The 55,534-nt window shown below is 58.8% G+C and carries 60 protein-coding genes and 1 pseudogene; 43 read left to right on the top strand and 18 right to left on the bottom strand.

Annotation, left to right across the window (positions count from 1 at the left end):
- Positions 1-44 precede the first annotated feature (44 nt).
- The 22 genes from LPA37_RS03610 to LPA37_RS03505 all read left to right on the top strand — a co-directional run bounded on the left by LPA37_RS03610 (position 45) and on the right by LPA37_RS03505 (position 17,656).
- On the top strand, positions 45-659 hold the full coding sequence (locus tag LPA37_RS03610) for a hypothetical protein (RefSeq protein ID WP_229011524.1): 615 nt from the start codon (positions 45-47) through the stop codon (positions 657-659).
- 3 nt (positions 660-662) lie between these two features.
- The gene (locus LPA37_RS03605; protein ID WP_229011515.1) at positions 663-2,135 is read left to right on the top strand and encodes a DUF2213 domain-containing protein; all 1,473 of its coding nucleotides are present in this window, start codon (positions 663-665) and stop codon (positions 2,133-2,135) included.
- A gap of 23 nt (positions 2,136-2,158) precedes the next feature.
- Entirely contained in the window at positions 2,159-3,061 is a 903-nt protein-coding gene (locus LPA37_RS03600) for a gp53 minor capsid family protein (protein ID WP_229011506.1), read from the top strand.
- Positions 3,062-3,124: 63 nt separating this feature from the next.
- The gene (locus tag LPA37_RS03595) at positions 3,125-4,225 is read left to right on the top strand and encodes a hypothetical protein (protein WP_229011500.1); all 1,101 of its coding nucleotides are present in this window, start codon (positions 3,125-3,127) and stop codon (positions 4,223-4,225) included.
- A 110-nt stretch (positions 4,226-4,335) separates the two neighbouring features.
- Entirely contained in the window at positions 4,336-4,818 is a 483-nt protein-coding gene (locus LPA37_RS03590; RefSeq protein ID WP_229011497.1) for a hypothetical protein, read from the top strand.
- Positions 4,818-5,258: a DUF4054 domain-containing protein gene (locus LPA37_RS03585; RefSeq protein ID WP_229011495.1), complete on the top strand. Its 441-nt coding sequence runs from the start codon at positions 4,818-4,820 to the stop codon at positions 5,256-5,258. Before LPA37_RS03590 ends, LPA37_RS03585 begins: the two co-directional genes overlap by 1 nt.
- Positions 5,258-5,845, top strand: a complete 588-nt coding sequence (locus LPA37_RS03580; RefSeq protein ID WP_229011493.1) for a hypothetical protein — start codon at positions 5,258-5,260, stop codon at positions 5,843-5,845. Before LPA37_RS03585 ends, LPA37_RS03580 begins: the two co-directional genes overlap by 1 nt.
- Positions 5,842-6,240, top strand: coding sequence for a hypothetical protein (locus tag LPA37_RS03575; RefSeq protein ID WP_229011490.1), 399 nt, complete (start codon positions 5,842-5,844; stop codon positions 6,238-6,240). Before LPA37_RS03580 ends, LPA37_RS03575 begins: the two co-directional genes overlap by 4 nt.
- Positions 6,240-6,773 (top strand): phage neck terminator protein, encoded by a 534-nt coding sequence (locus LPA37_RS03570; RefSeq protein WP_229011488.1) that lies wholly within the window; start codon positions 6,240-6,242, stop codon positions 6,771-6,773. Before LPA37_RS03575 ends, LPA37_RS03570 begins: the two co-directional genes overlap by 1 nt.
- Positions 6,774-6,840: 67 nt before the next feature.
- Positions 6,841-8,361: a DUF3383 domain-containing protein gene (locus LPA37_RS03565; protein WP_229011486.1), complete on the top strand. Its 1,521-nt coding sequence runs from the start codon at positions 6,841-6,843 to the stop codon at positions 8,359-8,361.
- Between the two features lie 10 nt (positions 8,362-8,371).
- Entirely contained in the window at positions 8,372-8,803 is a 432-nt protein-coding gene (locus LPA37_RS03560; protein WP_229011484.1) for a phage tail fiber protein, read from the top strand.
- 1 nt (position 8,804) lies between these two features.
- Entirely contained in the window at positions 8,805-9,197 is a 393-nt protein-coding gene (locus LPA37_RS03555) for a hypothetical protein (protein WP_229011481.1), read from the top strand.
- A 207-nt stretch (positions 9,198-9,404) separates the two neighbouring features.
- Positions 9,405-11,207 carry a hypothetical protein gene (locus LPA37_RS03550; RefSeq protein ID WP_229011479.1) on the top strand — a complete coding sequence of 601 codons (1,803 nt, stop codon included), beginning with the start codon at positions 9,405-9,407 and terminating at the stop codon, positions 11,205-11,207.
- Between the two features lies 1 nt (position 11,208).
- On the top strand, positions 11,209-11,916 hold the full coding sequence (locus LPA37_RS03545; RefSeq protein ID WP_229011477.1) for a phage baseplate protein: 708 nt from the start codon (positions 11,209-11,211) through the stop codon (positions 11,914-11,916).
- Entirely contained in the window at positions 11,916-12,215 is a 300-nt protein-coding gene (locus LPA37_RS03540; RefSeq protein WP_229011475.1) for a phage baseplate plug family protein, read from the top strand. Before LPA37_RS03545 ends, LPA37_RS03540 begins: the two co-directional genes overlap by 1 nt.
- Complete coding sequence (locus LPA37_RS03535; RefSeq protein ID WP_229011474.1) at positions 12,212-13,072, top strand: baseplate hub protein; 861 nt, start codon at positions 12,212-12,214, stop codon at positions 13,070-13,072. The genes LPA37_RS03540 and LPA37_RS03535 overlap by 4 nt, the downstream gene beginning before the upstream one ends.
- On the top strand, positions 13,069-13,815 hold the full coding sequence (locus LPA37_RS03530; RefSeq protein WP_229011472.1) for an oxidoreductase: 747 nt from the start codon (positions 13,069-13,071) through the stop codon (positions 13,813-13,815). Before LPA37_RS03535 ends, LPA37_RS03530 begins: the two co-directional genes overlap by 4 nt.
- Positions 13,816-13,845: 30 nt before the next feature.
- Positions 13,846-14,223: a hypothetical protein gene (locus tag LPA37_RS03525; RefSeq protein ID WP_229011469.1), complete on the top strand. Its 378-nt coding sequence runs from the start codon at positions 13,846-13,848 to the stop codon at positions 14,221-14,223.
- 52 nt (positions 14,224-14,275) lie between these two features.
- Positions 14,276-15,436: a baseplate J/gp47 family protein gene (locus LPA37_RS03520; RefSeq protein WP_229011467.1), complete on the top strand. Its 1,161-nt coding sequence runs from the start codon at positions 14,276-14,278 to the stop codon at positions 15,434-15,436.
- A gap of 2 nt (positions 15,437-15,438) precedes the next feature.
- Positions 15,439-16,119, top strand: coding sequence for a DUF2612 domain-containing protein (locus LPA37_RS03515; RefSeq protein WP_229011465.1), 681 nt, complete (start codon positions 15,439-15,441; stop codon positions 16,117-16,119).
- Positions 16,109-17,431, top strand: coding sequence for a hypothetical protein (locus tag LPA37_RS27680; RefSeq protein WP_267478082.1), 1,323 nt, complete (start codon positions 16,109-16,111; stop codon positions 17,429-17,431). Before LPA37_RS03515 ends, LPA37_RS27680 begins: the two co-directional genes overlap by 11 nt.
- Before the next feature lie 9 nt (positions 17,432-17,440).
- Positions 17,441-17,656 carry a hypothetical protein gene (locus LPA37_RS03505; protein WP_229011463.1) on the top strand — a complete coding sequence of 72 codons (216 nt, stop codon included), beginning with the start codon at positions 17,441-17,443 and terminating at the stop codon, positions 17,654-17,656.
- Between the two features lie 27 nt (positions 17,657-17,683).
- On the opposite strand, the gene LPA37_RS03500 is transcribed toward LPA37_RS03505, so the two are convergent.
- The 5 genes from LPA37_RS03500 to LPA37_RS03480 form a co-directional block, all read right to left on the bottom strand.
- On the bottom strand, positions 17,684-18,883 hold the full coding sequence (locus tag LPA37_RS03500) for an acyltransferase family protein (RefSeq protein WP_229011461.1): 1,200 nt from the start codon (positions 18,881-18,883) through the stop codon (positions 17,684-17,686).
- A gap of 74 nt (positions 18,884-18,957) precedes the next feature.
- A complete protein-coding gene (locus tag LPA37_RS03495) occupies positions 18,958-19,959 on the bottom strand; it encodes a class I SAM-dependent methyltransferase (RefSeq protein WP_229011460.1) in 1,002 nt (333 codons plus the stop codon).
- A 111-nt stretch (positions 19,960-20,070) separates the two neighbouring features.
- Positions 20,071-20,838 (bottom strand): hypothetical protein, encoded by a 768-nt coding sequence (locus LPA37_RS03490; RefSeq protein ID WP_229011458.1) that lies wholly within the window; start codon positions 20,836-20,838, stop codon positions 20,071-20,073.
- Positions 20,835-21,398, bottom strand: coding sequence for an SGNH/GDSL hydrolase family protein (locus LPA37_RS03485; protein WP_229011456.1), 564 nt, complete (start codon positions 21,396-21,398; stop codon positions 20,835-20,837). The genes LPA37_RS03490 and LPA37_RS03485 overlap by 4 nt, the downstream gene beginning before the upstream one ends.
- Before the next feature lie 236 nt (positions 21,399-21,634).
- A complete protein-coding gene (locus LPA37_RS03480; protein ID WP_229011455.1) occupies positions 21,635-21,931 on the bottom strand; it encodes an XRE family transcriptional regulator in 297 nt (98 codons plus the stop codon).
- Between the two features lie 181 nt (positions 21,932-22,112).
- Here LPA37_RS03480 and LPA37_RS03475 point away from each other — a divergent pair, with 181 nt between their 5' ends.
- The 9 genes from LPA37_RS03475 to LPA37_RS03425 all read left to right on the top strand — a co-directional run bounded on the left by LPA37_RS03475 (position 22,113) and on the right by LPA37_RS03425 (position 28,929).
- Positions 22,113-22,451 carry a hypothetical protein gene (locus LPA37_RS03475; RefSeq protein WP_229011453.1) on the top strand — a complete coding sequence of 113 codons (339 nt, stop codon included), beginning with the start codon at positions 22,113-22,115 and terminating at the stop codon, positions 22,449-22,451.
- A 15-nt stretch (positions 22,452-22,466) separates the two neighbouring features.
- Positions 22,467-22,910 carry a lysozyme gene (locus LPA37_RS03470; protein ID WP_229011451.1) on the top strand — a complete coding sequence of 148 codons (444 nt, stop codon included), beginning with the start codon at positions 22,467-22,469 and terminating at the stop codon, positions 22,908-22,910.
- Positions 22,911-22,970: 60 nt separating this feature from the next.
- Positions 22,971-23,534: a hypothetical protein gene (locus LPA37_RS03465; protein ID WP_229011450.1), complete on the top strand. Its 564-nt coding sequence runs from the start codon at positions 22,971-22,973 to the stop codon at positions 23,532-23,534.
- A gap of 1,075 nt (positions 23,535-24,609) precedes the next feature.
- A complete protein-coding gene (locus LPA37_RS03450; protein WP_229011448.1) occupies positions 24,610-25,518 on the top strand; it encodes a hypothetical protein in 909 nt (302 codons plus the stop codon).
- A 42-nt stretch (positions 25,519-25,560) separates the two neighbouring features.
- Positions 25,561-26,034 carry a hypothetical protein gene (locus tag LPA37_RS03445; RefSeq protein WP_229011446.1) on the top strand — a complete coding sequence of 158 codons (474 nt, stop codon included), beginning with the start codon at positions 25,561-25,563 and terminating at the stop codon, positions 26,032-26,034.
- 1,034 nt (positions 26,035-27,068) lie between these two features.
- A complete protein-coding gene (locus tag LPA37_RS03440) occupies positions 27,069-27,278 on the top strand; it encodes a hypothetical protein (protein ID WP_229011444.1) in 210 nt (69 codons plus the stop codon).
- A gap of 40 nt (positions 27,279-27,318) precedes the next feature.
- Positions 27,319-27,813, top strand: coding sequence for a hypothetical protein (locus LPA37_RS03435; protein WP_229011441.1), 495 nt, complete (start codon positions 27,319-27,321; stop codon positions 27,811-27,813).
- Positions 27,810-28,184 carry a DUF1353 domain-containing protein gene (locus tag LPA37_RS03430; RefSeq protein ID WP_229011439.1) on the top strand — a complete coding sequence of 125 codons (375 nt, stop codon included), beginning with the start codon at positions 27,810-27,812 and terminating at the stop codon, positions 28,182-28,184. The genes LPA37_RS03435 and LPA37_RS03430 overlap by 4 nt, the downstream gene beginning before the upstream one ends.
- A 1-nt stretch (position 28,185) precedes the next feature.
- Positions 28,186-28,929 carry a hypothetical protein gene (locus tag LPA37_RS03425; RefSeq protein ID WP_229011438.1) on the top strand — a complete coding sequence of 248 codons (744 nt, stop codon included), beginning with the start codon at positions 28,186-28,188 and terminating at the stop codon, positions 28,927-28,929.
- A 163-nt stretch (positions 28,930-29,092) separates the two neighbouring features.
- On the opposite strand, the gene LPA37_RS03420 is transcribed toward LPA37_RS03425, so the two are convergent.
- Both LPA37_RS03420 and LPA37_RS03415 read right to left on the bottom strand, forming a co-directional pair.
- A complete protein-coding gene (locus LPA37_RS03420; protein WP_229011437.1) occupies positions 29,093-29,344 on the bottom strand; it encodes a hypothetical protein in 252 nt (83 codons plus the stop codon).
- A gap of 8 nt (positions 29,345-29,352) precedes the next feature.
- Positions 29,353-29,682, bottom strand: a complete 330-nt coding sequence (locus LPA37_RS03415; RefSeq protein WP_229011435.1) for a hypothetical protein — start codon at positions 29,680-29,682, stop codon at positions 29,353-29,355.
- Positions 29,683-29,818: 136 nt separating this feature from the next.
- Between LPA37_RS03415 and LPA37_RS03410 the strand changes: the two genes are divergently transcribed.
- Both LPA37_RS03410 and LPA37_RS03405 read left to right on the top strand, forming a co-directional pair.
- Positions 29,819-29,974 (top strand): hypothetical protein, encoded by a 156-nt coding sequence (locus LPA37_RS03410; protein ID WP_229011432.1) that lies wholly within the window; start codon positions 29,819-29,821, stop codon positions 29,972-29,974.
- 419 nt (positions 29,975-30,393) lie between these two features.
- A pseudogene (locus LPA37_RS03405) lies at positions 30,394-31,179 on the top strand (fatty acid desaturase); the annotation flags it as partial.
- Positions 31,180-31,240: 61 nt separating this feature from the next.
- Here the strand turns inward: LPA37_RS03405 and LPA37_RS03400 are convergent.
- Positions 31,241-32,005 carry a PTS sugar transporter subunit IIA gene (locus LPA37_RS03400; protein ID WP_228981643.1) on the bottom strand — a complete coding sequence of 255 codons (765 nt, stop codon included), beginning with the start codon at positions 32,003-32,005 and terminating at the stop codon, positions 31,241-31,243.
- Positions 32,006-32,076: 71 nt separating this feature from the next.
- Positions 32,077-33,507: a PTS galactitol transporter subunit IIC gene (locus tag LPA37_RS03395; protein WP_229011431.1), complete on the bottom strand. Its 1,431-nt coding sequence runs from the start codon at positions 33,505-33,507 to the stop codon at positions 32,077-32,079.
- 335 nt (positions 33,508-33,842) lie between these two features.
- Here LPA37_RS03395 and LPA37_RS03390 point away from each other — a divergent pair, with 335 nt between their 5' ends.
- Entirely contained in the window at positions 33,843-34,634 is a 792-nt protein-coding gene (locus tag LPA37_RS03390) for a phosphate/phosphite/phosphonate ABC transporter substrate-binding protein (RefSeq protein WP_229011429.1), read from the top strand.
- Between the two features lie 14 nt (positions 34,635-34,648).
- Here LPA37_RS03390 and LPA37_RS03385 read toward each other — a convergent pair whose 3' ends face one another.
- The 4 genes from LPA37_RS03385 to LPA37_RS03370 all read right to left on the bottom strand — a co-directional run bounded on the left by LPA37_RS03385 (position 34,649) and on the right by LPA37_RS03370 (position 40,360).
- Positions 34,649-36,661, bottom strand: a complete 2,013-nt coding sequence (locus LPA37_RS03385) for an acetyl/propionyl/methylcrotonyl-CoA carboxylase subunit alpha (RefSeq protein WP_229011427.1) — start codon at positions 36,659-36,661, stop codon at positions 34,649-34,651.
- 67 nt (positions 36,662-36,728) lie between these two features.
- Entirely contained in the window at positions 36,729-37,514 is a 786-nt protein-coding gene (locus LPA37_RS03380) for an enoyl-CoA hydratase/isomerase family protein (RefSeq protein ID WP_228981649.1), read from the bottom strand.
- Between the two features lie 23 nt (positions 37,515-37,537).
- On the bottom strand, positions 37,538-39,145 hold the full coding sequence (locus LPA37_RS03375) for a carboxyl transferase domain-containing protein (protein ID WP_229011426.1): 1,608 nt from the start codon (positions 39,143-39,145) through the stop codon (positions 37,538-37,540).
- Between the two features lie 33 nt (positions 39,146-39,178).
- Entirely contained in the window at positions 39,179-40,360 is a 1,182-nt protein-coding gene (locus LPA37_RS03370; RefSeq protein WP_090534375.1) for an isovaleryl-CoA dehydrogenase, read from the bottom strand.
- Between the two features lie 264 nt (positions 40,361-40,624).
- Between LPA37_RS03370 and LPA37_RS03365 the strand changes: the two genes are divergently transcribed.
- The 3 genes from LPA37_RS03365 (at position 40,625) to LPA37_RS03355 (ending at position 43,177) form a co-directional block, all read left to right on the top strand.
- Entirely contained in the window at positions 40,625-41,419 is a 795-nt protein-coding gene (locus tag LPA37_RS03365) for a TetR/AcrR family transcriptional regulator (protein ID WP_407672479.1), read from the top strand.
- 98 nt (positions 41,420-41,517) lie between these two features.
- Positions 41,518-42,060, top strand: coding sequence for an ankyrin repeat domain-containing protein (locus LPA37_RS03360; protein ID WP_228981651.1), 543 nt, complete (start codon positions 41,518-41,520; stop codon positions 42,058-42,060).
- 106 nt (positions 42,061-42,166) lie between these two features.
- A complete protein-coding gene (locus tag LPA37_RS03355; RefSeq protein ID WP_228981653.1) occupies positions 42,167-43,177 on the top strand; it encodes a DUF2891 domain-containing protein in 1,011 nt (336 codons plus the stop codon).
- Positions 43,178-43,231: 54 nt separating this feature from the next.
- On the opposite strand, the gene LPA37_RS03350 is transcribed toward LPA37_RS03355, so the two are convergent.
- The gene (locus LPA37_RS03350; protein ID WP_228981656.1) at positions 43,232-44,671 is read right to left on the bottom strand and encodes an MFS transporter; all 1,440 of its coding nucleotides are present in this window, start codon (positions 44,669-44,671) and stop codon (positions 43,232-43,234) included.
- Between the two features lie 168 nt (positions 44,672-44,839).
- Positions 44,840-45,193, bottom strand: coding sequence for a DUF1428 domain-containing protein (locus tag LPA37_RS03345; protein ID WP_229011425.1), 354 nt, complete (start codon positions 45,191-45,193; stop codon positions 44,840-44,842).
- Positions 45,194-45,372: 179 nt separating this feature from the next.
- Between LPA37_RS03345 and LPA37_RS03340 the strand changes: the two genes are divergently transcribed.
- From LPA37_RS03340 to LPA37_RS03320, 5 genes are all read left to right on the top strand, one after another.
- The gene (locus LPA37_RS03340) at positions 45,373-47,739 is read left to right on the top strand and encodes a DNA polymerase II (protein WP_229011424.1); all 2,367 of its coding nucleotides are present in this window, start codon (positions 45,373-45,375) and stop codon (positions 47,737-47,739) included.
- 177 nt (positions 47,740-47,916) lie between these two features.
- Positions 47,917-48,636 (top strand): FadR/GntR family transcriptional regulator, encoded by a 720-nt coding sequence (locus tag LPA37_RS03335; protein ID WP_228981665.1) that lies wholly within the window; start codon positions 47,917-47,919, stop codon positions 48,634-48,636.
- Positions 48,637-48,763: 127 nt separating this feature from the next.
- Positions 48,764-49,531 (top strand): SDR family oxidoreductase, encoded by a 768-nt coding sequence (locus tag LPA37_RS03330; RefSeq protein ID WP_229011422.1) that lies wholly within the window; start codon positions 48,764-48,766, stop codon positions 49,529-49,531.
- An 84-nt stretch (positions 49,532-49,615) separates the two neighbouring features.
- Positions 49,616-50,908 (top strand): MFS transporter, encoded by a 1,293-nt coding sequence (locus LPA37_RS03325; RefSeq protein ID WP_228981668.1) that lies wholly within the window; start codon positions 49,616-49,618, stop codon positions 50,906-50,908.
- 52 nt (positions 50,909-50,960) lie between these two features.
- Complete coding sequence (locus LPA37_RS03320; protein WP_228981671.1) at positions 50,961-52,208, top strand: enolase C-terminal domain-like protein; 1,248 nt, start codon at positions 50,961-50,963, stop codon at positions 52,206-52,208.
- Positions 52,209-52,359: 151 nt separating this feature from the next.
- Here the strand turns inward: LPA37_RS03320 and LPA37_RS03315 are convergent, their stop codons facing one another.
- The 3 genes from LPA37_RS03315 to LPA37_RS03305 all read right to left on the bottom strand — a co-directional run bounded on the left by LPA37_RS03315 (position 52,360) and on the right by LPA37_RS03305 (position 54,476).
- Entirely contained in the window at positions 52,360-52,965 is a 606-nt protein-coding gene (locus LPA37_RS03315; protein WP_229011745.1) for an ester cyclase, read from the bottom strand.
- Between the two features lie 76 nt (positions 52,966-53,041).
- Complete coding sequence (locus LPA37_RS03310) at positions 53,042-53,638, bottom strand: NADPH-dependent F420 reductase (RefSeq protein WP_228981675.1); 597 nt, start codon at positions 53,636-53,638, stop codon at positions 53,042-53,044.
- 103 nt (positions 53,639-53,741) lie between these two features.
- Complete coding sequence (locus tag LPA37_RS03305) at positions 53,742-54,476, bottom strand: SDR family NAD(P)-dependent oxidoreductase (protein WP_228981677.1); 735 nt, start codon at positions 54,474-54,476, stop codon at positions 53,742-53,744.
- Positions 54,477-54,606: 130 nt separating this feature from the next.
- On the opposite strand from LPA37_RS03305, the gene LPA37_RS03300 reads away from it, so the two are divergent.
- Positions 54,607-55,182: a TetR/AcrR family transcriptional regulator gene (locus LPA37_RS03300; protein ID WP_228981684.1), complete on the top strand. Its 576-nt coding sequence runs from the start codon at positions 54,607-54,609 to the stop codon at positions 55,180-55,182.
- The last annotated feature ends 352 nt before the right edge of the window (positions 55,183-55,534 follow it).

The following is a 55,534-nucleotide window of genomic DNA, read 5'->3' as shown; positions in this document are numbered from 1 at the left end:
CCTGCTCCACCCTCGAATAGTCAAACCTCTCGTCAAGGTTAGGCATGAAACTCTGCAGAACTTGCGGACAGGAGAAAGACCTTTCCGCCTTCAGTAAATGTGCGCGCACTTCGGATGGTTTGCAATTCAAATGCAAGGCTTGCCACTCTGAGTACAACCGGACAAACAAAGAGGCTCGCTCTAAACATGCGCGCGAGTACTACGCCACCAATAAAGAGCGCTACGCCGAAACGGACAAGGCATGGCGCGAAGCCAACCGCGAAAGGAAGGCAGTTGGGGCGATCCTCCGGTATCGGGCAAACAAAGAAAAGCTAGATGCGCAGAACGCCAAATGGAAGCGCGAGAACCCTACCGCAACTAGGGCCATTATGCGCAAATGGTCGCAAGCCAATAGGGCTACCATAAATGTCATAAAGGCCAAACGGTTGGCCGCCCACAAGAAGGCGACGCCCGGATGGGCAAACAAAGAAGCCATGCACGCGATTTACGCTGAATCGTTGCGTCTGACGCGCGAAACCGGCATCCAGCATCATGTCGATCACATAGTCCCGCTGGTCTCTAAGGTCGTTTGCGGCATGCATTGCGAATTCAATTTGCAAGTGCTGCCGGGGTTAGAGAATCAATCGAAATCGAATCGCTGGTGGCCCGATATGCCCTAGCGCGTGACACACATCATCAAGCCACCTAATACGGTGGCTTTTTTATGGGCAAAAGGAATGGGTTCCAACAAGCTAGCGTTCGACTATGCCAGCGTGCGATCGATCGATGTTGACGGGCGCCTGCATGTCTCGATAGCCAATATCTCGCGCGAGCAGGTCGCACCCTACATGGGAAACGAGATTCCCGGCTATGAAGAGTTGGGGCTTGATCCGAAAGAGATATACCAACTCTACCGCCCTGGTGAGGAGTTAGAGAGGGCCGCGAACACTTTCAACCTTATCCCGCTGATGTCTGAGCACATCGCGGTAAGCGCTGCGAATCCTGAGAAAGACAAGGTAGTCGGAAGCACTGGAACAGATGCCGTATATGAGGCGCCGTACTTGAAAAACAGTTTGGTCGTCACAGATGCCAAGGCCATTGAGGCAATCCAGAACGGGAGCCAACGCGAATTGAGCTGCGGGTATTACTACAAGCCAATTCTCGAAGATGGCGTTTTCCAAGGTCAGCGATATCAAATCCGAATGGTTGACATAGTGGCGAACCATTTGGCACTCGTAGAAACAGGGAGAGCCGGTCCCTTGGTCGTTATCGGCGACAAAGCAGTAAAACATCACTCACTCAACCTTCATGGAGCAAAAACAGTGAGCAAGACTCTCAGCAAAAAGGCCGCAATGGCTCACGGGGCCTTGCTGGCTGTCGTGACCCCCATGCTGGCCGCAGACGCATCGATCGATCTGAAATCGATCCTTGCCGGCGTGAAGAAGTCCAACTGGCTCGACAAAAAGCCCGGCATCGTGGCAGCGATCAAACCGTTGCTGGCGAAGGATGCCGATCTGGCCGATGTGGTCGAACTGCTCGACAAGCTCGACGGCGAACAGCCGGACAACGATGTCGCGGAAGACGAGCCGGACCCGAAGACCGAACAGATCCTCGGCATGCTTCGCGGCAAGATCAGCGATGAAGACCTCGCGCAGATTCAGGCCGCTTTGAGCGCGCCCGCTGCAGGCGCAGTCAAGCCGCAGGCGACGGACGGGCCGACACAAACGGCCGGCGCTGCGAACGCGGACCCGAAGAACGGTGCCAACAAGGACCCGATCCCTGCCGCGAATGATGACAAGGATGAAAAGATGGACAAGGCTGCAATGGACAAGGCGATCAAACTCGCCTGCGATGCGACTGCGCGTGATGTCGAAGCGAAGACCATCGCACGGCTGCGCGCCATTTCCGAAGCCGAAGAAACCGTCAAGCCCTACGTCGGCAAACTGACCGCGATGGACAGCGCGGAATCGGTCTACAAGTCGGCGCTCGAAGTGCTGAAGATCGACATCAAGGGCGTGCATCCGAGCGCGTATAAGGCCGTGCTGATGGCTCAGCCGAAGCCCGGCGATGCACCGAAGCCGCGAGTGGCATTGGATAGTTCGATGCCCTCGGATTTTCTCGAAGCCTTTCCCGGCGCCGATCGTATCGCCCGCTAATCAACAGGACACAGGAGTAGAACATGGGATTCCCCCGCGTTGTTAACGTGCAGGCGGCACCGGCAGTACTGGGTGACTTCTGCGATTCCAATCCCCGCGCCACTGTCGATGCCGGTCAGGGTGGGCTCGTCGCCGGCCCGAACGGTGTATCCGTTGGCCTTTTTGCCTGGGTCGATCCGACCGACGGCCGCAGCGTGAATAACTATGGCGCTGGTGTACCGTCCGGTTTCGTCCACCGCGACCAGCAGGCGATCATCACCCAGTATCTGGCTGATGACACGCTGACGATGTATGAAGGCGCGCCGATCACGCTGTTCAATGCTGGCGGCTTCTGGGTGCTCAACGCAGGTTCCTCGACCTCGGCGGTCAATCAAACGGCCTACGCTGACAACTCCACGGGTGCCGTGCAGTTCGGCTCTAACTGGACCGGTGCCAGCGTGACCGGCTCGATTGCCGCTAACGTCGTGACGGGTTCGATTGCCGCCGAAACGTTGACCGTAACGGGTGTGACTACCGGCGTCCTGACGGTCGGCCAGACGATCAGCGGCACGAACGTGGTTGCTGGTACGCAGATCACCGGCTTCGGCACGGGCACAGGCGGTAACGGGACGTACACCGTCAGCGTTGCCCAGACCGTCGCCAGCACGACCATTACCGGTTCGGGCGGCACATTGACCGTGACTGCGGTCGGTTCGGGTGCACTTGCTCTGGGCGACGGCCTGACCGGTTCGGGCATCACAGCCGGCACCGCGATCACGGAATTCCTTACGGGTACGGGTGGAACTGGCACGTATGCCGTGAATATCGGCCAGACATTCGCGAGCGGAACGATCACCGTCGCTTCGGGCACTGCCACGAAGTGGATCGCATCGTCCGTTGGCGCACCAGGTGAACTGGTGAAGATGACGACCTGGCTCCTCGGCTAACCCTTTACCACTCCATGCAGGCCGCCTTCGGGCGGCTTTTTTATTGCCCAAAGGAATTCAATCATGCCCAAACTGGCATTTGACATGTCGCAGGCCGAACAGCGCGCCGCGATGGATTATCACCGCACCCGCTGGGGTATCGACTTCCCCGACGCGCAGATGTTTTGCCGACCGGAGTGGAGGGAAAATCTTCAGCTCGCGATGGATGCGCAACCGCAACTGGTTACGGTCCCGAACTCGGGTATTCCGGCCTATCTCACGTTCTTCACCGATCCGGACATTCTTCGCGTCCTGACGGCACCGAATGAAGCAGCCGAGATCTTCGGCGAGAAGCAAAAAGGCGAATGGACCAGCACGACGCTTATCTTCCCGGTTGTGGAGCGTACGTACGAAGTCAGTTCGTATGGCGACTACAACAATAACGGTCGCGCCGGTATCAACACCAACTTCCCGGAACGTCAGCCGTATCTCTACCAGGTCATTTGCGAGTACGGCGATCTCGAAATCGATCGAGCAGGGCTGGCCAAGATCGGTTTCGTAGCCGAACAGAAGGAAGCTGCGATCGACGGTCTGAACAAGTTCCAGAACCTGACGTACTTCCGCGGCGTCGCTGGTTTGCAGAACTACGGCGCGCAGAACGATCCATCGCTTTACGCGGCCATTACGCCGGCTCCGAAAGTTGCTGGCGGCAATGCGTGGATGAGCGGTAACGTGGTCGTCGCGACGGCCAACGAAATCTTCACCGACATCCAGTCGCTGGTGATTCAGGCGATCAATCAATCGTCGGGCATCATCAATACGAAGTCGCGATTTGTGCTGGCACTCTCGCCGGCCCGGGAAGGCGCGCTGACCGCGACGAACAGCTTCAATGTGAACGTGGCGGCGCTGCTCAAGAGCAACTTCCCCAATCTGGAAGTAAAGACGGCGATCCAGTATGGCGCGATTAGCGCGCAGAACCCGCAAGGCAACGCGCTGGGCGAAATGATGCAGCTCTACTGTCCGGATGCTGGCGGTCAGGACTCGGGCTATTGCAGTTTTAATGCAAAGCTCCGCGCTGGCCCGGTGGTGCGCGAATTGAGCGCGTACAAACAGAAGCTCAGCCAAGGAACGAGCGGGTTTGTGCTTCGTCAGCCTTTCTCGATGGCACAGATGGTAGGCATCTGACGCACCAGGCAGTACTCCGCGCGCCAGGAGTCGCACTCCACGGCCAGCCTGACCGTACTGGTCCGGCGCGCGGACCTTTTCTTATTCGGTCATTTTCATAGGCGGTCAATATGGCAGACGAACGCAGCACACTCGCGCTCAAGCGCAACAACGATGTCCCGTCCAACGCAACGGTCACGATCGCCAGCAAGGCGCCGTTCGATATCATTCTGAAACTGTACGACTTCGTGGAGCGCAGCGAGCCGGTTCTTGGTGGCGGCATGCGCGCCGTCAAGCAGGCGCAGGAACGAATCAGCGCGAAGTTCTTCGTCGTTCAAGGCAATTCCTGGCCGCAGAACCAGGGACCGCATCAGCAGCTTGTGGGTGGTTATGCCATCACACATGGCATTCCAAAAGCGTTCTGGGATGAGTGGTTGACGCAGAACGGCGAGACGGACTTTGTTCGAAACGGCATGATCTTCGCGCACGCGGAAACGGCCAGCGTCACATCGAAAGCAACCGATCAGACTGAAATCAAGTCGAATCTCGAGCGCCTCGACCCGCATAAACTCCCGCGAGGGCTGCAAACCTCCGACATGCGCCGGGCTTCGTGATGGATGGCGTCGTCATTTTCCAATACAACGCATGGTCCGCGCGTTATCCGGAGTTGGCGGCGTCCGTCTCGCAACCGCAGGCACAGGGCTACTTTAACGAAGCGACCCTGTACTGCGACAATACACCGTGCAGCGTGATCCGCGATCTATGCATGCGAGCCGTTCTTCTGAATATGGTCACGGCTCACATTGCAGCATTGAATGCTCCGCTGAACGGCGAGGCATCGTCTCCCCTGGTCGGGCGCATCAGTAATGCGACTGAGGGCAGCGTCTCAGTGGGGACGCAACTGGACATGCCGGCAGGTTCAGCGCAGTGGTATAGCCAGACGAAGTACGGCCTCGCGTATTGGCAAGCGACTGCACAGTTCCGGAGTATGCGATATGTTCCTGGCCCGGTGCCGATCGCCAATCCGTGGGGCGGTCGTTTCGGGAGATTCTGATGGGCGCATTTTCTGGTGGCGATCTTCTCAAGAAACGGCTTCAGGAGATCGTTGCAAAGGCCGGCAAAGCCAATACAGTTCGCGTCGGATTTCTTGAAGACGCAACCTATCCCGATGGAACGCCCGTCGCGCTGATTGCAGCCACGAACGAATACGGCGGCACGGTAACAGTTCCTGATCATGACGTAACGGTCAATCGCAAGATTAAGGCAGACGGAGAGTTTGCGCAGAATGGACGCTTCGTGATGGCCGATAAAGCCAATTTCTCGACTACGCATCACGTCGATGAATACACGGTAACCATTCCTTCTCGCCCTTTCTTTCGCGACATGATCCAGAAGAACAAGGGAGAATGGGCACCCGATCTAGGCAAGATTATCAAGGGCGCCGATTACGACTCGGCGATTGCATTAGGACGCCTCGGAAAGCATGTTGGTGAGCAATTGCAAGAGTCGATCCGGGAGTTCTCTAGTCCCGGCAATGCCAAATCGACAATCGCAAAGAAGGGTTTCGACAAAGCCTTGGTCGAATCGTCGCATATGTTGAAAAGCGTCGATATGGAAGTCGAACCAGGGGGTGGATCGTGAATCTTCACAATGTTGTCGCGGGAGCCATCGGTACGATCAATCCCTTTCGACCCGCCACGGTTCGATACAGCAGTGGCTACACAACCGGACCTGATGGCTCGCAGACCCCCGCGTATTTTGATGTTGATGGTGTGATGATCCAGGTGCAGGCACTGACTGCTGGTGATCTTCGCCATCTCGAAGGCCTGAACATCCAAGGCGTACAACGTGCTTTTTATCTGAACGGTAATTTGCAAGGTGTAGTGCGTCCGCTGGGTCAGGGTGGCGATCTGTTTATGTTCGACGATGGCGTACCTTCCTCGCTCGCCAATACGATCTGGCTCGTGAAGGCCGTAATCGAAACCTGGGATACCGGCTGGTGCAAGATCGGCGTATCCCTACAGATGAATTCCTGATGCCCGCTACCGTCTCCATCACAGAAACGCAGGTGCTGACGGTATTACGCTCGTTCGTCCTGTCGCTGGTCAGTCTTGATGGCGATCACGTAATACGTGGACTTCAGAACCGCGCCTCAATGCCGTCTGGCGATTTCATTGAAATCACCGCCTCTTTGAGCAGCCCGCTTTCGACGAACGTGCAGACCTACACGCCGGGCGCAAGCACATCGCAAAACGAGCGCTCCACGCAAGCTACGATCCAGGTCGATTGCTATGGCGTATCCGCGATGGATAACGCCAACATGATTTCAATGATGCTGCGCAGCGATTACGCGTGCCAGATGTTCGTTGCATCAGGGCTGGACATGCAACCGCTCTACGCGAATGAAGCACATCAGATGCCATTCACGACAGGTGAGGACCAGTATCAGGAGAGATGGATTTTCGATTCCGTCATTCAGATCAACCCGGTTGTATCGGTCCCGCAAGATTTTGCCGACTCACTCGAAGTCGGCCTGATTGATGTCGATGTAGTGTATCCGCCGACCTGATTTAAGCACTACCCCTTTTCTGAGCCCGCCATGTGCGGGCTTTTTGTTTTTTACCGGAGCAAACTACATGAGCATCCCGGCTTCCGCAATTGTCTCGGTTAACCCTGGTGTTATCGGCGCCGGCGGCTCGGCCTTTACTCTCAACGGCCTGATTCTTACTGACAACTCGTCGGTTCCGATCGGTACGGTTCAGAGCTTTTCGAATGCAGACGACGTCGAGCAGTTCTTCGGTGGCTCAACCATCGAATCCACGATGGCGGACAACTACTTTCTCGGGTACGACAATTCAACGTCAAAGCCTGGGCAGGTTCTGTTCGCCCAATATCCCACGGCGAATGTCGGGGCGTATCTGCGCAGTGGATCTCTTGCCGCGATGACGCTCACGCAGTTGCAGGCACTGTCGGGGACCATCATCGTCACGGTCGACGGCGTACTCAAGACGTCATCGAGTATCAATCTGGCGTCGGCAACCAGTTTCTCGAACGCCGCCACGATCATCGCGGCCGCATTCACGTCGGGCCCGACCGTGACGTTTAGCAGCCAGCTTGCGGCGTTCGTCATCGGCTCGAACACGACCGGCGCATCATCGACGATGACCATCGCGACCGGCACGCTCGCCGCAGGACTGAATCTCACGGCCGCTACAGGCGCCGTCCTTTCCCAGGGCGCCGTAACGGGTGTCCCTGCGACGAATATGGCTGCAATCGTGCGCGTGACGCAGGATTGGGCCTCATTCACGTCGACCTTTGAACCGGATACAGCCGACAAACTGGCGTTCTCGGCCTGGACAAACTCGACAGACGATAGTTATGCATACGTCGGATGGGATACGGACCCTAATGCGATCGTGCAAAACAACATGACGTGTTTCGGCGCACAGGTCAAGACGTTCAACTATTCCGGCACGATGGCAATCAGCGGGGACGCCAGCGTAGCGGCTAGTCTCGGCACGACGCTCACCGTCATGCTTCCTTCGGTTGCAGCCTTCATCCTTGGCACTGCGGCATCGATCGATTTCACGCGCACCAATGGGCGCATCACGTTCGCCTTTCGCTCGCAGACGGGTATTGCCGCATCGGTGATCGATGAAACAGTGGGCGATACGCTGAATGCAAACGGTTACAGCTTCTATGGTGCGTTTGCCTCGCGCAATAACGGCTGGACCTTTCTGTACGACGGCCAGATCAGCGGCCCCTTTCTGTGGGCAGATGCGTACTTCGATCAGATGTGGCTGAACGATGGTCTAGAAGTCGCCGGCATGGACCTTCTGACTGCGGTTGGGTCGGTTCCCTATAACGCCGCTGGCGATGCGTTGATCGAGGCGACTTATATGGACCCCATCAACGCCGCATTGAACTTCGGCGCGATCCGTACTGGCGTCACGCTGTCCAGTCTTCAGGCTGCCGAAGTCAACAACGCAGCGGGCGTGACTATCGCGCCGACTCTTCAGACACGTGGCTGGTACTTCCAGCGTGGCCCCGTCACGGCGGCGATTCGATCGGCGCGTGGAGCGACTGCGGACACCTTGTGGTTTACCGATGGGGGTTCAGTACAGAAACTCTCGCTTGCCTCTCTCGACGTTCAGTAAGGAATAGAAAATGGCAACTTTGACTAACGCCAATAGCGTCCTGATGCTGAGCGTCGGTGGCCTGTTTCCGGTCGCGCAACAGCTTCAAGGCTTTTCGGTGGATGACATGTTCTCCGCTCCTGATGTCAAGCCGGCTGAAGCCGTAATGGGCGTGGACGGCAAACTCTCTGGCGGCTACACGCCCTATCCGGTCCCGCTCGAAATCACGCTTCAGGCTGATTCTCCGTCTGCGGTCATTTTCGATACATGGACGACCGCACAGGATACCGCCCGCGAAATCTTCATCGCGCAACTCACCATCCTGCTTCCGGGTACAGGTCAGAAGTTCGCCTGCACGCGTGGCATTCTGACGAGTCAATCACCGATGCCAGCGGGCAAGAAGATATTGCAGCCCCGGAAGTGGGAGGTCACATTCCAGAACGTATCGCCGGCACCGTTCTAACATGACCCGGAAAACCGCAACCATTACGATCGATGCCAAAGGTCGGGACAAGGGCAAGACCTTTGCCCTGACCGAATTGCCTACCGCCGAATCGGAGGAATGGGCGGGTCGCGCCCTCTTCGCCCTGATGAACGCGGGTGTCGAGATTCCCGACAACATCGCTGAAGCCGGTCTCGCCGGTCTCGCCGCGATGGGCATCAAGGCGATCACGAAACTTCCGTTCGATGCTGCAAAGCCGCTTCTGGACAAGATGATGGAGTGCATCCAGATCCAGCCGAGCCCAGGCGTGGTTCGATCGCTGATTCCGGATGACATCGAGGAAGTCGCAACGATGCTCACGCTGCGCAAGGCGGTCTGGAATCTGCATACGGATTTTTTTACCGGCGCCGAGTGATTGACGCTGGACCGCCCAGCATTCCGAATCCTCGGCTTCTCGAGTATGCAAACCTTCCTCGCGCGATCGCGACCGTAGTATCTCGACGCATGGCAACGCTGCATGAACTGCAAAGCGTATATGGGGCCGAAGACCTCTACAACATGTTGGAAGTGTTAGTGGTCGACAACTACAACGAGCGCGTGCTTTCAAAACAAGGTAACTGATATGGCCGCAACCGTTGTTGACGCTCTCGTTGTGAGCCTGGGCCTGAACGCCAAGGATTTCCTGAGCGGCGCAAAGAAGGTCAATGTTGCCCTGAAGGATACTTCGGAAGAGGCTACGAAGCGCGCAAAGGAAATCGAGGCGTCGGGGAAAATCGCCGCGCAGTATTTCTCCAAAATCCGCAATGAGGCACTCGCCCTGCTCGGCGTATTTACGGCCGGCGTTGGCATCAAGAACTTCGTCGAGAACACGATCGTCGGCGCGGCCAGCCTTGGTCGTCTGTCGCAGAACCTTGGTATCAGCACTGAGCGCCTGTCGGCCTGGCAGCGCGTAGCTGAAGATGCGGGCGGTACTGCCGAGGGGATGACAGCCCAATTGAAGGAGTCGCAAAAGACCATCGCGCAGTTCAAGATGGGGCAGTCAAGCGAGTCGCTTCAGTGGTTCTTCCGGATGGGCGGCAAGACGTCCGACCTGAAGGACGGCAACACCTACCTGTTGGCGCGGTCGAAGATCATTGCTGATATCTTCAAAACTGATCCGGGCCGCGCGCAGCTCGTTGCCTCCCAGATGGGCATCAGCGATGACCAGTTCAACCTGCTGAAGCAGGGTCCGGCTGCCGTTCAGGCGCAAGTCGCGGCGATGGAGAAACTGTCTGCGATCACCGCGGCTGATGCTCGTCAGGCCGACGAACTGCGCAAGAAGTGGCTCAACGTTGAGCGCACCTTCACGCTCGTAGGAATCAAGGTCGTTGAGGCGCTGATGCCGGCGTTCGATGAGCTGATCAGGTACATCAAGCAACTCGGTGATTGGGTCGTCACTCACAAGGACGACATCACCAACTGGGTGAATGGTGCGGTGAAGGCCGTACATGAGTTCGCCGAAGAGGCCAATAAAGCAGCCGAAGCCGTCGGCGGATGGAAGAACGTTTTGATCGGGCTGGCTGCAATTAAAGTCCTCGGCATGGTTTCGCCGCTGCTGAGTCTCGCGGGAGCCTTGACCGGTATTGGTGGTGGTCTTGCATCCATCGCGCTATCCGGCCCAGGTGCATTGCTTGCGCTGGGTGCTGTTGCTGAGCAGGCTCGGAAATCCTCCTTCGATAAAGCCATTCCAGCAGGGCCGAATCACGATCAGTACGTGGCCGAAGCAATGGCTGGGGGTGTTGTTACGCCGGAGACCGGGCAACCATCACCGGGCAGTTTCGGGAAGTTAGGTGAGTGGTGGAACGGCAAGAAAACGTCAGGTACACCACGCGGCATTCGCAACAACAATCCCGGCAACATCCGGTACGGTGATTTCGCTTACAAGCACGGTGCAACCGGGAGGGATAGTGGTGGTTTCGCAATATTCCCTTCGATGGAAATGGGGATGGCTGCCGAAAGGGCACTACTAAGAAACTATGTCGCGCGCGGCGACGATACGGTCAGAAAGATCATTTCGAAGTACGCGCCAGCCAGCGAGAACGACACGAATGGTTACATCAACCAGGTTTCGAAAAAGCTCGGCATTGGCTCGGATCAGAAGCTGACGAGTGCGCATATCGACGCTATTGCACAGGCGATTTACGCGCAAGAAAACGGTGCCAAATATTCGAATCCGTTAGCTGCCGCCAATATGGCTTCCGCTGCAGTCAAGGCTAATTCATCGTCCTCGGTGGCATCGCATAGCAGTTCGTCTAGCGAAGTCAACGTCAACGGGCCGATCAGTATTCATACGCAGGCATCGGACGCGCAGGGTATCGCCCGGGAATTCGGGCACGCCGTCAAGCAGTTCCATTTCGTCGCGCAAGCAAACACCGGACTGACCTAACGTGCCTTATATCCAGTTTCCGAATGTTCCGGCTGTACCGGGAGTGCCGGCGTTGTTGCGAAGCGTGACAGTACCGACCCCGCAGGCATTGGAAGTCGGAGCGTTGGGGGCACTGACAAATCTGCTTGGATTTTCGGCGCCAGTCTGGGGCGTATTCGATCAGGACGGGAATGAAGTTCTTCAGCCTGATTCATTTCTAGGCATGGATTTCCGCAATAACGCCCGGGTGTCGGATTATCCGCAGGAGCAGGGAGCGTTTGAATCGTATAACAAGGTTCAGACACCCTACGACGTTCGTATCCGCATGGCTATTGGTGCCGATCTTCAGACGCGCACGTTCTTTCTGGCACAGTGCGATGCGATGCTGAAGTCGACCGATACTTTCATGGTCGTCACGCCAGAAGTCACCTATCAGAACGCCACTGTCGAAAACGTTGCCTACCGCCGGGAAACCAGGAACGGTGCAACGATGATTACGGTCGAGTTGTGGTTTCTCGAAATCCGTATTTCGGCAGTCGCACAATTTTCCGCTGCGAGCGCGACGACGGGTTCAGGTGCTCCCTATGCATTCGGCTCTGCCAGTGCTTTACCTGCCGATCAGGTCCAGTCGCCCAGCGCAGCAGATGCGGTCAGCGATGGACAGGTGAGTGCGAAGACTCCTCAATACCAGCCTTCCGTACTATTCGGCCCTCTGGGAGGGTTCGCGTAATGTTGACCATTCCCTTGCAGGCAACACCGAGTCAGTCATTGAGCGCGGTACTGGGCGGCCAGAATTGCCAGATCAACGTCTACCAAAAATCGACGGGCATGTATCTGGACCTGTACGTCAGCAATTCTCCGATTATCACTGCAACGATTTGCCTGGATCGCGTACGCCTTGTGCGCGAAACATATCTGGGCTTCATTGGCGATCTGGCATTCGCTGATACGCAGGGCACGAGCGACCCGGTTTATACCGGTCTCGGGTCACGGTTCGTATTGCTATATCTGGAAGCATCCGATCTATGACATTCGTTCGCCGCAGAATCGATGTCACGATTTCGCTGGGTCAAGGCACGTTCGGCGACGAGAAGGGCCCCGATGTTACGCTCAGTGGATTGCGCGCGAAAGCCCGAATCGTCACATACAACGGGGATGCACAGGGGCAACTCCAGCTTCGCCTTTACGGCATGACGGAGACCATGATGAATCAACTAACGATTCTCGGTCCCGTCACGCAGGAGAGGCGAAATAATAGCGTCCTCGTCGCGGCCGGAGATGACGGCGGGATTATGTCGACAGCGTATCAGGGCACGATTGTGACGGCCGCGGCCGAATACAACGGAGCGCCCGAAGTCGCATTCAACGTCATTGCATTGGCTGCGGCGGTTCAGGCGGTCAAGCCGGTGAATGCCAGCAGTTACCGCGGCCCGGCAGATGTCGCAACGATCATGCAGACTCTCGCCGCGACGATGGGCTTCGCCTTCGAAAACAATGGCGTGAACGTTCAACTTTCCAATCCTTATTTCAGCGGGACGGCCTATCAGCAGGCTAAAGCCTGTGCGCGCGCCGCGAACATCTACTTCACCGTAGATCGAGGCATATTGGCTATCTGGCCGAAGACTGCTACGCGAGACAGTCAGCCAGTAACGATATCGCCCGGAACCGGTATGGTCGGATATCCCGTTGTTTCCGGGGACCACATTGTTGTGGCATCGATCTATCAGCCCGATTTGCAATTGGGCGGTCGTATCAATGTAGGCAGTTCATCTACCGTCGCGAATGGTGAGTGGAACATTTACAGCCTCGTTCATGATCTGGAAAGCGAAACGCCTGGCGGGGCATGGTTTAGCCAGATTGAGTGCTACAAGATGGCGCCGACATGACACAGTTTGGATACGTTGGAACAGCGGACCCCGCATCGGGTGCCGGCGACTACGGGGCGCTCTCCTATCTGGTCAATCAGATTCTCGCTCAAATCCAGACGGTCACGCTGGTAAAGATCATTGCTGTAACGAACAACGGTGGAGTCTCACCAGTCGGATTCGTTGATGTTCAGCCGCTTGTGAATCAGGTGGACGGTGCCGGGAATGCCACGCCCCATGGTGTCGTGTACGGCCTGCCCTACTTCAGGCTCCAGGGCGGCACGAACGCAATCATTCTCGATCCGCAGGTGGGCGACATCGGCATGTGTGGGTTCACTAGTCGAGATATCTCGTCGGTGAAGGCTTCGAAAGTGCAGGCCAATCCCGGCTCAGGACGCACATTTGACTGGGCGGATGGATTGTATTTTGGCGGGATGCTGAATGGCACTCCACTTCAGTATGTCGCGTTTTCGTCGGGCGGAATCGACATTGTGTCGCCGACGCGAATCCGCCTGTCGGCGCCGGACATCATCCTGCAAGCTACGGAAAATATTGGACTCACTGCGGGGACCGGAATCACGAACTCTGCGCCCGCGATCGAGATGGACGGCCAGATGACGCAAGGTGAAGGACCGCAGGGAGGCGATGCCACGCTGAACGGACCAGTGACAGTCGTCAACGACCTGACGGCGCAAGGCAAGAGCGTTCACAACCATACGCACACGGCGCAAGGCGCTACCGCAGTCACGACCCCGCCGAACTGATTATCCAGCAATTCCGCAAAGCCCACTCTGGTGGGCTTTTTCTATGGGCAATTCATTGTGAACACGATGTTGCTGGACAGGACGGCCTGGGATGCCGTCCTGAATGCGAGTGGTAATTGGGCGCTCGCCAGTGATCCGTACTCGATTGCGCAGGACGTAGCATCGGCCGTGAAGTTATTCAAAGGTGAATTGTGGTACGACACCACGGCTGGAGTTCCATATTGGATGGACATTCTCGGTCAGTGGCCGCCACTTCCCGTTGTCCGATCCGCAATTGAGGCGGCCGCGCTCACAGTCCCCGAAGTCGTCACGGCGCAATGCCTGATCGTCTCTTTCAATGACCGGACCATCACCGGTCAGGTTCAAGTCACCGATTCCAGCGGCACCACGCAAACCGTCTCCTTCTAGGCAATCCATGACGACAAATGTTCCGAGCGTCCAGTTCACGGACGCGGGGCTCGTGTTGCCTGCTGAATCTGCAATTCTGGCTGGCGTCCAGGCTGATATCGATGCCGCATTTGGCGGCGGCGTCAATCCCGCGCTCGAAACGCCTCAAGGCCAGATTGCATCCAGCACGACAGCGATCATCGGCGACAAAAACGATCTATTCGCGCTCTATGTGAATCAGGTCAATCCGGACTTCGCCGAAGGACGGATGCAGGATGCGATTGGTCAGATCTATTTTCTGGATCGCAAGCCCGCCACGCCGACGGCAGTTGTTGCAACCTGTATTGGTCTGGCCGGCGTGGTTATTCCTGTTGGTGCAACAGCCAAAGCATCTGATGGGAATCTGTACGTCTGTACGGAAGCCGGAGCGATCCCGGTTGGCGGCAGCATCGATCTGAATTTCGCCTGCACCGTTGACGGTCCGATTGCATGCCCTGCCGGTTCACTGAACCAGATCTATCAGTCTATTCCGGGCTGGGACACGATCAACAATGCGGGCGATGGAACGGTCGGCAGCGACGTCGAAAGCCGTGCGGATTTCGAGTTTCGTCGCAAGCAATCCGTTGCGCTGAATGCGGTCAATTCGCTTCAGTCGATCTACGCCAACGTCCTGAGCGTCACGGACGTGCTGGATGCCTATGCCACCGAGAATACGACCGGTTCTCCGCTGACAGTAGGCGGTGTGACGCTGGGTGCGCACTCGATCTACGTTGCCGTGGTCGGGGGTGCTGCGTCCGATGTTGCAACGGCCATATGGAACAAGAAATCACTGGGAGCGAGTTACAACGGCAATACGAGTTTCACGGTCACTGACACATCAGGATACGACTTCCCCTATCCGTCCTATGTCGTGACATGGGAGACGCCGGACGCACTACCGATCCTGTTCGCCGTTGAAATCGCGAACAACCCGAGTCTGCCATCGAACATCGTTGCTCTCGTGCAGGCCGCAATCATCGCTTCCTTCAATGGAACAGATGGAGGAACGCGGGCACGCATCGGATCGACCATCTTCGCGAGTCGCTACTACGGGAACATTGTCGCGCTCGGGCCGACCGTTTCGATCCTGTCGCTGCTGCTTGGCCCTACTACGGCGACGCTGGCAAGTTATACGGTGCCGATCAATAACGCGCCGACGATCGATGCATCGAATATCACTGTGACGTTGGTATAGCCATGGTGGATTTCGAACAGACGATTATTTCGCAATATGCGAACAGCAAAACGCTCGTTCAACTCATTGCGAACATGAACGAGTACGTGGACCCAGCGACGGACTTCGACCAGTTCTATTCGTTCGTGTGGGATGTCACGACGGCGCAAGGCTTTGGACTGGACAACTGGGGAAAGATCGTCAACGTCTCGCGCCAATTGACGATCACGGGCGCAGCAACCTATTTTGGTTTTGATGAAGCGCACACAGCGCCTACCGCGACCACTGGGCCTCAGCCGTGGGGGCAAGCCCCGTTCTATGCCGGTACACCTGACACCGAAACCTACACACTTTCCGACGATGCATATCGCACGCTGATTCTCGTCAAGGCGCTCGCGAATATTTCGAACTGCACGGCACCGAGTCTGAATCAACTGCTGCAAAACCTCTTCGCTGGACGGGGCCGCTGTTATGTGGGCGACCTCGGCAACATGCAGATGAGTTTCACCTTTGAGTTCTATCTACAGCCATTTGAACTCGCAATCATGACTCAATCCGGCGCGGTTCCGCGACCGGCCGCTGTGGGTGCCTATCTGATTCAAGCCCCCGTTCCGAACGTGTTCGGCTTTGCTGAAGCTGGGACAGCGAGCGCGGCTCCGTTTGGGCAAGGCACATTCTTTACCGGGATTTCAAATGCAGCTTAGCGATTCACCGACCCTCGTTCCGCTTCCGTTCGCCGATAGTGGATCTAAGAACGTCATCCCCGAAGCCGCATCGCCGACGCCCGGTCTGGCATCGCTGACGACCGGCTTCCCACCGGTCACGATGACGCCGCTGGCTGCTGGGGGCATTCCGCCCGCCGGTCAGGATATGAACGGTATCCTGAACCTGATTACCCAGTCGACCCGTTGGGCGCAAGGTGGCGGCCCATACGCCTACAACTCGGCTTTTGCGACAGACTCGAACGTCAACGGATATCCGCAGGGAGCCGTGATCTCTCGCGCGGACTACACAGGCCAGTGGATCAGCACGGCCGACAACAACACGGTCAATCCCGATACAGTCGGCACGAACTGGGTTCCAGGCTACAACTATGGCACAACTGCCGTTACGGGCCTGACGAACGCGAACGTCACGCTCACACCAGCCCAGGCGGCGAAGAACCGCATCACGTTGGCTGGCACGCTGACGGGCAACGTTCAGATTATCTTCCCGACTTGGACGCGCGAATGGACGATCGTCAACAACACGACGGGCGCGTTCACGGTCACATGCAAGACGTCGGCCGGCACGGGCATCGCCATTCCGCAGGATGCATCGCCCACGAAGATCACGGGCGACGGCACGAACATCACGCAATTGCCAGAGAACATCCCTCCCGCCACCGCAAGCCAGCATGCGGTGCAGTTGGGGCAGGCGACGGGACGATTCCTTGGAGTTCAGGTTTTGTCTGCAACGGCCATTTTCACGGGTGTTCCAGGAACCACCGAAGTATGGGGCCGTCTGTGGTCGGGTGGTGGTGGTGGCGGCGGTACGAACTCAACTGTGAATGGCGGGGCCGGTGGCGGTGGTGGTGGGTATAGCGAATTCGTACTGCCCTACACTGCGCCAGTGGCTTGCACGATTGGTACTTCAGGGACGGCAGGTACAACGACGACTTCCGGTACTGCGGGTGGCAGTTCTTCCTATGGTTCGTCGGTGACTGTGACCGGTGGTGCAGGCGGTACATTCGGGAACAGTTCGGGCAGTGGGACGGGCGGCTCCGGAGGTGGCGCAACAGGTGGCTATCTGAATGTCGCCGGGAATAGCGGCGCGGGCGCGGGCAGTAGTATCGCAGGAGGCCAGGGCGGCGCGTCATTTGGAGCCTCGGGCGGCTTGGGTCACTCGACCACGGGTAGTGCAGGCATTTCACCGGGGGGCGGCGGGGCTGGGGGCGGTTCGAGTTCTGGCGGCGGCCTTGGTGGCGCTGGCCTTCTCATTATTTTCCAGTACGGCACCGCTGCTGCCGTCGCATAAGGAACGCAGATGACTCTGTACGCGAGAATTCAGGACGGCATCGTTGCTGAGATTATCGAACCGATGATGAATAGTGAAGGAAACGAGATTCCCATTGCTGATCGCTTCGTTCCGTTTTTTGTGGCTTCGCTCATCGATGTGACAAACATCGTGCCACTACCTCAGCCAAACTGGACTGCTTCCGAGGAAAACGGTGCATGGACATTCGCTGCAGCGCCGCAATAAATGCTGGCGTGATAGCCACCACCTAAACTATCGGCATTCTTCGGGAGCGCTCGCTGGCCGCTGAAAGGAAAATGTGCAGATGCGCTTTAGGCTAAGGATGGGCGCTTCGAAGAGATGCCATGAAAGGGCGGAAAGTGCGTAGGTTATGAACACCGCCATACAGAATCCGATCTTCGATTCCCACGGGTTAGACGGCGAAAGACCAATCGCACCGAAAATGCGCGGATAAAACGGTATGAGTGCATAGTGGTAGATGTATGTTCCGTAACTGATGCGGCCAAGGTAGCGCAGAGGCACGAGCTTTAACAATCTCAGAATGGGCAGTTCGTCCGAAGCGATACACAGTATGACGAGCGGTCCAAAGGTCAAAGTCATCGTTAGATCTATGGCACCGATATAGACCGGATTGTTGTAGACCGGAGCGCCCATCACAGTGCGCATGTATTGAAGGTATGCGAGCGCAATTGCCGCTGGGATTATCGCGAGGAGGGCGATCTTCCTGAATCGTTCAAAGTGATGGTGATATGTCCACGCATACGCCAGGCATGCGCCGTAGGTGAGACCTTCGAGATTTTCGAATACAAAGCGCGTTGAAAGTGCCCAGTCGTGAGTGGCAAAGCCGATCGCGACCTTTACTGCTGTTCCCATCGCGCAGAACAAGACGAGAGCTCGCAGCGAGCTATGAATTGTCATAATGAGAACGAGCGTCGGAACGATGATGTAGAACTGCTCTTCCACGCACAGCGTCCAGAAATGTTCCAGATTGCCGTAGGTGATATGGAAAGCGGATCCGATGTTGCTCGTATAGGTCAGAAGCCATCCGAGGCGTTCCGGCGTTGGAGCGATCCCCGCGATAAGCAGGGCGAAAATCACAGCATAATAGATTGGGAAGATGCGCAACGCGCGTTTCGCATAGAACTGGAGGAACAATAGCGCCGATGGTCGATCATTTGCGTTGGCCTTCATTTTCAACAGATTTCCGACGATCAGGAACCCGCTGAGAACGAAGAATATATCGACGCCGAAACGGCCAAAATGAAACCAGCGCTGAATGATGCTTGAGGGAGGATACAGGTGATCTATCAGAACGGCGAATGCAGCGACCGCGCGCAGGCCATCCAGAGCAGGAAACCAGTGACGCGGATTTTCGTTTGACATCTTCGTATCTGCCGTTTTGAGGATGGCGGATTTTACAGCAATGGCGATGTTGCACCATCGACGCGTCATCGATGCGCTCAATCACGGTCGAGTTTTAGGAAAGCGAAGCCTGCCTGTACAGCATGGCGAGCAGAGCTAATCGCTTAGCGCTTGCGGAAAACGACGGTTCCTTCGAACATCAGGTCTTCCTTGAGGCCACTGGAAAAGAATTCATCGTCATAACGCGCCACAATCTCCCAAGCCCAATCCGGCATCATCTTCGTGTCTTCGGGATCGATGCTCTTCCATGATTCCAGGAAGTACCTGAGGTGTTTGGCGAAGGGGCGATCTGACGCACGGTTGTTGCGAAGGGGCTTGATAATGAGTTCGGCGCCAACATCATCAGCAATGTTCTGCAACACCGACCGGGGAAACAGCCATTTGTCATCGAGACTCTTCCAGTTTGGCAACTGATCGCGCTTGATCTGGAGCATCCATTCTGCAGAAATCTCGGCTAGCCAAGTCAGTGCCGGTGATGAAAACTCTCGAATCGCAGCGGCGGCACACATCTCTCGAATAGCGATCCTGAGCATCGCGTGACCTGCCTCAAAAGGTTCGAAGAAAATCGCGCTGCCACCTGGTTTCAGGACGCGCATAGCGGCGCCCACACATTTGCCCGGCTCAACCAGATGATGCAAGATTGCCGAGCCCACCACCACGTCGGCAACCCCTTCGCGAATGTACGGCTTGTGGACATCAAGCGCGATTGGCGTGCAACGGCCATCCAGGCCACGCGCCACGAGTAGGCGCTGCAGGATCGTCAGCAGGTTCGGGCTGATATCCATCGAAATGATCTTGGCGTTCGGAAATATATCGAGGAGCGGAAGTGTGGAATTGCCGAAGCCGCATCCGTATTCAACGATTGTCGACGCATCTTTGACGCCGGCGAGCAATAGAGCATTTTTGAGCGCTTCTCGCCAGTAATCGAAAAATTCGTGTTTCTTGTAATACTCTTCCGCATTCTCAAGGAAGGTAGCGCTGACTCCCTCACGCTTTGCTCCGACCTCGGGCGCCGGCGTAAGAACCTTCGCAAACCGCTGGTCTTCGTGATCACCTAAATCTACCAGGGGCGACGTGAATAGCTCCGCAGCAAATCCGTTGTTCATGTTTAACCTTGATTTCGTTCAAAATTTTCGGCAAGAAGCATCTTAACTGACTGCCGCGGGTGAGCTCGATTGCGATCCGCGCGGCATTTTATCCTATTCAGCACCAGGTCCTTAAAACCGGTATCGCGCGATCAACAGATCAACTGAATGCCAGATAGGGGGCGCAGTATTGCCATAGCTGGCGTGAGTTATAAAGTGCTGGTACGCAATACTGAAGCGTTTGTATTCCACAGATGCACCGATTACCGCTCCGATGCGCCAGCCATCTGTGCTTGCCATGTGCAGGTTGATTGCTGGATCGCCCGGGGCATAGACGATGTGTGTGACGTCTTCGGCCCACGTCGCATGATGGATGAATGGGCCGGCCGCGACGCCGAAGCGCCAGCCGCCGATGTCGTAGTGAGGGTCCAGGGTCAGGATGAAACCCTGTTCGTGCCCGCTACCGGCGTAGTTTGCCAGCGGCAAGCACGGCCCGTTACAGCCCTTGGTGACGACGTTGTAGTTGTAGTCGTTCGGCACCGCCATGGCTTGCGTATGAATCGTGCCGAGCCATGCCCAGTCAACGTGATATGACAGGCCCCAATGCGATGCCTGATACAGATCGCCGGTAATTCCGACTTCGAACGCGGGCGCGGTCAGTTGCAGCTTGTGCTCGAATCCGTCCTGATACCAGAAGCCGTCGGCGCCGCGACTGTAACCCGAGCCGCCGACGCCGGCTTCAAGCTGGAAAAAGCTCTCGGCGTGCGCGGCTACTGTCGCACAGCCGAGCGCCGCTGCTATCGCAGCGGTGCGCCACGCCCGGTTCGGCTTGTGATCCACGCGGACCGGGCACGCAGTGCGAGCGCCATGACGCACGCGGCAGGATTGAATGGTTTTCATGATTGGCCCCCGATGATTGTTTTGACAATCGGCGCAATGATCGCTTGCGCTTGCTCCGCTTCCATCTGATCCAGATAGGCGTCCGGAATCTCGCAGTTCTGCATGTGCGCCTGCCAGCCCGGCAGTGACTGCACATAGTTGTAGAGCGGGATCACCGGCACATTGAGTTGCTGGCCGACGCTATCAATCGCGGTGACGTATTCCGGCTGGATCGGATTGCTTGAATCACAAACCGGTGCGGGTTCCTGCAAAACTGCCCGAAGCCCGGCCTGTTGAGCATCTTCGACCCACTGAACAAGGTCCGATTGATACTGCTCGACCGATTCACTGTCATAGAAATCGTTGATTGAATGAGCCTGGATGACGATCTTCGCGCCTGATGCGGTCATTCGCGCGGGCTCGCCCTGGCCCATTCCATCCACGCCAGCCATCTCGTTTTGCAACGATGACGATGTGCCACCTGATGACGAATTCACGACCGTCACGCCCGAATCGTTGAACTCGGTCTGCAAAAGTGTCTGAAGATTTGTGGGCGCGTTCGGCGAAGTCAGCGTCAACACGCCGTACTGGTTGATGACGTCGCCGAATGTCTGATCGTCGCCATAGATAGCGACCTCGACAACCGGTGTTGATGATTGGCTTGGTGCCGACGTTGCCAGAGGCGCAGAAGCACTCTTGGCAGGAATGGACGCAGCAACAGGTGCGGATGCCTTGACCGGGACCGGTGCGACGGTCTGAGCGTGGCTGGCGGGGACTACGACGGGATTATTGCCACCGCATGCGGTGAGACACGCGGTTAACCCCGCGATGGCTCCGACTCGCCACCTTCCGCCGACAGATCGATCTTGGCTCCTGCCTGGCGCATGCGAGCGAGGATTCGTTCGATAGCCTCGGCGCTCAATTCGAGCCTTGCCATGGCGAAGAAGAGCATGTACGCGCTGACGTCCCGCTTGTTGTTCTCGTTCGCTGACAGATAGCGGCGAAACTGGCGCCCGTTGGCAACGCCGAACAATTCGGCCATCCCGCCGCTGCTCTTCCCGAGGCGGGTCCGCAGGCGTTCCAGATCGTCCGGAGTCGGGGGTTTGTAGTGCATGGGGATTCCTGGCGCGAAAAAGCGCACGAAAAAAGGCTTTCATCGGTCGTTCCTTTCGGAGTGTCGAACCACACGGCATGCGCGGCTCAGTGATTCAAGAATAGTACCCAATGGGTACGTTAGTCAAGCATCAAAATTATCAAAGCCCTCTCCGGAGGGCATTTCTTTTTCCGGGGATCCAGTGGACGCCAAAGACATGATCGACATGCCTGAACAGGACTTCCGGCGCGCTGTAGTCGAGCGCTTTAACGCCCAGGGGGCGGCAATAGAAGAGAACACGGAGCTAACCAAAGCGGTTGCCGCAGACACGGCGTTTATCCGGTCGATCCTCGGCGATGTGGCGGCCGGCGCGCGGCTCATGTGCCGGCTCGCGGCGGCATGGCGATTCCTGCTGCGACAGGTGTTTATCCCGGTTGTATTGCCGCTGGCCGGGTTGTGGACGCTGATTCGGATCGTGCATCACGACACGCTCCCCGACTGGATGACGGCGGCGATCAAGTTGATTCTGGCGGTTCTGTAGTGCAAAGGAATGGCCATGTACGTCTCTCCAACCGGCATCGCACTCACAAAGAGCATGGAGGGATGCGTATTGCATTCGTATCCCGATCCGGGAACGGGTGGCGCGCCATGGACATGCGGATGGGGCCATTGCGGACCTGAAGTGCATCCGAACATGACGATCACACAAGCTCAAGCCGATGCGTGGCTAAACGCTGATCTGGCGCGCGCCGGCCTCGTCGTGAACTCGCTCGTGCATGTGTATCTGAATCAGAACGAACTGGATGCTCTGGCCGATTTCGTTTTCAACGTGGGCGCTGGAAATTTCCGCTCGTCCACGTTGCTTCGCCTGATTAACGCTGGCGATATGACGGGAGCTGCCGCTCAGTTCGACAGATGGACCCAGGGTGGCGGCCACGTTTTGCCCGGTCTCGTGCGACGTCGGGCCGCTGAAAAGGCGCTGTTTCTGACGCCCCCGTAATCCCGAACACCCTCACCTTCAAACCGCCCGCGAGGCGGTTTTTTCATTTCTGGAGCATGAATGAACCCCAGTCAATCCGGCGTCGGCGTCGCGCTCGCGGCCTACTGCGCGCTTTATAACAATGGCTCGCTCGTTTTCCTGACGGGCACGATGCCGGTGAGCCCCGAAACGGCGTTGAGTGGCAATACCACCCTCTGCACGGGCACTTATTCGGCGACTGCCTATGGCTCCCCGTCGTACAGCAGCCCGAACATGGTCGCGACAGCGAGCTTCACGGCTGGCTCCTATACGCCTGTGGCTGGGGGCTCATGCACGTTCGCGCGTGGCTATAAATCGGATGGCACGACGGCTGAAGCCGATTTCACGGTCGGCTCCGCATGGATCGCTTCGCAAGCTGTTGTGCTGGGCCAGTACTGCACATCGAGCGGCAATTCGTACAAATGCACGACCGCAGGGACATCGAGCACGACCGCTCCTTCTGGCACCACGACATTCACCGATGGTACGGCAGTCTGGACCTACCAGGGCGCGGGTCAGACCTTCGACGTGCTGATCTCGAACCCGATCATCCAGATTGCGGTCCCCATCTCGATCTCGCAGACCATGAAGATGCCGGCGGTCTGATCCCATGACGCAAAAGGTCGTCGTTCTCACAACATCGGGAACCGGCACGTGGCCTGTACCTGGTGATTGCCCGACGACCGTCGATAAGGTCGAAGTCTGGCCGTCAGCGGGTGCGGGCGGTGCTGCGCTTTTCTCCGATCCCTGTGGTTCAGGAAGCGGAGGTACAGGCGGCTATTCCGCTGAAATCAATGTCAGTGTCGGTACGCCGGGAACACTCGTACCGTACAGCATTGGCGCTCCCGCTACGGGTGGTGCGCTCGGTACGCACAATGCTGGCGGGAACGGTTCGCCCACATGGTTTGGCGCGACTACTCAAGCCGCAAGCCCGGTCAGCGCGAATGGCGGGTTCGGCGGTCTGGGCAGCGGTGGATCGACCACTGCTGGAGGCGCGGGAGCCACGACGACCGGAGCAACCGGCTCTACCAAACTTCCCGGATCGGCCGGCGCCGGTAATGCCGGGTCTGGACATGGCACTGGCGGTGGTGCGGGTTCTCCGGGTCCGGATGGTGCCGGGGCCGCTGGCGTAGCTGGTTCGACCGGTGGCAACCCAGGTGCGGGTGGTGCGGGCGATGCTGGTTCTGGCGGTGCAGGTGGCACGGCCCCAGGTCCTGATGCTGTCGGCAATGCGGGTGCGGCGAACGTAAATGGGGGCGGTGGAGGCTCCGGAGCAGGTAGCGGTACAGGTGGGGCAGGAGGTTTTCCTAACGGCGGCGGTGGAGGCTCTAGCGCCAATGATGGCAACAGCGCAGGGGGAAATTCGGGCGGCGGTCAAATCCGCATCACCTACACGCCTGTAGTTGCATCCAATACTGCGGTCATCGCCTCAATCCTCGGCTCGCTTTCGTCGCCCATCGCGGCAACGCTGGGCAATTCAGCCAGCGCGGCCAGCACCCTTGGCGGTTTTGCCACTCAGGCAACCGTCACGCTTGCCATTGCTGCCGTTGCGCTGTCATCGCTTGGTGGACTGTCTTCATCGGGTATCGCGACACAGGCCAGGTCTGCCGTTGGCGCAAGTTCGCTGTCTTTGTCGTCGTCAGCGAGCGCAACACAGTCCCGAACAGCTTCTGGATCGGGAATGCTCGGGCCTCTTTCGTCCAGCGTTACCGCGACCGGAATGGGCTCGGGTGAGGCGATTGTTTCATCGACGCTTGGCGGATTGGCATCGAGCGCGCAGGTTACGCAGAAAGCGTCCGTTGCTGTGACTTCGGCACTCGGTGCGCTGTCATCGGCTATCTCGGCAACGCGAATCCAGTCATCTGTCGCGTCATCGGCATTGGGTGCGCTTGCGTCAAGCAGTTCTGCAACACAGACGAATCATTCAGCAGTATCGAGCTCGCTCGCACTTCTGTCGTCCGGTGCTGTCACACAGCGCTCCACGGCGGCCGGCATTTCGACGCTCGGCCCGTTTTCGTCAAGCATCTCCGTCCAGGATATTGCCGCTTCACCGGTGGTTATCTCGGCAACGCTGGGCGGATTATCGTCAAGCATCACCGCAACAATCGGAGCGGCAAGTTATCCCGTCGATCCAGCGTTCTACGCCAGATTTCCATATCGGTCATTTTATGTGCGAGCCCCGTCCCGGCCTTTCTATGCCCCCATGCCGTCCCGCTCCTTCTATGTCAGGTGCAATCCGATGCTCAACACGATTCCAGTAATGTCGCAGAAGGATCCGAGGGAATCGGTGGTCATCACATTTGATGGCACGCTGGCTCTCAATGGAGCGACGATTACAAGCGCTGGTATGCCAGACATAACCACGCAGATAGGCACCGACAACCCCGCCTCTTTGGTGCTTTCAAATGTCATCGTGAACAGTGAACCGATCACGGTGAATGGGGTAACGATAGCGGCCGGATGCGCGGTACAGGCCGAAGCAACAATCGGCTCGTTCAGTTCTCAATATCTCATTGCCGTATTGGTGCAGACAACCAATTCAGCGCTTTCGCCCGTTTTGAAAGCCGTTCTTCCGATGGCTCCGCAGTAACTTTCCACCACTTCACAGGAACCGCCTCCGGGCGGTTTTTTTATGCCCGTCGAAGACACGCACGAACTGAAAGACACTCTGAGGGTTGTCCACGAGCATCGGCAACACGAAGTGATCGAGATGGATATCTTCTATCCAAATCATCCGCCGCGCACTGAGTCTGCCCTGTTTCGCAAAACCAAGCATCATTTGGTCGCGATTCTGGATACGCCATGCTGGGTCTGTGGGAGCAAGGAAAACCGGGAGGTTCACCATTTTCATGCCGAATGGGCCGACAGCGACGGAATTTCATGGGACAAGATGCGCACCCTGCATCCGAACTTCGATTGGACAACGTTCAAGGATGCGTCAGATTTTATTGATTCCGAATACAACATGATGGTTTTGTGCGAAAAGCACCACCGCGCCAAGGATCACGGAATCCACATGTTGCCTTATCCGATTTTTATCATGGCCCGCAACAAGCGAGATGACTTCATTTTTACGCCGGACGAGATCGTTTCCAGTCCGAAATAGCTGATAAAATAAGCGGGCCGCAAAGGTGCGTCAACACCAATGCAGCCCTAGCCGCCCTCACTTACCGGAGAAGCAAAGATGGGTAGACCAAAGATTACCATACCGCTCGGAACCCGCTTCGGAAAGCTCGAAGTCATCGGCCCATACGGAATGATGCGCGGCCACACCTCAGTCGTGTGTTGCTGCGACTGCGGCAACGTCAAAGAAATTACCTGTTCGAATCTTAGGAACGCCCAGTCAAAGTCATGCGGCTGCAACCGTGTTCGCGAGAAATATCAAAATCTCGTTGGTAAGACGTTCGGCCGACTCACCGTCTTGGATGATAGCCGGTATGATGGACAGCACCGGATGGTCGATTGCACTTGCTCATGCGGTAGATCGACGAATCAACCATTGTATGCGGTTGTGGACGGCCGAGTTGTTTCGTGTGGTTGTCACCGCGATGCGGTATCTCGGGAGCGGTCGACTATACACGGTCAAGCACGCAAGGGAATGGTCTCGGCGGAGTACAAGACATGGCAGGAAATGCGAAAGCGCTGCGAGAATCCAAAGGTCGAGTTCTATCGACACTATGGTGGCAGAGGTATAAAAGTTTGTGATCGATGGCAGGATTTCGAAAATTTTTTTGCTGACATGGGGTCGCGCCCATCTGCCGATCACTCTTTGGACCGTTACCCGGACGTCAACGGAAATTATGAGCCAGAAAACTGCCGATGGGCCACAGATTTAGAGCAGAGCAACAATCGGAGAAACACTCCGTTCATTGAATACCAAGGGCGCACACAATCTATATCGGATTGGGCGCGCGAACTTGGTGTCAAGTACTACAGCCTTAGAAACAGAATCGTCAATTTAGGTTGGCCTGTCGAAAAGGCGTTTCTTACGCCATTTGAATTAGGCCGAAACCAGTTCAGTTGAATCGCCGACGCTTTTACCAAACCCCGCCTCGCGCGGGGTTTTTATTTCCGCACCCAAATAAAACGGCACAAGCCGGTTAGACCTCGGGGCTTTCAACCTCTCTGGAGCATTTACACATGGGCACGTACTCGAAAGAACTCAGCGTCGCGGGGCTGCTGTTGATGTGGCTGTTGATGGACGTCCTGCATATTCAAGACCCGACGCTGCAATACACGATCATGGGTTTGATCGCAGCGATCACGGGATACGGCGGTCTGAAGAACATGCCGATCAGCGTTAGCAAATCATCGACTGTCACTCCTGCCGCACCCGCCGCACCTCAGTAATCCCTCGCCGCATCTGCGGCAACTCTTCAGGAACCTCGAAATGAAAAAGCTATGCCTCATGGCAGGTATCGCCCTGCTCGCGATTTTTGCCGGCTGCGCGAATGCTCCGACGCTCTCTCCTGCACAACTCGCCAACGCACTTTGCCCTCCGACCAAAATCGCGATCAGCAATTACAACGCGTTCGCCGTGCTCTACCCCACGCTCCCGGCAATCCAGACTGGCAACACGATCCTGACGAAATATCAGCCGGTCGTGAATGCGGTTTGCGCCGAAGGTGCGACGGTGACGGCGACGAACGTTCAAGACCTGATCAGCCAGGGCATCCCCGCTGTCGCCGCGATTGCCGCTACAGTGCCGATGCCCCTGCAAACGCAGACCGCGATTCAGGCTGGCTTCGCTGCTGCTGAACTGGTCGTCGGCATGGTCGGGCTGTATGAGAACGCGCTTTCGACCGCTCAGGCTGTGGCTGCATCTGGCGCACCTGCGGATTCGGTAGTGCTCGCGGCGAAAATGTCTGTCATGCCAGCGCAATGAGTGCGTTTCTCACGGAGCTGCAGGTCGATCTCGTCAGCGACTCCACGAACAGCGGGCGCGGCACGTGGCGGCTGACCGCCCCGCTGATCTATCAGTCTGACGTGGCGAAACAGACGTTCACGGTGCCAGCGGGGTTCGAGACTGATTTTAGCTCAGTGCCAAGAACGCCCGTCGCCTTTCTGCTGACCGCCGATTCTGCGCACGCCGCAAGCACTGTCCACGACGCGCTGTACTCGTTTCATTGGGTGCCGCGGAATATCGCGGATGCCGTGCTTCGCGAGGCATCGCTCGTTTCCGGGGTGCCCGCATGGCGCGCGGCTCTCATGTTCTACGGGGTGCGCGTGTTTGGCGCATCGCATTGGAGTAACTGAGATGCACAATTTCAAACTCGGCAAACTCGCCCCGCAGCACGATCCACGCGTCCCGCATCTGTCGAAGCACATGCGGATGATGCAGCCCGCGCTGGCGGTGGACTGGACCAAGCCCGTCAAGGCATGGGGCATGTGCGCGAACGATAAGTACGGCTGCTGCACGGCTGCCGCTATCGAGCACCTGGAAATTCTCTGGCTGGCGAATACTGGATTCGACTATCAGCCGACTGATGAGGCCACGCTCGCGCTATACGCCGCAACCAGTGGTTTCCCCAAAGTCGATGAAGGCGCGGTTGAAACAACCGTCCTCAAATATCTGGTGAAGAATGGTCTTCCAACGTGCGTTGGCAATGACAAGTTTGCCTTCACAACGCTCAACCCCAGGAATCTGAATGAATTGAAATTGAGCATCCAGTATCTCGGCGGCGCATACATCGGCGTGGCGCTTCCGCTGACCGCTCAAACTCAAGATTCGATGTGGGATACCGTGCCCGGTGCATCAGCCGAAATCGCCGGCCCCAATACATGGGGTGGACATTCCGTGTGTCTGGTAGCCTATGACGAGGCTACCTTTACTTGCGTGACATGGGGCAAGACGCTGAAGATCACAAACGCCTTCATGCAGGAATACGTCGATGAGGCCTACGGAATAGTCGCTGGTGATTGGGTAGCCAACTCTGGTATCTCGCCGCCCGGGCTGAACTGGGACGGCCTCATGGCAGACATGAAGGCAATCACCGGCTAGCCCATTCCAAAGAACCGCGCCGCTCGCTCATCATCCTCTGGCGTCGTCTCGCCGAAGAATCGAGCCACTGCGGCATGGCTCTTGACCTCGACGAGAGTCATATCTCGGAACCGAGTAAGCCTGAAATCGGGTCGGCGCGCGCGTCGTTTGAAGTGGCGGATTTTCATCGGCCTACCTCCTTCCATCCCTGCGCACTCAGCAACTCCTTCGCTTCCTGTGTCAACTTGATATTCATTGTGCCGTTCTCGATCTTGGCCGATTCGATCCATTGAATCGGATCGCGTGGCGGCGAGCATTCGACCACCCTCTCTTGCATCGCCCGCATAGTTTCTTCATTGCAGACGGCTCCCTCGAAGTCCAGCAGCCCCTCAAGCAACGCGGCACGGACCTTCTTGCGGTATTCGGATTCTGTCATCCCGCCTCCTATGAGTTAGCTCGCACAGCATCGCGTACGTGGTTTCGGACCGACTCACTGTTTTTTGCGTGACTGGCGAAATACTTCTCCACGCTGATACCGTGCAGAGCGCATCGTGCTTCGAATCGCTCCCGAACCGATTCCCATGTCTCGACGTAGTAGCCCATGTCGCCATCCCACGCGAAACTATCAAACTTGAAATATAGGCTCGCGCGTCGGACAAACTCGAAGTGTTCGGGCGGCGATGCATCCTCTGCCGCCCAGCGCTCCAAGGTTTTTTGCCTGATCTTCTGCATGAACTCAGGCAGCATCCAGTCGTTGGTTGGTTCTTCGCACATCCCGCCTCCCGCGCTTTCGCGCATCAATCAGCCCGCTACTCGCGGCGCGTCAGTCTACCGTTACCCGAACACAAACCGTCATCCCGCTCGCCTCAACTTCGAAGTGGACGTAGTAACCATCGTCGTCCATCGGACCATGGCTGACATCGATGTTGTAGACGTCGAAATGGCCACGCCGAATCTCGTTCGCGATCTCGTTGGACGCGTGCCGAACTGCGCCCTCGTCAAATTCGGGAAACTCTTCGCGAACACGCGCCTGAATGGCAGCGAAGTGGTCTCGCTCCAGAATTAATATCATCCCCTTCCTCCCAGCCTACGCAAGTAGCGCGTCTATAGCCCAGCCCCTCTTTGGCGCTGGCGCATCGTCATCTATCCCAATCGCCCTAACCCAATGCACGCATCCCCTTTCCCGGAAAGTCTGAACCTGTATCGTATCGCCGCGCACGCAGTATGCGTGGAACGTATCCGGTATGTCGCCGGCAAAATGCTCGCAACCGGCGCAGTCTCGGCCTGTTTCGGGAGGGTGGAAGTTGGGCATGATGTACTCTGTTAATCATCACAGTTTACCTCTCTCCGGCCTGTTCATAACACTACCGTAAGTATCTGATTTCATTAGGTCGGCTCTGCCTATTTCAGGGCGTTTCAACACCATCAAAACACGACCCATACGCTTGATTATAAAGAGAATTCACCTTTATTCGTAACATACCCCTTCAACACGAACTGATGCACGGTCATCCGACACGCTCACGCCTGCTGAACGGGCTGCTCGGCTTCGCGCCGCTTGCGGTGTGGTTTCCGTATGGCATCTATCGCGACCTGCATCTTCAGCATCACGCCGATTCGCATTTGACGCATCCATCGCTCGATCCGGAAAGCTATTTTGTTACGCATCGAGCGTGGCAACGGACGGGGGCCCTGATGCGCGCGCTGCTCACGGTCCGCAACACATTTATCGGGCGCCTGTTATTCGGACCTGCGTTTTCAATCGCGACGACGGCGAGCGAAGCAATTCGCAGGATCGCTGGGGGTGACTTGAGCGATGTACCCACGTGGCTCATGCATTGCATCGCGCTCGTTGCGTTGACGTACTGGCTGAACGTAGCGTGCGGCCTGCCGGCATGGGTTTTTATTGCCGGTGTCGGCTATGCGGCGCTGTCTGTCGGGTCTGTGCGCTCGTTTCATGAACATCGCACCGCCGGTTCCGGTCAGCATCGCTCAGTCATCAATGAGGCTGCGTTCTTCTGGCGGCTTCTTTTTCTGAACAATAACTATCATGCGATACATCACGACCTGCCACATGTGCCCTGGTTCGCACTCCGGGAAGTCTATGAAACGTCCCGCCAGCAATACATAGAACGCTCAGGAGGCTTTCTGGTAAAGGGTTACAGCGAATGGTTAAAGCTTTATGCATTCGCACCGGTTGCGCATCCGGTGCATGGCAATCTGTCTGATTTCATCCAGAGGAATCCGTCTGCTTCCACCCGTCTTTCATAAGAACACGCCTGGGGCGACCCGTAACCCGGATGCAAGTCGTCGAAAGCGGAGCACCTTCACACTACTTTCGCAGCGCCGCCTCAATCTCGTCGAGAACCTTGTCTTTGCCGATGCCAGTGAGAAAGGCCAGTCCCTTGATTACTGGCTTCGTCACGGAAGCAGAGATTGGCGTCGTTGCCACAATGAAATCGACGTTGTCGGCAAGCGAGAGAACCTCTGTAGCTTTAGCCTGCTGGGCATTGAAGGTTAATCCTCTCTTCTTCATTTCTTCCGTCACGGCCACATTCACTGCTGTAGACGTCGCAACACCGGTGCCGCACGCAAACAGAATCGTTTTAATCCTGGCCATTTTCGTTCCGCTCCATTGTCCAAACACCGATTTGACTTCTTCCAGCGTCCTGGCACACTTCAAAGCCCTTATCGCCGACGCGTCCTGAATAGTTGCGATAATCGTCTGCAAGGTCTCGATCTGCTTGTCTTTGTCGTTAATAGCAAGCAGAAAAACAACATCAACGCTAACGCTCTCCTCGGGATCCTCCATATTGGCGAATGCAACAGGATTTTTTAGCGTCGCCATCGCGACCCCGGCCTTAAGGACATGACAGGGGTCGGTATGCGGAACAGCGACATTGCCCTCGCCTTCCATTTTTAGCCCGGTTGGCAACGACCGTTCGCGCTCTATCACGGCATTGGCAAAACCCGGCTTCACATAGCCAAGTCGTTCGAGTTCCCGAGCGAGTATCAGGATGATCTCTTCGTTTGTCTTCGCCTCGCTCTGAAGCACTATCGCTTCCGGTTCGAGAACCGCCATCAGACTATTTACCACCGTACGCTCCTTGAATCATCCTCGCAGGATGCCGATTCCAGCATCAATACCCGCGACAGTACGACCGGCAATCACGCAGCAGTCTGCTCCGACTGCTCATCAACCTGTTCCAGCTGTTCGTCCTCAGCGCCTGCAGCCCGTTCCCAGCCAGCCGTATTACGTCGGTATAGCCAGAACAGAGCGGCAACGACCAGAGCAAGCAGAACAATACCGCCAGCGCCGAGCCATTGGACGGCCTTGATAACAACATAAGGTACCCACAGGAACCCATCGACCACCGAAGTGATCTGCAAGGCGCCAGCCGGCAGTTTGAAACCCGACGCCACGGCTGCATGTGTAAAGAGCGGCGCCAGCGCATTCGCGACATAGAAACCGATGGCAAGTGTCACCGTGCCGACCACAACCATGCGAAAAACATTGCCCTTCAGGAGCGGTGCAGTCAATGCGACGATAAAGGGAATCACCGCGAGATCAGCAAACAGGATCACGTGGTTGCCGGGCAGGATGATCGACAGGACGATGGCGATCGGCACCAGAATCAGTGACGATGAAATGGCCGCAGGATGGCCAATCAGAATTGCCGAATCGAGCCCGACGAGCAATTCACGATCCCCCGTGCGCTTGCGAACGAACGCCTGTGCTGCATCGGAAACCGGCAGGAGACCTTCCATCAGGATTTTCACCATTCGCGGCAGGAGCAGCATGACCGCGGCGAGCGTGATGCCCGTGCTGAGTACCTTGGCGAGTACGACTTCCAGTTTGCCCGCGTTGTAGAAGGCGATAAGCCCGAGCACGAGCCCGAGGACAAGGCCGAGTACGACCGGCTCCCCGAACACGCCAAAGCGACGCTCGATGGTTTCGGTACTGATGTTAATTTTTTTGACGCCTGGAATGCGATCCATGATCCAGTTCAGCACAATCGCAATGGGCAGGATCTGCGCCGAAGCGAGGTGCGGGACGGAAATGCCCGGCACGCCATAAAACTGCTGCACCGCGCGGGCCGACCAGTCCGCGAAAAGCAGCGAAAGCGCCGCGACGATCGCTGCGACGGCAATGCCATAGGCAAGATTGTCGGTTGCCGCAACGACAAGTGAACCGACGAAGGCGAAATGCCAGAAATTCCACACGTCCACGTTCAGCGTGCGTGTCCAGCGCATCAGCAGGAAGACTATATTCACCAGAATACCGACCGGAATGACCCACAGTCCAACTGAAGAACCAAAAGCGATCGCAGCCGCCGAAGGCCAGCCCACATCAATGATGTCTCGCTTGATGCCGGTATTAGTCACGATAGCTTGTGCTACCTGGCCAATGGACGTGAACATCAGACCAAGCACCAGATTGATACCGATGAAAGCCACACCAATGGTAACGGCCGCGCGGAAAGCTTTGCCCAGCCTGGCGCCCAGGACGACCGCAATGAGGAAGATCACGATGGGCATTAGCACTGTTGGACCCAGGGCGTCTATTGCCGCTTTTATTCCAGTCAGGATGGCGTACATGCTCTCATCTCCTCCATTTTTGCCTATGGTCATCCCTGAACGGTCAAACCAGTCGGACACCGGTAAAATGTTTTTCGCGACGCATTATGTACATTTGATTCTTACAATATCTCTTTGTCCACTTCGGGCACAAGCAGTCGGGGCTGAAAAAGTTCGCTTCCAGGGTTAGTCCCGATACCGGAAACGGCGGACGAGCGAGGACGTGACCTTCAGTTGCCCGAGGTTCGGGTTAGCGGTTTGATGCCACGTTGAGTCATGAGAGCGAAAGACGTCAACCGCCTCGGGCGCGCAAGGCGCCACGGCGGCGACCCGGCCGATATGCCAGAATCGGCGGCATGAACTGGATCGCCTCGCTTCCGATGTACAACGTGACGCCCGCCCTCGCTGCGGACTGGCGTGCGTTTCTCGCCGACGTTCTGCGCGACACGGCGCCGCTGACACATATCGTCGAAGCGGACGAGCCGCTGCACACATTCTGGCGCCGCGCGGATCTCCTGATTTCGCAGACCTGCGGTTACCCGTTGATGCACGGGCTGCACGAACACGTGCAACTGGTCGCGACACCGGAATTCGATGCGCCGGGTTGTGCCGGTCCGAACTATTCGAGTGTGATCATGACGCGTGCCGATGGACCCGTTCATTCGCTTGAAACGTCGCGCGGCCTGCGGGTCGCATTCAACCAGCTCCACTCAAATAGCGGAATGAATGCACTGCGACATGTGATCGCGCCGCTTTCACGCGATGGTTCGTTCTTTAGCGAAGCGGTTGTTACCGGTTCGCATATCGGCTCACTCACGGCAATCGCCGGAAACCGGGCGGATATCGCGGCGATCGATTGTGTGACGATGGCGTTCGTGCGGGACGGGTTACCTCAACTCGCACAGTCGGTGCGCGAGGTTGCGTGGACGCAGGCGTCGCCGGGGCTACCGCTGGTCGCCAGCAGCGACGTTGACGCATCTACCGTCGAGGCGCTTCGAAGTGCACTGGATAACGCGCTGCGCGCCGACCCCGTTCGCGCAAAACGGCTGCGCCTGAAGGGGTTTTCCACGCTGTCACTGACGGACTATGCGCGTATTGAACAACTGGAGAACGAGGCGCTTGCCTTTGGCTATACGCGCCTCGCCTGATCCGGCACGCGAAGTCAACCCACTTCCATCACCAGCAGCTGCGCACCGTCGGCCACCTGATCGCCCACCGCATACAGCACTTCCGCGACCGTGCCCGCTGCGGGTGCGCCAATGGTGTGCTCCATCTTCATGGCTTCCATCACGATGAGCGGCGTGCCCTTTTCCACCACCGTCCCCGGTTCGACCAGCACCGCGATTACCTTGCCTGGCATCGGCGCGGTCAGCCTGCCTTCGCTGTGCTCGGCATCGGCTGCATGGGCAAGCAGGTTCTGCCACTCGAATGCAAACGCGAAACCGCGGCAAAACACGTGGAAAACGTCGCCATCGATAAACACACGACCTGTCACGCGTGAGTCGCCCGTCGTCGCGCCGAACTCATGCGCGTCTTCGCCGCTCCACCACGTGAACGTGTCGCGCTGGCCTGCGTGATCGAGCGTCTGCATTTCGCCGTCGCGCGCGAACGTGACAGAAAACGCCGTTTCGCTGTCGACGTCGCGCCATGAAAGCGTTTGCGTATAGCCACCATTCAGGCGCCAGTGCGACAGTGCATCCCACGGCGATGCGCCGTGAGCGGTACCGCCTTCGCGCGTCAGCAATGCGCCGCACGCCAGCGCGAGCGCTTCCTTCAAAGGCTTTTGCAGCGGCGCAAAGAGCGCTTCGTGATGGCGCTCGATCAGCCCCGTGTCGAGATCCGCCGACGAAAACGGCTCACTGGTCACGATCCGCTGCAGGAACTCGACGTTCGTGTGCGGCCCGACCACCTCGCATTCGCGCAATGCACGGTTCATCCGGGCCAGCGCTTCGTCGCGTGTCGCGCCATGCACGATCAGCTTCGCGATCATCGGATCGTAGAACGGCGTAATCGTGTCGCCTTCACGCACGCCGCTATCGATGCGCACCGTCGCACGGCCACCCGCCGCGTCGCCGATCGTGAACTCGACACCTTCCGGCATCCGCAGATGCTTGAGCGTACCCGTCGAAGGCAGAAAACCGCGCGCGGGATTTTCCGCGTAGATGCGGGCCTCGATCGCATGGCCGTCGACGCGCAATTCGTCCTGCGTCAGCGGCAACGGTTCACCTGAGGCAACGCGCAATTGCCACGCGACAAGGTCGAGGCCCGTCACCATCTCCGTGACCGGATGCTCGACCTGCAGGCGCGTGTTCATTTCCATGAAATAGAATGCGTCGCCGGTCATGATGAATTCGACGGTGCCCGCGCCGACGTAATTCACCGCGCGCGCCGCGGCAACCGCCGCTTCGCCCATCGCGATACGCAACGATGTGTCGAGACCCGGCGCCGGCGCTTCCTCAAGCACTTTCTGGTGGCGCCGCTGCACCGAGCAGTCGCGATCGAACAACCACACTGCACCGCCCTGCGTATCGGCGAAGACCTGCACTTCGACGTGCCGTGGCCGTGTCAGGTATTTTTCGATCAGTACGCGATCGTTGCCGAAGCTGCTCGCCGCTTCACGTTTGCATGACGCCAGCGCCGCCGCGAAATCCTCGCTACGCTCGACCACCCGCATGCCTTTTCCGCCACCGCCCGCGCTCGCTTTCAGCAGGACCGGATAGCCGATCGAATCGGCCTCCCGATGCAGCAGCGTCGCGTCCTGATCGTCGCCGTGATAGCCGGGAACGAGCGGCACGGCGGCCGAATGCATCAGCGCCTTGGCCGCCGCCTTCGAACCCATCGCGGCGATCGCGCTGACCGGCGGCCCGATAAATACGATGCCGGCCTTCTCGCACGCATGCGCGAAATCCTCGTTTTCCGACAGGAAGCCGTAGCCCGGATGCACCGCCTGCGCGCCCGTCGCACGCGCGGCCTCGATGATGCGTTCGATGCGCAGATAGCTTTCCGCCACCGTCGATCCACCGATATGGACCGCCTCGTCGCAAGCGAAGACGTGCTTTGCGTTCGCATCCGCGTCGGAATACACGGCGACGCTCGCGATGCCGAGGCGCTTGCAGGTAGCCGCCACGCGGCACGCGATCTCGCCCCGGTTTGCAATCAGGATCTTGTTGAACATGAGGTGTCTCGCTCCCGGGCTGTTCTTTATGCTGGGCGTCGCGCATGCGACGCGTGCGTTCGTTGCATCAGGTACGCCATGCCGGCGCGCGCTTTTCAAGGAACGACGCGACGCCTTCGCGGCCTTCCTCGCTTGCCCGTACGCGTGCGATTCGCGCTGCGGTGTCTTCGATCAATGCGGCGTCGAGCGTACGGCCCGCCACGTCCTGCACGAGCCGTTTGCACTCGCGTACCGCGTGCGGGCTGTTTGCAATCAGCGTCTCGACGAGTTGCTGTATGGTTGCGTCGAGCTGGTCCGTGGTGACCATTTCGCTCACCAGTCCGAGCCGCAACGCGGTCGCGCAATCGAACTGTTCGGCCGTCGTGAAGTAGCGGCGCGAAGCCTGCTCGCCAAGCGCACGGATGACATACGGCGCGATCGTCGCGGGAATCAGGCCAAGACGCGCCTCGGACAGGCAGAAGCGCGCCGTATCGACCGCCACCACGATGTCGCACGCGGCGATCAGCCCCATGCCGCCCGCGTACGCGTCGCCACTCACGCGCGCGATCACGGGTTGCGGGCAGCGATAAATCGCGCTCAGCATGTTCGCGAGACGCATCGCGTCGGCACGGTTCTCGTCATCCGAGAAGCCCGCCATCTTCTTCATCCAGTTCAGGTCCGCGCCCGCGCAAAACGCCTTGCCGTTCGCGGCCAGCACGACCGCGCGCACGTCCTGCCGTTCGCCCATCGATTCGAATGCATCGGTCAACTCCGCAATCATCGCTTCGTTGAACGCGTTGCGCACGTCGGGGCGATTCAGCGTCACGGTCGCCACTTGAGCGGCAAACGCGACGTCCATATGATCGTATTGCATGCCGCACGACTCCTTCACGTGTGTCACATTCTGAACACGCCGAAACGCGTGTCCCCGATCGGCGCGTTCATCGCAGCCGACAACCCCAGACCCAGCACATCGCGCGTCTGCGCCGGATCGATCACGCCGTCGTCCCACAGGCGCGCGCTCGCGTAGTACGGATGCCCCTGATGCTCGTACTGCTCGCGGATCGGCTGCTTGAACGCTTCTTCCTGTTCCGCGGTCCACGTGCCACCCTTTCCTTCGATGCCATCGCGCTTGACCGTTGCGAGAACCGACGCTGCCTGCTCGCCACCCATCACCGAAATGCGCGCGTTAGGCCACATCCACAGAAAGCGCGGCGAATACGCGCGGCCACACATGCCGTAATTCCCCGCGCCGAACGAGCCGCCGATGATCACCGTAAACTTCGGCACTTTCGCGGTTGCGACCGCCGTCACCATCTTCGCGCCGTTGCGCGCGATGCCTTCGTTTTCATACTTGCGGCCCACCATGAAGCCCGTGATGTTCTGCAGGAACACGAGTGGAATCTTGCGCTGGCAGCACAGCTCGATGAAGTGCGCGCCCTTGAGCGCTGATTCGGAAAACAGGATGCCGTTGTTCGCAATGATGCCGACGGGGTGTCGCCAGATATGCGCGAAGCCGCAAACAAGCGTGGTGCCATAGCGGGCCTTGAATTCGTCGAACGCTGAATCGTCGACGACACGCGCGATCACCTCACGGATATCGAACGGCTTGCGCGTATCGACGGGAATCACGCCATACATGCTTTTGACGTCGTAGCGCGGCGGCCTGGGCTCACGCAGCGCGACAGGCGGCTGCTTCACACGGTTCAGGTTGCCGACGATGCTGCGTGCAATCGCCAGCGCATGCGCGTCGTTTTGCGCAAGATGATCGACGACACCGGACAGACGTGTATGCACGTCGCCGCCGCCAAGATCTTCGGCGCTGACCACTTCGCCGGTTGCGGCCTTCACCAGCGGCGGACCGCCGAGAAAAATCGTGCCCTGGTTCCTGACGATGATCGACTCGTCGCTCATTGCGGGCACATAGGCGCCGCCTGCCGTACACGAGCCCATCACGACCGCGATCTGCGGAATGCCTTCAGCCGAAAGATTCGCCTGGTTATAGAAAATGCGCCCGAAGTGATCGCGATCCGGAAACACGTCGTCCTGATTCGGCAGGTTCGCGCCGCCCGAATCGACGAGATACACGCATGGCAAGCGGTTTTCCGCGGCGATTTCCTGCGCGCGCACGTGTTTCTTGACCGTGACCGGATAATACGTACCCCCCTTCACCGTCGCGTCGTTGCAGACGATCACGCACTCCTGCCCGGCAATGCGCCCGATGCCCGTGATGACACCGGCCCCCGGCGCATCGTTGTTGTACATGCCGAACGCCGCGAGCTGCGACAGTTCGAGAAACGGCGTGCCTGGATCGAGCAGTTGCGCGATACGCTCGCGCGGCAGCAACTTGCCGCGCGAGACGTGCTTGTCACGTGCGGCAGCGCCCCCGCCCAGCGAGAGCGCTGCGATCCTTGCCTTCAGATCGGCAACCAGCGCCTCCAGCGCTGCCGCGTTTGCGCGGAAATCGTCCGAGCGCGGATTCAGTTTTGTTTCTATGATCGGCATCGCGTGGCTCTCCGGTTCGGCGCGTGGGCGGACTTACATCGTCTCCGCGAACAGCTCGCGGCCAATCAGCATGCGGCGGATTTCGCTCGTACCGGCGCCGATTTCATAGAGCTTCGCATCGCGCCACAGACGCCCCACCGGATACTCGTTGATATAACCGTTGCCGCCCAGAATCTGGATCGCTTCGCCGGCCATCCACGTCGCCTTTTCAGCGGTGTAGAGAATGACACCCGCGCAATCCTTGCGCACCTGGCGCACATGTTCCGAGCCGATCGTGTCGAGCTGACGGCCAACCGCGTACAGATACGCGCGGCACGCCTGCAGCGTGGTGTACAGATCCGCGACCTTGCCCTGGATCAGCTGGAATTCTCCGATCGACTGACCGAACTGCTTGCGATCGTGGATATACGGCACGACCGAATCCATCACCGCGACCATGATGCCCGTCGGGCCGCCCGCCAGCACCGCACGTTCGTAGTCGAGCCCGCTCATCAGCACTTTCACGCCGCCGTTCAGCTGGCCCAGGATGTTTTCTTCCGGCACTTCGACGTTTTCGAATACGAGTTCGCCGGTGTGCGAACCGCGCATGCCGAGCTTGTCGAGCTTCTGCGCAACCGAAAAGCCCTTCATGCCCTTCTCGACGATAAACGCGGTAATGCCGCGCGAGCCCGCTTCGACATCGGTCTTCGCGTAGACCACGAGCGTGTCGCAGTCGGGGCCGTTGGTGATCCACATCTTCGTGCCGTTCAGCACATAGCGGTCGCCTTTCTTTTCGGCGCGCAGTTTCATGCTGACCACGTCCGAACCCGCATTCGGCTCGCTCATCGCAAGCGCGCCGACGTGTTCGCCCGATAGCAGCTTCGGCAGGTATGTGCGCTTTTGCGCTTCGGTGCCGTTGCGGTGAATCTGGTTCACGCAGAGATTGGAGTGCGCGCCATACGAAAGACCCACCGAAGCCGATGCACGCGAGATTTCCTCCATCGCGACCATATGAGCCGTATAGCCCATGTTCGCGCCGCCGTATTCCTCGGAGACCGTCATGCCCAGCACGCCGAGGTCGCCGAATTTGCGCCACAGGTCCATCGGGAATTGATCGGTGCGGTCGATTTCCGCGGCACGTGGCGCGATTTCCTTAGCGGCGAATCCTGCAATGCTGTCGCGCAGCATTTCAATTTCTTCACCAAGCGGAAACTGCAAACCGGGCAGATGCGTCATGGATGTCTCCTGGAATTCCGTGGCGGCCGCCCTGGCTGGGCGTGCCGGCTTTCTGAGCGGGGCTCAGCGATCCTCTCTGGCCGCTCCCATGATGATCCATGCGTCGCGGCCGCTCAAGGCGAATTTCACGCCACATTTACGTATACGTCAATATGTTTTTTGAGCCACACTCAATTATTCATAATCCGCCTTGCAGACTGATTCTGTCGTGCTAACATGGATTTCATCGTGCGCATCGAGCGCTTAAAACTGAACTGGACTCAAATCATGGCCGTGCCGAAGGCCAAATTGCCTCCATCGCGCCGCCTGCCGGCCGGGCGCAAATCGCAACAGCGTGTAAAGGAAATCCTTCAGACGGGGCGCGACGTTTTCTCCGAAAAGGGCTACGAGCGCGCTACCACGTCCGAAATCGCACAGCGGCTCGGCATTTCCGAGGCCACCGTATTCAGTTATTTCCGCGGCAAACGCGAACTGTGCGCGCGCGTGATCGGAGACTGGTATGACGAGATCATCGACGCCATCGAATCGGGCCTGCCCCGCGACGGCACGGTGCGTCAGCAGTTCGCGTTCATCGTGCGGATGCACCTTCGCCTGATGCTGGTGAACGGCACCGGCCTGTGTTCGCTCGTGCTGTCGGAAGGCCGCGCGCGTCAACATGAACTCAGCGAGGCGCTGGTTGAACTGCAACGCCGTTACACGGCACCGCTCATGCGGGTGCTGGCGCAGGGACAGGAAACCGGCCAGATCCGGCAGGATGTGCCGCTGCGGCTGTTGCGCTCGATGGTGTTCGGGCCAATGGAACATGTGCTCTGGGACGCGACGCTGGTCAATCGCCGGATCGATATCGACGCGACCGCCGACCGTCTGATCGACGTGCTGTGGTCGGCGCTGCAGCCGCCCGACGCGTCGCTCGGCGCGCTACTGCAGTTTCGGCATGTGGTAGGCGAGGCAACGCGTCAACTCGAGGTGGTCGAAGCAGCGCACAAGGCGGGACACGCGGATAAAACCGCGACCATGACGCGGCGTACGCGCAAGGAAGCCGGCACGGGCGCGGCCTGAAGGCGAGCACAAGCCGCGCACACGTTTCGCACAAAATGCGTATCCTGACTGAAGTCCCGACGCCGCCTCGCGGCGTGTCCTGACGGAAGGAGTCCACTTTGACAGGTCATCCCAACTCATCCGCGAAGCCACAGCCCTCGACCGAAATCGATCCTGATCTCATCGAGGTGGCACGCGAAGTCTTCGACCTCGCCCGACGCGGCGACGCCGCCACGCTCGCTGTCGTGATCGAGAAAGGTGTGCCGCCCAATCTTCGCAACGAGAAAGGCGACAGCCTGCTGATGCTCGCGGCGTATCACGGGCACGTCGATGCCGTGCGAACGCTTGCGGAACATGGTGCGGATCCCAACCTGCGCAACGACAATGGCCAGACGCCGATTGCCGGCGCTGCATTTAAAGGATTCAGGAACGTCGTTGAAACATTGCTCGCACAGGGTGCGGATGTCGAAGGCGCGTCACCCGATGGCCGCACCGCGCTCATGATCGCCGCGATGTTCAATCGCACGGAGATCGTCGACCTCCTGATCGCGAACGGCGCCAATCCTGAAGCACGCGACTCGGGTGGGTTTACGCCGCTGGATGCAGCAAACAGAATGGGCGCGCCGGATACGCCCGCGATTCTCGTGAAAGCGAAATCGTGAGGATTCGAACAACGTCTGGGTGCGTTGTGCGTGCGTCTTCAACACACGTGGGGCACAATCGTTAGGTGCCTGCAAAATGCAGGCTAACGTTTTTGCTGGTGTACCGATGACCACTCAACTCACTTCCGCTATCGCATCGAAATTCGCTACGCTGGCGCTCGATCATCTGACGCGCGAATATCCGAACAAGCTGACCCATTCGCTGGCCGGCCCGCAAGACGTGCAAGGGCCGCGCGCGCTGCATCCGGTTTTCTATGGCAGCTACGACTGGCATTCGTGCGTGCACGGTTACTGGCTCGTGCTGAGATTGATCGACCGCTTTCCGGACCTGCCCGAAGCGAAGCGCATCATCGCAGTCGTCGATGAGCATTTCACCGCGGCGAACGTCGCAGGTGAGATGGCCTATCTCGATCTGCCGCACAATCGCGGTTTCGAACGTCCATATGGCTGGGGCTGGCTGCTTGCACTCGCGGCACAGGTGCAGTCAATGAGCTTGCCGCGGGCTTCAACCTGGGCCACGACAATCGCGCCGCTAACCCAGACGTTTGTCGAACGCTTCGAGGAATTTCTGCCGAAGTCGACGTATCCGTTGCGCGTCGGCACGCATTTCAACACAGCGTTTGCGCTTTCGCTCGCGCTCGATTTCGCGCGTCAGACGGGGCATCGGTCACTCGCCGGCCTGATCTCCGACACGTCGAAGCGGTGGTATCTGGAAGACGCTGCGTGCCAGGCGTGGGAGCCGTCAGGTGACGAATTTCTGTCGCCATCGCTGATGGAAGCCGCATTGATGCAACGCGTGTTGCCACCGGAGGAATTTATCGCGTGGTTCACGCGCTTCCTGCCGGATATTGCCGCGTGCAAACCCGCGACGCTTTTCATACCGGCCACGGTGACAGACCGTACGGACGGAAAGATCGCGCACCTCGACGGGTTGAATCTCAGCCGTGCGTGGTGTCAACGCTCGATCGCGCGGGCACTGCCTTCGGGCGATGCGCGCGCCACTGTACTCTTCGAAGCGGCCGATACGCATCTGGCGGCTGCGCTGGATCACGTCGCAGGCGACTACATGGGCGAACACTGGCTCGCGACGTTTGCGTTGCTGGCGCTGGAGGCTTGAGGAAGGCCACATGCCAGGGTATCACGTGGACGATCCCTCCCGGGATCGTCCGGTTCAGTGCGAAATTGCTTCAAGCGCACGACCCTTCGTGCGCGGGCCCATCAATCCAATCGCCGCCATGACGATCAGCATCGCGCCGGCGATCAGCACGAACACACCTGTCGAACCAAACTGCCGCAACGCAGCAGCAATCAGGAACGCGGTAAAGATCGCGGAGAAACGGCTCCACGAATAGACAAAGCCGACCGCGCGCGCACGGATGCTCGTCGGGAACAGCTCGGCCTGATACGCGTGAAAGCTGTACGACATGATGTTGCTTGCCAGCGTCAGGCACACGCCAAGCCCGACCAGCAACAACGCGTCCGACACCTGGCTGAACCACAAACCGCACACCACGATCGCACCCGCCGTCGCCACGATCACGCTCTTGCGCTCGAAACGATCCGCGATCGCAAGCCCGATCACAGGTCCCAGCGGTGCAGCCAGCGCGATGATGCTCGAATACAGCAGGCTCGTTGTGATCGTGATGCCCTGCTTGATCAGCAACGTCGGCACCCAGTTGGCGAAGCCATAGAACCCCACCGTCTGGAAGACGTTGAAGATCACCATCATCAACGTGCGCGAACGGTACGGGGGCATCCACATATCGCGGAACCGGCCGCGTTCCGGCATCGCGACGACCTGCTCCGGCGGCGGCAACGGCCGGCCGTATTCGGCCTCTACTCTGGCTTCGAGCGCCGTCATCACACGGTCCGCCTCGTCGAGACGGCCCTGCTGCGCGAGCCATCGCGGGCTCTCGGGTAACGCGCGGCGAATCCACCACACAAAGAGCGCGCCGTGCGCGCCGATCAGCACCACCCAGCGCCAGCCATCGAGCCCGAAGAAAGCGTGCGGCACCAGCAGATACGCGAGAAACGCCACCACTGGTACGGCCGTGAAGCCGACTGCCTGCTCGCAGGCGAATGCCCGGCCGCGGATCTGCCTCGGCACCAGTTCCGCGATGTACGTGCCGATCGTCACGAGTTCGACGCCAATACCCACACCCGCTATGAAACGCCAGACGTTCAGCCCGAGCGCGGTCTCCTGGAACGCCATGATGACGTTGGCGACCGTGTACCACAGCAGCGAATACGTGAAGATTGCGCGGCGCCCAAAACGGTCGGCAAGAAAACCGCAGGCGATCGTGCCGACAAAGAGGCCCGCAAATAGCGCGGCGATAAAACTTGCGATGCCGGTTGTGCCAAAGAGGCCATGCGTCGTGGCGGTCAGCAGACCGCTCCTGACGAGCCCGGGCGCCACGTAGCCGGTATAAAGAAGATCGTACAGCTCAAAGAAAAAACCAAGGCTTAGCAGAACGACGAGCTTCCAGATCGAACGTGTCGCGGGCAGCCGGTCCAGACGCGCGGAAATGGTGCCCGCGTCGATGGCGAGGACGGCGGGTTCACGGGAGGCCGCCGCGTACGCCGCGGCCCGATCCTGTTCAGGGGTTACCATTCTTGTCTCCAGAGTGAGGCCGGTCTTGCGCCGGCTTTTTACTCCGCACGCGTGCGATGAGCACGCGCACCGCCGGGCGCAGGGTCCGGCAGCATTCTAGCGGTGAGCGCCCCTGAACGGCTCGAACGTCGTGATTTTCCCCACACCCGTGGCCACCGCGACGGCAGATCAGGCTTCCACGATCACTTCGAAGCCGCCGAAGATCGCCCGTTTGCCGTCGAAGGGCATCGGATTCGTCTCGGGCCGCAAGCGCGGGTCCGCCATGACGGCCCGCATGCCCTTGTCGCGCACCTGACGGGACGGCCAGAGAATCCACGAAAAGACAACGGTCTCGTCATCCTTGCGTTTAACGGCCATCGGAAACGAAGTCAGCGTTCCTTCCGGTACGTCGTCGCCCCAGCATTCGACCACCTGCAAGGCCCCCTGCTCCCTGAAGACCGCCGCAGCAACCTCGGCGTGTTGCCTGAACGCTTCGCGACTGGCTGTAGGTACCGCTGCAACAAAACCGTCGATGTAAGTCATGAACGGGCTCCTTCTTCGATTGAACAGGAATGAGGGCGGGAAGCCGCTTCGCCGCGGCGCAGCCTGTTGTCAGCCTTCCCGCCTTCAGACACGACGAACGGCACAGCAGGAAATCGACAACGCTGAAACCGCGCAGACAGTAAAATTGCCCCGAGAGATGAGCATCCAAAGGCGATCGTTTGACTGAGCAACATCAAGGCTTTCTTCTGACCCGACACTGGCGCGATACGGCCACCGGCACGGAGGTCGAGTTCTGGCTCGCAACCGGTCAGGGGCCGCGTCATATCCGGCTGCGGCCGCAGACGTCGGTCGCGTTTATTCCCGCTGAGCAGCGCGAGCGCGCCGAGACCGTATTGCGTCGTGAATCCCAGGTCGAGTTGCGTCCGCTGGGGCTCGTCGATTTTCATCATCGTCCCGTATTGGGGATGTATTGCCGGCACTATCGCCAGCTTGGCGCGCTGGAAAAGCGGTTAAGGCACGGCGGCGTCGATGTCTATGAAGCGGACATCTTTCCGCCCGAGCGCTACATGATGGAGCGATTCATCACGGCGCCCGTCACGTTCAGCGGCGAGGCGACCGAAAACGGCATGCTCGTGAACGCCGAGATGAAGCCTTGCACGGCGTATCGCCCGCAACTCAGACTCGTGTCGCTCGATATCGAAACCAGCGCTCATGGCGACCTCTATTCGATCGCACTGGAAGGGTGCGGTCAACGCCAGGTGTATATGCTGGGCCCCGCGAATGGCGACGAAAGCATCATCGACTTTCAGTTCGAATACTGCGAAAGCCGGCCGCAGATGCTGGAAAAGCTCAATGAATGGTTCGCCGCTCACGATCCCGATGCGATTATCGGCTGGAACCTCGTCCAGTTCGATCTGCGCGTGTTGCAGGAACACGCTGAACGTTATCGCGTTCCGCTCAGACTCGGGCGTGGCGCAAGCGTCATGGAATGGCGCGAGCACGGTCATCAAAAGAACCATTTCTTTGCGGGTGCCGCCGGGCGTCTGATCATCGACGGCATCGAGGCACTCAAGTCGGCAACATGGAGCTTTCCGTCGTTCAGCCTTGAATACGTCGCGCAGTCCGTGCTGGGCGAAGGCAAATCCATCGACAATCCGTATCAGCGCATGGAGGAAATCCAGCGGCGCTTTGACGAAGACAAACCGGCGCTTGCGAAATACAACCTCAAGGATTGCGAGCTGGTCACGCGCATCTTCGCCAGAACGGAACTGCTGACGTTCCTGCTCGAACGCGCCACTGTCACCGGGCTTGCCGCGGATCGCAGCGGTGGATCCGTCGCGGCGTTCACGCATCTCTACATGCCGCGGATGCATCGCATGGGTTTCGTCGCGCCCAATCCAGGCGATATAAACGGGCAAGCCAGCCCTGGCGGGCTCGTCATGGATTCGCGCCCGGGCCTCTACGATTCCGTGCTCGTGCTGGATTACAAGAGCCTTTATCCATCGATCATCCGCACGTTTCTGATCGATCCGGTCGGGCTGGTGGAAGGCATGCAGCATCCCGATGACGCGGATTCCGTGCCGGGCTTCCTTGGCGCCCGCTTTTCGCGCGGCAAACACTGTCTGCCGTCTGTCGTCAGTCAGGTCTGGGAAGGACGCGAAGCCGCCAGGCGCGAGCAGAACAAGCCGCTCTCGCAGGCGCTGAAAATCATCATGAACGCGTTCTATGGCGTGCTGGGGTCGACGGGTTGCCGCTTCTTCGACCCGCGCCTTGCGTCGTCGATTACGATGCGCGGGCACGAAATCATGCGCAAAACGCGTGAGCTGATCGAGGCAGAGGGTTACGAAGTCATCTACGGCGATACCGATTCGATGTTCGTGTGGCTCAGGCACGCCCACTCCGAGGACGAAGCCGCGCAGATCGGTCGCACACTGGTCACGCACATTACGCAGTGGTGGCAACAACACGTCGCGGCGCGCTTTGGACTCGAAAGCGCGCTTGAACTCCAGTTCGAACGGCACTATCGCCGCTTTTTCATGCCTACGGTTCGCGGCGCGGAGGAAGGCAGCAAGAAACGCTATGCGGGTTTGACGGTGCTGCCGGACGGCTCCGAAGACGTCATCTATAAAGGGCTCGAAACGGTGCGCACCGACTGGACGCCGCTTGCGCAGCGGTTTCAGCAGCAGCTCTATCTGCGCATCTTCAGGCGGCAGCCCTACCAGGATTACATCCGCGACTACGTTCATCGAACGCTACGCGGCGAGTTCGACGATCAACTGGTGTATCGCAAGCGGCTGCGCCGTCCGCTCGAAGACTATCAACGCAACGTTCCGCCGCACGTGCGCGCCGCGCGCATCGCCGACGAGCTCAATCGCGAGAGAGGCCGACCGCTGCAATATCAGAGTGGCGGCTGGATCAGCTACGTGATGACAGGCGCAGGCCCCGAGCCGCTGGAAACGTTACGCTCGGACATGGACTACGACCACTATCTGACGCGCCAGTTGCAGCCTGTGGCCGACGCGATTCTTCCTCTGCTCGGCGACGACTTCGAAACGCTGATGTCGGGGCAGAAAGCTCTCTTCTGACGATCGATGGCGGCCTGTGCCATTTCGCGGGTGTTCGCGGATGTATTCGACTACAGCGAGCGAACACGGCGTTGACCCTCGCCCGCGTGAAAGCCTGACCTCGGGTCAACCCCTATTGCGCGGGTACATCTGCATATTTATCGTTCTACATCATACGTATGACCTAGAGAGCGAATTATGGCCACGTTGCACAGACAGGTTCTGAACCAGATGGGCGAGCAGATCTGCTCAGGCAAATTCATGCCGGGCGATATTCTGCCGGCAGAGCCTGTTCTCGCGGAGCAGATGCAGGTCAGTCGCATCGTCATTCGCGAAACGATGAAATCGCTGTCCGCCAAGGGCATGCTCGAAGTGCGCCGCCGGTATGGCACGGTCGTGCTGCCGCGTGCGCAATGGCAATTGTTCGATCCGGACGTGATCACGTGGCGCGCGCGGGCGGAAGCGGTCGACGACGGCCTGATCCAGGACTTGATGGAACTGCGGATGATCATCGAGCCGAACGCGGCAAGGCTCGCCGCGAAGCGCGCGACTGAGGAGGATCGGCACGCGGTGCGGCGTGCCTTCAGGGCGATGGAGCGAGCGGTCGCCGGTCACGGTGAATACGTTCCCGCCGACCTCGCGTTTCACGGGGCCATCCTGACGGCCTGTCACAACCAGTTCGTCCAGCAGATGCAGAACGCGCTGTCGGCGATCCTGCGCACGAGCTTCGAGCTCAGCTCTGAAATCGCCGGTGGCCCGGCCCGTTCGCTACCGATGCACGAAGCGCTGTGCGTCGCGATCGAGAAAGGCGACCCGGAGACGGCGGAGGCTGCTGTCCTCACGCTCATCCGGCGCGCGGAGAACGATTTCGAGGATCGTGCCGCGCTGAATCGCACCGTGAACGACCAGCCCGTTTAGGAGCGCGTCCAGCGACCTGTCCGACGGCTTCGCCAGCGGACCCCACACCAACGCGTTATCGCGACTGGATCAACCGTCGCGAGGGGTGCACTCGCGCCTCGTTTCTGAACATGGAGAGGACAAGCGCATGACACAGCTATTCGATCTGAGCGGCCGCACGGCGCTCGTAACCGGTTCGGCTCGCGGCATCGGCTTCGCGCTTGCTGAAGGGCTGGCCACCGCGGGCGCCAGCGTGATCCTGAACGGCACGCGTGCGGATACGGTCGCCGAAGCGGCCAGCCGGCTCGCAGCCAAAGGATTCGACGTACGAGGCCGCGCCTTCGACGTCACCGACGAGCACGCCGTCGCCGACGCGTTCGCGCAATGGGACAAGGACGGCGTGCAGGTCGACATCGTCGTCAACAACGCCGGCATCCAGTTTCGCAAGCCCCTCGTCGAACTCGAACTGAGCGACTGGCAGCGTGTGATCGACACCAATCTGACGAGCGCGTTCATCGTCGCGAAGCAGGCTGCGCGCCGCATGATCGCGCGCGGCACGGGCGGCAAGATCATCAACATCGGCTCGCTCACGAGCGAAGCCGGTCGCGCGACTGTCGGCGCGTACACGGCAGCGAAGGGCGGCATCAAGATGCTGACCCGCGCGATGAGCGCCGAGTGGGCGGCGTCGAACATTCAGGCTAACGCGATCGGGCCGGGTTACATCCTGACCGACATGAACAAGCCGCTGATCGAGAACGCCGCCTTCGACGCGTGGGTCAAGAGCAGCAATCCATCGCAACGCTGGGGCAAGCCGGAGGAACTCGTCGGCACGACGGTGTATCTGGCGTCGCCAGCATCGAGTTATGTGAACGGCCAGATCATCTACGTCGATGGCGGCTGGCTGGCCGTGCTTTGAATGCAGGTTCGCGCGGGGACATCAAAACAAAAAACGGCTCGCGCGAGGCAAACCGTCTGTGTGACGTATCGATCTGGAGACATCATGGAAAGCGTCAAACCCGTAGCAACCCAAAGATGGTGGTATCTGATGCCCATCATCTTCATCACTTACAGCCTGGCCTATCTCGACCGCGCGAACTACGGCTTCGCCGCGGCGGCCGGGATCAACCGGGACCTCGGTATCTCGCAGGGCACATCGTCGCTGATCGGCTCGCTGTTCTTTCTCGGCTACTGCCTGTTCCAGGTACCCGGCGCGATCTACGCGCAACGCAACAGTGTGAAGAAGCTGATCTTCTTCAGCCTGGTCCTGTGGGGACTGTGCGCCGCGGCGACCGGGATGGTCAGCAACATTCCGATGCTGATGGTGTTGCGCTTCGTGCTCGGCGTGGTGGAGGCGGCTGTCATGCCTTCAATGCTGATGTACATCAGCCGATGGTTCACGCGCAGCGAACGCTCGCGTGCCAACACGTTCCTCATTCTCGGCAATCCGGTCACGGTGCTGTGGATGTCGGTGGTGTCGGGCTATCTGGTCCACAGCTTCGGCTGGCGCGAGATGTTTATCCTCGAAGGCCTGCCGGCGCTCATCTGGGCGGTGGTCTGGTGGTTTACGGTGCAGGATCGCCCGGCCAACGTCACCTGGATGAGCGACGCTGAAAAGACCGAATTTGCCGCCCGTCTGAAGGCCGAGCAGGCGGACATCGCGCCGGTGCGCGACTACAAGGCGGCCTTCCGTTCGCCGATCGTGCTGAAGTGCTGCGCGATTCATGCGCTGTGGAGTATCGGTGTGTACGGCTTCATCATGTGGTTGCCGTCGATTCTCAAGGCCGCGTCCACCATCGACATCGTATCGATCGGCTGGCTTGCCGCGGTTCCGTATCTCGCGGCAATCATCCTGATGCTGCTCGCGTCCTGGCTGTCGGACAGGACGCGCAACCGCAAGCTGTTCGTCTGGCCGCTGCTGCTCATAGGGACCATCGCGTTCGTGGCTTCGTACCTGATCGGCGGATCGCACTTCTGGATTTCGTTCGCGCTGCTGGTCGTTGCAGGCGCAACGATGTATGCACCGTATGGTCCGTTTTTCGCGCTGATACCGGAACTGATCCCAGGCAACGTGCTGGGCGGCGCGATCGGTCTGGTCAATGCGTGCGGCGCACTGGGCGCGTTCGCGGGCTCGTACGTCGTCGGGTACCTGAACGGCGCGACCGGCAGCCCCGCGGCCTCGTATATCTTCATGGCGGCCGGTCTGCTTCTATCAGTCATCCTGATGATCACCGTGCCGGCGCATTCCGGTCAGCGCACGAAGGATGAAGATTCGCTCTCGCTGCGCCGCACGTAAGGAACCACGCGATGCGGCTTCGTTTTATCGATTCGATTCTGGCAGGCTGAAAATGGCAACCCTGATTACGGACGTAAAGGTCATCCTGACCGCGCCGGAAGGCATCAACCTCACTGTCGTCAAACTCGAGACCAACCAGGACGGACTGTACGGGCTCGGCTGCGCGACATTTGCCTACCGGCATGTCGCGGTCAAGTGTCTGATCGAGGAATATCTGCGGCCGCTCCTGATCGGCAGGGACGCCGAAGCGATCGAGGAACTCTGGCAATTGATGCACCAGAACGCGTACTGGCGCAATGGTCCAATCGAGAACAATGCGATCTCCGGCATCGACATGGCACTGTGGGACATCAAGGGCAAGATGGCCGACATGCCGCTGTACCAGTTATTCGGCGGCAAGTGCCGTGAAGGTGTGCCGATCTATCGCCACGCCGACGGCAAGGATCTGAACGAGTTATGCGACAACATCCAGCAATACCAGGAACAGGGCATTACTCATATCCGTTGCCAGAGCGGCGGATATGGGGGCGCCCGCTACGGCAAGGCACCCTCATCCGCGCCGGAAGGAGCAATGGACGGCGTCTACCTGGACAGCAAAAAGTATATGCGCGAGACGCTCAAGCTGTTCGATGGCATTCGTAGCAGGATCGGATTCGATGTTGCCTTGTGTCATGACGTGCATGAGCGTCTAAGGCCGATCGAGGCCATCCGGTTTGCATGTGAACTGGAGCCCTATGACCTGTTCTTCCTGGAAGATGCCATCCCGCTGGAAGAAGCTGAGTGGATACGTCAACTGCGGGCAAAGACGAGCACTCCGCTGGCCCAGGGTGAGCTGTTCAACAACCCTGCTGAATGGAAATTCCTGATTACCGGGCGGCTGATCGATTACATCCGGGTTCATCTCAGCCAGATTGGCGGCATTACCGCCGGCAGGAAGCTGCAGATCTTTGCCGAACAGTTCGGCGTCAGGACGGCATGGCACGGTCCAGGCGATATGTCGCCATTGGCTCACGCGGCCAATATTCATATCGATCTGCCTGCGCGCAATTTTGGTGTCCAGGAGTGGTCCGGCACCGAGCCGCCGAATTTCGTCATCCAGAACCTGAAGGGACCGAAAGAGGCTCTGCTCGATGTATTCCCCGGCCTGCCCGAATTCAGGAACGGCTACGTCTATGCCAATGACAAACCGGGCCTGGGCGTGGACATCAACGAGGTCGAGGCGGCGAAATATCCTTGCGAAAATACGACGACGACGTGGACGCAGACACGACTGAAGGATGGGACGCTCCAGACTCCGTAAAGCGGCTGATCCAGCCTCGACTGTGCGCCTTCAGTTCAGGGCGAATCACGCTGCGATTTCCACTCCCGACCATTGCACCCGCAACGCTTCAACAATAGCTTCCGGGATATCGACAGTCAGTCATGCCGGTGCGTGCTCGACCATGCTGGTGTCACTGACCCGGTGGAAGGACCGCGCCGAGTTGCATCATCAGTCCGAGCATGTCCATGATGATGCGGGTTTCCTTGATCCTGCCCTCCTCCACGCGGTCGATGACCATGCCCCACACCTTTACCGGCCGCCCCGTTGCGGGCACGCCCAGGAACGCTCCCCGATGAGTGCCCGTCCACTCGAAGCGGGTCAGCACGCGGTCACGCTCAGTCAGTTGCTCCTCAATGGTCCAGTGCATATCCGGGAATGCGGTCCGCATCTCACGTAGAACCTCCTTGAGACCTTGCAGACCGGAACCCTGGCCGGGAAACGGCACGTGCTCGACCATGTCATCCCGGAAGAACCGGTCGACGGCATCGATCCGCCCCTGGTTGAGGACTTCCTCGACAAACCCGCGAACAACACCGCTGATATCGTGCATGGTGCTCATGGCCTCCCGGTGATTTCGACGAATGCGTATTTTCGGCTCGTAGCTGTCGCTCGGGTCGCCATGTCGGCAATGGCCGCCTTCCAGTTCCGAACGGACATCCGTCCGCATCACGTCTGCAGTACGGGCGCTCGCGGCCGACGGGTCGCGAGCGGCCATCATGCACTCGCTCAGCAGCACCAACTGAATCCCGGTCAGATCATCAGCACGCGTTTAGCGATGCACGTGGCCGCTGTGACTTTGTCCTGACGCGCCGCTATTTGAACCTGACGAGATCCTTGAAGATCAGTTTACCCCAGGTATTGCCCCTGGCCTGGACGAGCGAGCCGCCATCCTTGAGCGGTCCTAGCGCAATCGGCGCGAAACCGAGTTGTTCGGCCAGAACCGCGACCGGTGCCACCGCATTTTCGTCATCACTCGACAAAAACACGACGCGGCTGCCGCCATTCACGCCCGGATCAGCGGCCAGAACGGCAGCGGACAGATGGTTAAAGCCCTTTACGAACCTGGCGCCGGTAAACGCCCTGGCGACAACCGCGGACGATGGCTGACCATCCAGGTCTTCAACTGGAGCATTTGTATTTGTCGCGTCGATGATCGTCTTGCCGTGCCAGGTTGTGATCTGCTTCGCGACTTCGCGATGTTCCCAAAACGGAACCGCCAGGAAGATCGTGTCGGACGCGATTGCATCCTGCAGCGTCCTGGGGACAACGGTGGGGCCGATCGCTTGTGCCTGCTGCATCAACATCTCGGGAGGACGCCGGCTGGCGACGGTCACATCGATGTTCTTTCTTGCAAACGCTCGGGCGAGTGCCTGACCTACCGCGCCAAAGCCAATAATCGAATAGCTCACGCGAACTCTCCATTCAGTATTTTAAGGAATCCATATTTATCGACACAACCCGGATCATATTCGTCGAGTTGACAGGTCCTTCTACGCGCCTTTCGGCGCGATTTCAGATGGCCGAGAAGCCGCCGTCGACAGACAACTCCACCCCATTCACGAAGCTCGAATCGTCTGACGCAAGAAACAGCGCGACCGTCGCGATTTCCTCAGGACGACCCATCTTTCCCCGCGGAATCAGGGATTCGAACATCCGCTTCGCCTCCTCGGTGAGAATCTGGTCCTGCATCGGTGTGGCGATCGGCCCCGGGCTCAGCACGTTCACCCGGATATTCCTGCCCTTCAGTTCGTTAAGCCAGGTGCGTGCGAATGAGCGCAACGCCGCCTTGCTCGCCGCATACACGCCATAACCAGGAAAACCTTTCACCGAAGCAACTGACCCGGTCATGAAGATCGATCCGCCATCGTTGAACAGCGGCAACGCCTTCTGAACCGCAAACAGCGTGCCGCGCGTATTCAGGCCGAAGGTCGCATCGAAGTGCTGCTCGGTAATCTCGCCCAGAGGGACGGCTTCGCCCGTGCCTGCGCTCGCGAACAGGATGTCGATCTTGCCCTTTTCCCGCCTGACTGTATCGAACAGGCGGTCGAGATCGTCCAGACTGGCCGCGTCGCCGCGCACGCCGGTCACGTTCCGGCCAATCAGCTTGACGGCCTCGTCGAGCGCCTCCTGCCTCCGGCCCGTGATGAACACATAGGCGCCTTCTTCAACGAACCGCCTGGCGCTCGCCAGCGCCATGCCGCTCGATCCGCCCGTGATGACTGCAACCTTACCCTCAAGCTTTCCCATGACTTCTCCTTTCGTGATGTCGGACAGCGTCTCTGTTCCCATTTGCACAAATGTGCTGTATCTTGTGGATCACTGATCCAGATACAGGTTCATTATATTCGGATCACTGATCCGGTTGTCAAGGCAATTTATGCGAGCCGACGCCAGAAAAAATTACAGTCATCTACTTGAGGTCGCGCGCAACGTCATCACCGAGCATGGTGCCGACGCGTCCATGCGCGATATCGCCCGCCAGGCCAACGTCGGGTTGGCCACACTGTTTCGCCATTTCCCGACGCGAGAAGCCTTGTTCGAAGCGTTGCTGCGTACGAATCTGGACGCACTCACGCAGAAGGCAAGCGAATTCGAATCGTCGAATCCACCTGACGAAGCGCTCGTGTCCTGGTTTCGCGAAGGGGTGGCATTCGTTCATAGCTATAGCGGCGTTGTCGCCTTGATGGCGAACGCCCATGCGGACCCGGAGTCCGCGCTTCACGCTTCATGCTCAGCGGTGCATTCAGCGGGCGCGCGGCTACTGCTCCGAGCTCAGGCCGAGGGAACGGCGCGCGCCGATATGGATGGGGTCGACCTGTTTGCCCTGATGTCGGCGCTCGGTTGGCTCGTTGACCAACCCTCATTCGCGCCACGCGCCGATCATCTCTTTCACGTTATTACGAGCGCCATCCTGACAAACCGGCCTGGCAACGATGTCAGGAAGGCAACGTAACAGGGCGCAACGAGTTGTTGTCTGCATTGCGCCGGATGGCGTCCGCTATGACCGGCGCCGGCGAGACCATGCACAAAAGTCCTGGCAAGGGTGACGAATGCAGCTGATCGTATCGGGAGTTTTGAGCGGCTGTTGACGACGGCGACAAGACGCTGGAGCAGTTGAGCGGTCGTACTACCCAGCGACCGCACATGGTCGAACCTTGTCCGATGCTCCGTACGCCTGAACTTCGTTTGACAGGAGCATCGATCAAGAACGGGTGATACGGCTCCCAGGATCGCTCCCGGCGCGGCGGGGGGGGGGTTTGGGTCGGCCAGCGGGGGTTGCACTGAATAAGCGCCGCGGGGCGGGG

Source organism: Paraburkholderia gardini (genome assembly GCF_907164545.1).
In the GTDB taxonomy this organism is placed as follows: Bacteria; Pseudomonadota; Gammaproteobacteria; order Burkholderiales; family Burkholderiaceae; genus Paraburkholderia; species Paraburkholderia gardini.
Note: the sequence above shows the minus strand (reverse complement) of the source record. Positions and strands in the feature narration are given on the sequence as shown.

What these genes read in the sequence shown, in the direction of transcription:
- LPA37_RS03610 (WP_229011524.1), top strand. Translation starts at nt 45, where the DNA reads ATGAAACTCTGCAGAACTTGCGGACAGGAGAAAGACCTTTCCGCCTTC.
- LPA37_RS03600 (WP_229011506.1), top strand. Translation starts at nt 2,159, where the DNA reads ATGGGATTCCCCCGCGTTGTTAACGTGCAGGCGGCACCGGCAGTACTG.
- LPA37_RS03595 (WP_229011500.1), top strand. Translation starts at nt 3,125, where the DNA reads ATGCCCAAACTGGCATTTGACATGTCGCAGGCCGAACAGCGCGCCGCG.
- LPA37_RS03590 (WP_229011497.1), top strand. Translation starts at nt 4,336, where the DNA reads ATGGCAGACGAACGCAGCACACTCGCGCTCAAGCGCAACAACGATGTC.
- LPA37_RS03585 (WP_229011495.1), top strand. Translation starts at nt 4,818, where the DNA reads ATGGATGGCGTCGTCATTTTCCAATACAACGCATGGTCCGCGCGTTAT.
- LPA37_RS03580 (WP_229011493.1), top strand. Translation starts at nt 5,258, where the DNA reads ATGGGCGCATTTTCTGGTGGCGATCTTCTCAAGAAACGGCTTCAGGAG.
- LPA37_RS03570 (WP_229011488.1), top strand. Translation starts at nt 6,240, where the DNA reads ATGCCCGCTACCGTCTCCATCACAGAAACGCAGGTGCTGACGGTATTA.
- LPA37_RS03565 (WP_229011486.1), top strand. Translation starts at nt 6,841, where the DNA reads ATGAGCATCCCGGCTTCCGCAATTGTCTCGGTTAACCCTGGTGTTATC.
- LPA37_RS03560 (WP_229011484.1), top strand. Translation starts at nt 8,372, where the DNA reads ATGGCAACTTTGACTAACGCCAATAGCGTCCTGATGCTGAGCGTCGGT.
- LPA37_RS03555 (WP_229011481.1), top strand. Translation starts at nt 8,805, where the DNA reads ATGACCCGGAAAACCGCAACCATTACGATCGATGCCAAAGGTCGGGAC.
- LPA37_RS03550 (WP_229011479.1), top strand. Translation starts at nt 9,405, where the DNA reads ATGGCCGCAACCGTTGTTGACGCTCTCGTTGTGAGCCTGGGCCTGAAC.
- LPA37_RS03540 (WP_229011475.1), top strand. Translation starts at nt 11,916, where the DNA reads ATGTTGACCATTCCCTTGCAGGCAACACCGAGTCAGTCATTGAGCGCG.
- LPA37_RS03535 (WP_229011474.1), top strand. Translation starts at nt 12,212, where the DNA reads ATGACATTCGTTCGCCGCAGAATCGATGTCACGATTTCGCTGGGTCAA.
- LPA37_RS03530 (WP_229011472.1), top strand. Translation starts at nt 13,069, where the DNA reads ATGACACAGTTTGGATACGTTGGAACAGCGGACCCCGCATCGGGTGCC.
- LPA37_RS03515 (WP_229011465.1), top strand. Translation starts at nt 15,439, where the DNA reads ATGGTGGATTTCGAACAGACGATTATTTCGCAATATGCGAACAGCAAA.
- LPA37_RS27680 (WP_267478082.1), top strand. Translation starts at nt 16,109, where the DNA reads ATGCAGCTTAGCGATTCACCGACCCTCGTTCCGCTTCCGTTCGCCGAT.
- LPA37_RS03505 (WP_229011463.1), top strand. Translation starts at nt 17,441, where the DNA reads ATGACTCTGTACGCGAGAATTCAGGACGGCATCGTTGCTGAGATTATC.
- LPA37_RS03500 (WP_229011461.1), bottom strand. Translation starts at nt 18,883, where the DNA reads ATGACGCGTCGATGGTGCAACATCGCCATTGCTGTAAAATCCGCCATC.
- LPA37_RS03495 (WP_229011460.1), bottom strand. Translation starts at nt 19,959, where the DNA reads ATGAACAACGGATTTGCTGCGGAGCTATTCACGTCGCCCCTGGTAGAT.
- LPA37_RS03490 (WP_229011458.1), bottom strand. Translation starts at nt 20,838, where the DNA reads ATGAAAACCATTCAATCCTGCCGCGTGCGTCATGGCGCTCGCACTGCG.
- LPA37_RS03480 (WP_229011455.1), bottom strand. Translation starts at nt 21,931, where the DNA reads ATGCACTACAAACCCCCGACTCCGGACGATCTGGAACGCCTGCGGACC.
- LPA37_RS03470 (WP_229011451.1), top strand. Translation starts at nt 22,467, where the DNA reads ATGTACGTCTCTCCAACCGGCATCGCACTCACAAAGAGCATGGAGGGA.
- LPA37_RS03465 (WP_229011450.1), top strand. Translation starts at nt 22,971, where the DNA reads ATGAACCCCAGTCAATCCGGCGTCGGCGTCGCGCTCGCGGCCTACTGC.
- LPA37_RS03450 (WP_229011448.1), top strand. Translation starts at nt 24,610, where the DNA reads ATGCTCGGGCCTCTTTCGTCCAGCGTTACCGCGACCGGAATGGGCTCG.
- LPA37_RS03445 (WP_229011446.1), top strand. Translation starts at nt 25,561, where the DNA reads ATGCCCGTCGAAGACACGCACGAACTGAAAGACACTCTGAGGGTTGTC.
- LPA37_RS03440 (WP_229011444.1), top strand. Translation starts at nt 27,069, where the DNA reads ATGGGCACGTACTCGAAAGAACTCAGCGTCGCGGGGCTGCTGTTGATG.
- LPA37_RS03435 (WP_229011441.1), top strand. Translation starts at nt 27,319, where the DNA reads ATGAAAAAGCTATGCCTCATGGCAGGTATCGCCCTGCTCGCGATTTTT.
- LPA37_RS03430 (WP_229011439.1), top strand. Translation starts at nt 27,810, where the DNA reads ATGAGTGCGTTTCTCACGGAGCTGCAGGTCGATCTCGTCAGCGACTCC.
- LPA37_RS03425 (WP_229011438.1), top strand. Translation starts at nt 28,186, where the DNA reads ATGCACAATTTCAAACTCGGCAAACTCGCCCCGCAGCACGATCCACGC.
- LPA37_RS03420 (WP_229011437.1), bottom strand. Translation starts at nt 29,344, where the DNA reads ATGACAGAATCCGAATACCGCAAGAAGGTCCGTGCCGCGTTGCTTGAG.
- LPA37_RS03415 (WP_229011435.1), bottom strand. Translation starts at nt 29,682, where the DNA reads ATGTGCGAAGAACCAACCAACGACTGGATGCTGCCTGAGTTCATGCAG.
- LPA37_RS03410 (WP_229011432.1), top strand. Translation starts at nt 29,819, where the DNA reads ATGGCTGACATCGATGTTGTAGACGTCGAAATGGCCACGCCGAATCTC.
- LPA37_RS03395 (WP_229011431.1), bottom strand. Translation starts at nt 33,507, where the DNA reads ATGTACGCCATCCTGACTGGAATAAAAGCGGCAATAGACGCCCTGGGT.
- LPA37_RS03390 (WP_229011429.1), top strand. Translation starts at nt 33,843, where the DNA reads ATGAACTGGATCGCCTCGCTTCCGATGTACAACGTGACGCCCGCCCTC.
- LPA37_RS03385 (WP_229011427.1), bottom strand. Translation starts at nt 36,661, where the DNA reads ATGTTCAACAAGATCCTGATTGCAAACCGGGGCGAGATCGCGTGCCGC.
- LPA37_RS03380 (WP_228981649.1), bottom strand. Translation starts at nt 37,514, where the DNA reads ATGCAATACGATCATATGGACGTCGCGTTTGCCGCTCAAGTGGCGACC.
- LPA37_RS03375 (WP_229011426.1), bottom strand. Translation starts at nt 39,145, where the DNA reads ATGCCGATCATAGAAACAAAACTGAATCCGCGCTCGGACGATTTCCGC.
- LPA37_RS03370 (WP_090534375.1), bottom strand. Translation starts at nt 40,360, where the DNA reads ATGACGCATCTGCCCGGTTTGCAGTTTCCGCTTGGTGAAGAAATTGAA.
- LPA37_RS03355 (WP_228981653.1), top strand. Translation starts at nt 42,167, where the DNA reads ATGACCACTCAACTCACTTCCGCTATCGCATCGAAATTCGCTACGCTG.
- LPA37_RS03350 (WP_228981656.1), bottom strand. Translation starts at nt 44,671, where the DNA reads ATGGTAACCCCTGAACAGGATCGGGCCGCGGCGTACGCGGCGGCCTCC.
- LPA37_RS03345 (WP_229011425.1), bottom strand. Translation starts at nt 45,193, where the DNA reads ATGACTTACATCGACGGTTTTGTTGCAGCGGTACCTACAGCCAGTCGC.
- LPA37_RS03335 (WP_228981665.1), top strand. Translation starts at nt 47,917, where the DNA reads ATGGCCACGTTGCACAGACAGGTTCTGAACCAGATGGGCGAGCAGATC.
- LPA37_RS03330 (WP_229011422.1), top strand. Translation starts at nt 48,764, where the DNA reads ATGACACAGCTATTCGATCTGAGCGGCCGCACGGCGCTCGTAACCGGT.
- LPA37_RS03325 (WP_228981668.1), top strand. Translation starts at nt 49,616, where the DNA reads ATGGAAAGCGTCAAACCCGTAGCAACCCAAAGATGGTGGTATCTGATG.
- LPA37_RS03320 (WP_228981671.1), top strand. Translation starts at nt 50,961, where the DNA reads ATGGCAACCCTGATTACGGACGTAAAGGTCATCCTGACCGCGCCGGAA.
- LPA37_RS03305 (WP_228981677.1), bottom strand. Translation starts at nt 54,476, where the DNA reads ATGGGAAAGCTTGAGGGTAAGGTTGCAGTCATCACGGGCGGATCGAGC.
- LPA37_RS03300 (WP_228981684.1), top strand. Translation starts at nt 54,607, where the DNA reads ATGCGAGCCGACGCCAGAAAAAATTACAGTCATCTACTTGAGGTCGCG.